This window comes from Nocardia seriolae NBRC 15557 (genome assembly GCF_007990715.1).
GTDB lineage: Bacteria > Actinomycetota > Actinomycetes > Mycobacteriales > Mycobacteriaceae > Nocardia > Nocardia seriolae.
The window spans coordinates 1-57671 of sequence record NZ_BJWY01000012.1 but is presented as its reverse complement, the minus strand read 5'-3'; the positions used below and the strand labels follow the sequence as shown (position 1 = coordinate 57671).

Genomic DNA, 57671 nt, shown 5'->3' with positions numbered 1-57671 from the left:
AAGCGCGGTGGCGGCGGCCTTGGTCTTGCGGGCGTCGGTGCCGGCGGCCAGCCTGGCCTCGAGCAGCGCCACCTCGGTGGCCAGATCGTCGAAGCGGCGGCCGAAGTGGGCCAGCCCCTCGGCGGCGTCACCGGCCTGCCAGGAGCCGATGACGCGTTCGCCGTCGGCGGTCTTGACCCAGGCGGTGCCGTCGTCGTCGACCCGGCCCCACTGGCTGGGGTCGCTCACGCTCGGCACCACGACCGGATGCGGATGCGGGGTGGCCGGGCCGGGGGCGGGCTTCACCGAATGTGGCTTGGGGGCTTCGGGTTTACGGCGGGGTGTGGCCGCGGGAGACGGTTTGGTGCTCTCGCTGGGGGTGGGCACCGGGGCTTTGCTCGGGGTGGGTACCTGGGCATGGCTCGGAGCGGGCACTGCGGCGCCGGGCTTGGGCGTCGGGGTCGACTCCGGGTGGGTAGCCTTCTCGGTTCCGTTGTTGTCGGTCATTGCTCCTCGTCCCTGCCGCGCGTCACGGCTGCCTGGTTACGCCCTAGCTCATCGGTCTAGCTGCATCCCATTCAACCAGGCTGAGATGGGAAATGCTGTCTTTGAGCCCGCTTCGGCGGCGCGGCGGTGCGGCCGGGGTGGGGCTGGTGAGGTGCGTTAGCGCTACGGTTGTCGGCGTGTTCTGTGTTGCGTCGCTGGTTCCCTCGCCGCCCGTGCTGGTACCCGAACTCGAGGGTGCGGGCGGGTCCCTGGGCGATGACGCCGTCGCGACGCTGCGAGCTGCGGTTCTGCGGGCGGCGGGGGAGTTGGCGGCCCGCGCGTCGCGGTGGATCGTGGTCGGCGTGGCGGAGCCGGAGGAGGGGTCCGGAGACGCGGTTGCCGACCGGATGATCGGTTCGGAATCGGTGGGCACATTCCGGGGATACGGAGTAGACGTACAGGTTGGTTTGGCCGGATCGGTGGCCGAGCGTGTCGGTCGGGAATCCGGTGTCAAGGGACCCGGCGCGGATCCGCTGCTGCCGCTGCCGGTGTTGATCGCGGGCTGGCTGCGCGAGCAGGTCGCGCCCGGGGCGGTCGCGCAAGGGCGTCTGATCTCGGCCGATGCCTCCGCCGACGAGAGCCTGACCTTCGGCCGCCAGCTGCGCGCCGAACTCGACGCCACCCCCGAACCCGTCGCCGTTCTGGTCGTCGGCGACGGTGCGGCAACCCTTTCCCTGAAGGCCCCGCGCTACCTCGACGAGCGCGCCGAGGCTGTCCAGGCCACTATCGATCGCGCGCTGAGCGCGGGGGATCGCGCGGCGCTGGCGGCCCTCGACACCCGCCTGTGCGCGGAACTCGAGGTCGAGGGTCGGCCCGCCTACCAGGTCATGGCCGGACTGTTCGCGGTCGATGCCGCCGATCCCGAGGTCGAAACCCTCTACGCCGCCGCCCCGTTCGGTGTCGGCTACCACGTGAGCGTCTGGCGTCCGGGGGGCGCGGCGTGAGGCCCGTCGCCGTGGTGGGACCCACCGCCACCGGGAAGTCGGATCTGGCCTTGGATCTGGCCGAACGCCTGCACGGCGAGATCGTCAATATCGACGCCATGCAGCTCTATCGCGGCATGGATATCGGCACCGCCAAACTGCCCCTCGCCGAGCGCCGCGGCATCCCGCACCACCAGCTCGACGTCCTCGACATCACCGAGACCGCCACCGTGGCGTCCTACCAGTCCGCGGCCCGCGCCGATGTCGAGGCCATCATGGCGCGCGGGCACACGCCGGTCATCGTCGGCGGCTCCATGATGTATGTCCAAGCGCTGCTGGATGATTGGGACTTCCCGGCCACCGACCCGGAGATCCGCGCGAAATGGGAGGCGGTGCTGGCCGATCGCGGCACCGTGGCCGTGCACGAGGCGCTGAAGCTGGCCGATCCGGTGGCCGCCGCGACCATCCTGCCCACCGACGGCCGCCGCATGGTGCGCGCGCTCGAGGTGGTGGAGCTGACCGGCAAGCCGTTCGCGGCCTCCGCCCCGCAGATCGGTGAACCCCGTTGGGGCACGGTCATTCTCGGTGTCGATCGCGATACCGCCGAGCTGGATACCCGCATCGAGGCGCGCACCGCGAAGATGTTCGAATCCGGCCTCGTCGAGGAGACCGAACACCTCATCACCCTGGGCCTGCGCCACGGCCAAACCGCCCGCCGCGCCATCGGTTATGCCCAGGTCCTGGACTTCCTCGACGCCGAATACGACCTCCCCGAAGCCCGGGAGCGCACCTTCATCGGCACCCGCCGCTACGTCCGCCGTCAACGCTCCTGGTTCCGCCGCGACCAGCGCGTCCACTGGCTCGACGGCGCGGATCCGGTCCTGGCCGCAACGGCTTCGGCCGTGGTCGACGCGGCTTCGGCCACCGGATAGGCCCTGCCGGGGCCGCCGCACCCCGATCGAGCCGGGCGTGCGGTCGGGCCGGACACTCCAGGGTGGGCGGACACGCCAGAATCGGGCGTGGGATGTCGGGGGTGCGCGCTAGGTTGCTGGGGTGACGGGCCGTGGGAAGACGCGGAATGCCTCGGTGGAGTTGTGGCGGGAATACCTGAGTAACAGGGTCAAACGGTTGCGGGACGGTCGATTCCTGGTGCACGGCAGACGGCCCATTTCGCGCGCGCTCGAATGTCGTTGGCCGCTGGAGACACTCGTCTATCGGCTGGGCGCGCCCGAGCCGCCGGACTGGGCTCGGCAGCTGCTGGAGACCAGCGGGGTGCCGGGGGTCGGGCTGGTGCCGGAGGTGATGGCGGAGTTGGCCGAACCCACCGAGGCGGTCCCGGAAATCGTGGCGGTGGCGGTGGCGCGGCGGCCGGAACTCGAGTATTTCGTGCCGGGCACGCCGGAGGATCCCGCGACCGTGGTGGTCATCGACCGCCCGGCGTCGGCGATGCGGCTGGGTGCGCTCATCCGTTCGGCGGTCGCCTTCGGCGCGGGCGGGGTCATCGTCACCGGTTCCGGCGCAGACCATTTCGACCCGCAGAGCGTGCGCGCCTCCGATGGCGCGCTGTTCGCGGTCCCGGTGCTGCGTGCCGCGGGCCCGGCGCAGGTCGCCGCGTTCCGTGACCGCCAGCGCGCCCGCGGCATCGACACCCGCATCGTCGGCAGCGACGATCACGGCGGCCTCGCCCTCGACGACGCCCGCTTCGACGGCGGCACCATCCTGGTCCTCGGCGACGAGAGCGAGTCACTACCCCCGGCCTGGCGGCACGTCTGCGACGAACTGATCTGCATCCCCACCGACGGCACCCTGGGCGCTCCCGCCTCCGCCGCCGTGGCCCTGTACGAAATATCCCGCCAGCGCCGGGGACCACGGTGAATCCGCTGGTGGGCGTCGGGTACTGCGGTGGATGTCCCGGCGCTGCCGGGCACTACGGTGGTAGCCATGAGCGAGAACAGCGCCGCTGACATCGAATTCAGCAAGGGCCACGGCACCCAGAACGATTTCGTGGTGCTGCCGGACCCGGACGCGTGGCTCGAGCTCACCGAATCCCGGATCGCGGCGCTGTGCGACCGGCAGCGGGGACTCGGCGCGGACGGGGTGTTGCGGGTCGCGCGGGCGGGTGCGCTGATCGAGAACGGCGTGCTGGCCGCGCTGCCCGAGGGTGTCGGCGCCGGGGATTGGTTCATGGATTACCGCAATGCGGATGGGTCGATCGCGGAGATGTGCGGCAACGGGGTGCGGGTGTTCGCGCACTACCTGGCCGCGACGGGGCTGGAGCGACGCGAGGAATTCGTGGTCGGCTCGCGGGCGGGAGCCCGCCCGGTGGTCGTGCACCACGCCGACCCCGTGCACGGTGAGGTGACCGTGGCCATGGGCCAGGTGAAGACCCTCGGCACCTCGACGGCCACCCTCGACGGCCGCGAATTCACCGGTCTGGGAATCGATGTCGGCAATCCGCACCTGGCCTGCGTGGATCCGGCCCTGACCCCCGCCGCGCTCGCCGAAATCGACCTCGAGCACGCCCCCGCCTTCGACCACACCATGTTTCCCAAGGGCGTGAACGTCGAGATCCTGACCGCCCTCGGCGTCGGCTCCGACGGCGAGAAGGGCGTCGACATGCGCGTCTACGAACGGGGCGTCGGCGAAACCCGTTCCTGCGGAACCGGAACCGTGGCCGCCGCCGCGGCCGCCCTCGCCGCCACCGGCTTCGACCTGTCCTGCGACGTCGGCCACATCCAGGTCCGCATCCCCGGCGGCGTGGTGACCGTCGGCATCGACCACGGCACGGCCACCCTGCGCGGCCCCTCGGAACTGGTCGCCACCGGCCGTATCGCCGCCAAGTGGTGGCAGGACGCCTGATCCGTCGCTTCGCCGTGAAATAACCGAATGCGCTCGTTCGTTGGGACGTGGGACCATGGAGGTGTATGAGTAAGCCAGAAACGTATGAGTTCACTCCCGCCGAAGACCTCGACGAGGAGACCAAGGACGTGCCCGGGACCGGCCGGGGTGGCTGGTCGGCCGCGCCGACGGTCGGTGAGCAGCAGCTCGAGGAGCGTGCCGCGCTGCGGCGTGTCGCGGGTCTGTCCACCGAGCTCGAGGATGTCACCGAGGTCGAATACCGGCAGCTGCGACTGGAACGAGTCGTGCTGGTCGGCGTCTGGACCGAGGGCACGGCCGCGCAGGCCGACGCGAGCATGGCCGAACTGGCCGCGCTCGCCGAGACCGCGGGGTCCGAGGTGCTCGACGCGCTGATTCAGCGCCGCGACAAGCCCGACAAGTCCACCTATATCGGATCCGGCAAGGCCGACGAGTTGCGTGGCATCGTGCTCGAGACCGGCGCGGACACCGTCATCTGCGACGGTGAACTGACCCCCGCGCAGCTGACCGCGCTGGAGAAGGTCGTCAAGGTGAAGGTCATCGACCGCACCGCGCTGATTCTGGACATCTTCGCCCAGCACGCCACCTCGCGTGAGGGCAAGGCGCAGGTCTCGCTCGCGCAGATGGAGTACATGCTCCCGCGCCTGCGCGGTTGGGGTGAGTCCATGTCCCGTCAGGCCGGTGGTCGCGCCGGCAGCAATGGCGGTGTGGGTCTGCGCGGTCCCGGTGAGACCAAGATCGAGACCGATCGCCGCCGGATTCGCGAGCGAATGGCCAAGCTGCGCCGCGAGATCCGCGAGATGAAGACCGCCCGCGACACCAAGCGCGCCAAGCGCGCCGAGAGCGGGATCCCGCAGGTCGCGATTGTCGGCTACACCAACGCGGGCAAGTCCTCGCTGATGAACGCGCTGACCGACGCCGGAATCCTGGTGCAGGACGCCCTGTTCGCCACCCTCGATCCGACCACGCGGCGCGCCGCCCTCGAGGACGGCCGCGAAGTGGTGTTCACCGACACCGTCGGTTTCGTCCGCCACCTGCCCACCCAGCTGGTCGAGGCGTTCCGGTCGACCCTGGAGGAGGTCACCGGGGCCGATCTGCTGCTGCACGTGGTCGACGGTTCCGACCCGCTGCCGGATCAGCAGATCAAGGCGGTCCGCGAGGTCATCGCCGACGTGCTGCGTGAGTCCAAGACTCCCGCTCCGCCGGAGTTCCTGGTGGTCAACAAGATCGACGCGCTAGATCCGCTGGAGCTGACCCAGCTGCGCGGCTGGCTGCCCGACGCGGCCTTCGTCTCGGCCCGCACCGGCGAGGGTCTCGACCAACTGCGTGACCGCCTGGGCCAGATCCTCGGCGGCCTCGACGTGGAGGTCAGCGTCCTGCTGCCCTACACCCGCGGCGACCTGCTGGCCCGCATCCACGCGGACGGCAAGATCCTCAGCTCCGAGCACGAGGAGTCCGGCACCCGGGTGCGCGCCCGAGTCCCGAACTCCCTGGCGGGCCAGCTGGCGCAGTTCGCCCACGCGGGCGGCTCGGCCGACGACGTGTCGCTCAACGGCAGCGCCGCCTCGGATGAGTTCGCGTCCCTGGAGGATTCGCAATCCTGACCCCTCGGTCGGAGGCATCGATCGATGCCTCCGACCGAGCTCGGCCACGACTTCACCCCTGCCTCCACAGATTCCACCCCGCCGAGGCGGCGCGGCGGCGGGCGATCATCTCCAGGTGCGGCACGAGCGCCGCGAAATATCGTTTGGCTTCACATCCTTTCGCGCATGCTCGATGCGTCTCCAGTCCGCGCCGGGCGACATCGAGATTCTGAATCGGATAATCGGGCACCTCATGACTGATCGCATGCGCCACGGCTAACCCCTGACCGGTCGCCGTGCCGCACGATGCCGACCGGATCGTTTGCGGTGTGATTTTCCCGAACCGCTGATGTCTTCCCCAATGCAAATCGCCGTCAGCGATCCACCTAAAACAGTCATAAGCAACAAAATCCACGCATCCCAAGGCATTGCGACTCCAGCTGTCCTATCGGATCGAGTGGCCCAGATGTGACACCTGAACCGAAGATTTTTTCAACGAGCGCTCTGGGATCAGTAGACACCCGATGTTGTTGCCGGAGTAAGCCCTTGGCAGACCTCGTGCGAAATACAATGGATGTCCGTCACGGTAGTGTCCGTGGCGAGCATTTCCCTGATAGCGAGGCTAAGAAATGACTGGATTGACGGTCTCTCGCATGGATTTCGGGAACTTCATGCGTGGAGTACGTGAGAACGCACATCAGACGCTACTCGCCGCCGCGATGAGCCTGGAGGTATCGCGGCAGGTCATCATGCGAATGGAGGAGGGTAGCCCGACCAAGCTCACCAGGCCACTGATCGGTCTGTTACTCGATCACTACGGCGCATCGCAGGAGGTCTGCGAAGAGGCGCTGCGATTGTGGTCCGAGGTGTCCGAACAGGACAAAGTCGCTAAGGCGCAAGGGAATTCGAAAGGTTACTGGAAGCCGTACGCCGATCAGGTTGCGCCTACCTTTCCAAGGTTCCTCCGCCTCGAGGGCGCTGCCAACCGGGTCGTCGTGCATCAGCCGGTGATCGTGCCCGGTTTGCTCCAAACATCCGAATATCGCCGAGCGATCATTCGAATCGACGAACCGGAGATTTCGGCGGTGAACGTCGAGCGCTTGCTGGAACTCGCCACCCATCGACAAGTTCGCCTGAACGAGGCCAATTTTCGGCTGGAGGCACTGTTGTCCGAGGCGGTACTCCGGCACTGCCCGGCGAGCCCGGAGATGATGGCGGCCCAGCTGCGATGGATCGCCGAGATCGGAGATCGCGAGAACGTCAGCATTCGCGTTGTTCCGTTCGCCGTGGGCCCGCACCGGGGCCTCACCATCCAGCCCTTCACGCTGTTGGAATTCCCGAAGGGGACCAGCGGAATCGCCTTGCCGACAGTGATTTTCGTTGAAGGGGCGATTGGCAGTCTCTACCACGAACGGGCCGAGGAGATCGACCGATATCGGGGAGCGATCGCGGCCATCGAGGAGGTAGCGTTGACGGAAACGGACACAAGGGACATGGTTCTCGCCCTCGCGAAGGAGTACGTGGCATGAAAGAACTCCCGGAGACCGGCAAGTGGTACAAGTCGAGCAGATCCGATGCTGCCCGCCAGTGCGTAGAGATCTACCTGGGCGACGGCAGGGTCGGCGTCCGCGACTCGAAGTCCGCCGGTTGTGGCCCGGAACTCTGGTTCTCCGACGCAGACTGGCGCTCCTTCCTCGCCAGTCGCATCTGGGATCGCTGATCTCGGGGTCGGGACGGAATTTGAGAGACCGCTCAAATCGATTGGGGGCGTTGACCTGAGAATGAGGGTGGGGTGAGAATGATTCTGCGAGTGAATATTTCGTATTCTTCGCGGAATCGGGGGGCACTCGTGCAAGCACCTGCCAGGAAGGAGCTGCGGCTATGGCATGGGCATGGAGTGATCAAGGAACCCCACCCGGTCTCACGGTCGATCCGGATACCATCGCGACCGCGACATATCAGGGCAATCCGTATGTTTTCGTGCGGGCGAATGATGGTCATCTGTGGGTGAATTGGTGGAATGGGAGTGCGTGGTCGTGGAGTGATCAGGGAACGCCGCCGGGTCTGACCGTCGATCCGGATACGATCGCCACGAGCAGTTATCGGGACAATCCTTACGTCTTCGTGCGCGCCAATGATGGCCATTTATGGGTGAATTGGTGGAACGGCAGCGCGTGGTCGTGGAGTGACCAGGGCACGCCACCGGGTCGCACGGTCGATCCGGATACCATCGCGACTGCGACGTATCAGGGCAATCCGTATGTTTTTGTGCGGGCGAATGATGGTCATCTGTGGGTGAATTGGTGGAACGGCAGCGCCTGGTCGTGGAGTGATCAGGGGACGCCGCCGGGTCTCACCGTCGACCCCGATACGATCGCCACGAGCAGCTACCGCGGCAACCCGTACGTCTTCGTCCGCGCCAATAACGGTCACCTGTGGGTGAACTGGTGGAACGGCAGCGCCTGTTCGTGGAGTGATCAGGGCACCCCGCAGGGTCTCACCGTCGACCCGGATACCATCGCCACCGCCACCTACCAGGGCAATCCGTACGTCTTCGTCCGCGCCAACAACGGTCACCTGTGGGTGAACTGGTGGAACGGCAGCGCCTGGAACTGGTCCGACCAGGGCACCCCACCCGGCGTCACCGTCGACCCCGACACCATCGCGACAACGACCTACCAGAACAATCCCTACGTCTTCGTCCGAGGCAACGACGGCCACCTGTGGGTGAACTGGTGGAACGGCAGCGCCTGGAACTGGTCCGACCAGGGCACCCCACCCGGCCTCATCGTGGACCCCGACACCATCGCCACCGCCACCTACCGAGGCAACCCCTACGCCTTCATCCGAGCCAACAAGGGCCACCTCTGGGTGAACTGGTGGTCCTGACTCGACATAGCCATCGAGTGGCAAGTCCAGGAGGGGAATCGGGCAAAACCCCTCCAGGACTTGCCATTCGGCGGGTGAGGCTACTTTTGGGCGGCCAGGAGGATCAGGTCGGTTACGGCGGTGGGGTTGGAAACGGAGACCGCGTGGGAGGCTGGGACTTCGATGGTGTGGGCGGCCGCGCGGGTGGACATGAAGCGCTGGGATTCGAGGGGGATGTTCTTGTCCTCGGTGGTGATGAGGGAGTAGCTGGCGATGGTGCGCCAGGCGGCGGCCGTGGCGGATTGCTGGAGGGCGTCGAGGGAGACCGGGCGCTGGGTGACGGCCATGGTGGCGGCGAGGTCGGCGGGCACGTCGGCGGCGAACTGGGCGGGGAATTCGGTTTGGCGGATGGACAGTTCGGTGCCGGTGCCGCCGCCGGAAAGGGGATAGGAGGCGGGCGTGGTGGTGGGGGCCAGGGTGGAGCCGGGGAACTTGTCGGTGAGCTCGAGGGCGCTCTCGCCCTCGGCGGGAATGAACGCGGCGATATAGACCAGAGCCCGCACGTCAGGCTTGCCGTGGGCCGCGACGGTGATGACGCTGCCGCCGTAGGAGTGGCCGGCGAGGACGATCGGGCCTTCGATGCCGTCGAGGACCGATGCCACGTAGGCGGCGTCGGAGTCGAGGCCGCGCAGCGGGTTGGCGGCGGCCACGACGGGGTAACCCGCCTCGCGCAGGCGGGGGATGACGCCGTTCCAGCTGGAGGAATCGGCGAAGGCGCCGTGTACCAGGATGATGGTCGGCTGGGTGGTCATGAAAGTGCTCCTCTGGCGAATCGGGTTGCAGGTCAGGACAGTTCGGAGATGGTGCCGGTAATTTCGGCGGTGACCTCGTCGGGGTGGGTGTGCATGACGAGGTGGGGTGCGTCGAGTTCGACGACCTTGCGGAGTCCGGCGCGGCGGTAGCCGAAGCGCTCGACCTCGGGGTTGATGGTGCGATCGGCGGCGGAGACGATGCCCCAGGCTGGCTTGGTCTTCCAGGACGCGGCGGTGGCGGCTTCGGTGAACGCGAAGGTCACCGGCCTGCCACCGGCATTGGTCATCACCGCCGAAGCCGACGTCCTCCGTGACGAAGGCGAGGCCTACGCCGCCAAACTCCGCGCCGCGGACGTCCCCGTCACCCAGGTCCGCTACGCCGCCATCACCCACGACTTCGTCATGCTCAACACCCTCCACGACACCAACGCCGCCAAATCCGCCGTAGCCCAGGCGATCACCACCCTCACCCAAGCCCTCCACTGAAGTGTCGAGTGGCACATTCCGGAGGGGAAGCGGCAAACCCCGTCCAGAATGTGCCACTCGCGGGTGCCAGCGTTGCGGTGGTTGCCCGTGTTGTGCCAGATGGGGGACCAGGTGTGCCGATGGATCTTCGGTGGTGTGGATTCGGTATGAAAGCTCCAGGATTGAGGGGTCTCGCGTCAATCGTGGAAAGGTTGAGATACGTGCCCAAGCGGCTGATCACCGTGGTGATGCTGGGGATGTCGGTGGCTGCGATGTCGGGGTGTGCCGACCATCGTGGCACGCCGCTGACGCCGCCCTCACCGTCGTCGTCGGTGCCTGTGCTCGGCGGCGGGCAGGTTCCGGATGTGATCGACGTGCCCACCACCTCGCCCTCGACGACAACGACCAGGGTGAGGTAGCGCGGCATTATCCGACCTGGGCCTTTCGGTGCCGAAAGGCCCAGTGGCCGGTGCCGTTCGGATCGTGCCGCGGCGAGGCTCGGGGCGCATCGTGAAGCGATGAAGCCCAACAGCCGCGATGGCTCGCATCGCCCCCAACCCTCGGCCCGGCACCCGGTGCGGGTGGTCCTGACCGACCGGGACCGCACCGTTCGTGACGCCATCGCCGACCTGCTCGAACTCGACCCGACCGTGTCCGTGGTCGGCGAGGCCGACTCGGTGGACCGCGCCCTCGCGCTGCTGCCCGGGCTACAGCCCGACGTGGTGATCCTCGACCCCCGCCTGCCCGACGGCGACGGGTTGTCGATCTGCCGCAAACACCGTGACACGAGCCGGTTTCTGATCCTGACCGCGGACGGCGATCCCGATCGGATGCTCGCGGCCGTGGACGCGGGGGCGGCCGGATACATGATCAAGGATCTGACCGAGCTGGCCCTGGCCGACGCGGTGCGGGTCATCGCCGTCGGCGGCTCGCGCCTGGATTGCAACAGCGCCCCGGTCCTCATGCGCGAGTTGCGCAATCGCGAAGGCCGGGCGCGTGATCCGATCGCGTCGCTGACCACCATGGAGATGACGATCATGCTGCTGCTCGCCGAAGGGCTGACCGACCAGCAGGTCGCCGATCGACTGTTCTTCAGCGAGAACACCATTCGCGACTATGTCACCCGCCTGACCCGCAAGCTCGGTCTCAGCGATCGCTCGCAGGCGGCCCTGCACGCCGGGCACCTGCGCGCCTCCTCCACCCCGGCCCGCTGACCATCGGCCCCGGACCATCGAAATCGTGCACCGGGTGCTCGGGGCCGGTCATGCGCCGTATTCGACGGGCGGTCGGCACCGGTCAGTCGCCCGACACGGTGGTCCCGGTCGGCGTGTAAGTGCTTGCGTCGGTGGTGTATTCGGGGTTGCCGTAGGTGGCGAGGCGCTTGCGGATGGCGCGGGTGTCGGCGGCCTTGCGGAGTGCGGGCCGCTGGGTGGCGATGGTCATGAGGATGAAGCGCAGCAGAATGAACGGGGCGGTGAGGGCGACGCGGGCGGCGTCGGCGGGGCGGAGGTGGACGCTCATGGCGGCCGCGGCCCCGCGGTTGCCACCGGCGAAGCCCAGGAAGAAGGCTCTGCTCCAGCTGTTTTCGACGGCCTCGGCCGCGCGGTCGAAGCGCGAGTTGGCGGGGCGCAGGTAGGCGTCCATGGTGGAGCGGACGAGTTCGCCGCAGGTGGTGTCGTCGAAGCCGTCGCGGAGCAGTGCGGCGCGGGCGTGGAAGACCTCGATGATGCCCGCGGCGGTGGTGGGGAGGAGTTCCTCGGGGAGGCCGAGCAGGAAGCAGCGGTAGCGGCTGAATTCGAGCATGGCGCGTTCGCGGGGGCTGAATTCGGTGCGACCGCGGCGGGTGGCGAGGGTCGCGAGCAGGTACATGTTGATGAGCCCGGCGGGCATCTGGTCGACCTGTGGGACGGGGATGCCATACACGCCGGAATCCCACTGCTCGGAGCGTTCGAGGGCGTTGTAGCGGACCATCGAGTGCATCAGGCGGACCATGGCGGCGGCCTCGAAGCCCTCGCCGTGGCGTTCCAGGGCACCGGGGAGGGTGGTCACCGTGAAGAAGGTCGCGGTCTCGTTGACCCGGCGCGCAGCGCGGCGGCCGGACAGTGCGCCGGTCAATGCCATCGGGAGCGCGGCATAGGTATTGAGGAAGGTCGCGAGGAAAGCACCGCGAATCAGGAAGGGCGACAGGTAAGCCGCGCCGACGCGCATGTGCCGCGCGCCCTCCTCGACCAGTTCCATGTCCAGCCAGCCGGGGGCGGCCTCCATGGAATCGATGAATGCCCGCAGCTCGGCGGGTGCGCCGGGGATCGAGTCGACGCCGGTGCGGCAGGCCTGCCGCAGCATGTCGATGAGGCCGCGGACGCCGTAGCGCGGGACCAGCGAGGCGTACGGGTCGGCGACGACATCGCCGAGCATGGTCGCGGTGCGCATCAATTCGACGACGCGGTCGTCGGCGAGCAGCGGTTCGCGCGCGGCGACCCATTTCGGCAGCGATGACCTGTCGCCGAGGTCGGTGGTGAAGCGGTGCGGCGAGGCGTGGAAGTCGATGCGGCCGTAGAGATCCGGCTGTAGGACCCGCTGGTTGTGTACCCGCTCAGCGAGTTCCGGGTAGTGGGACGTCATCGCAACCTCTACTTTCAACCTGTTAGTTAGAGACTGACAGGTTGTAAGTTAGAGTGTCAAGGGTGACGGGCGCTCCAGGTGTACGCAGGCGGATGAGCGCTGAGAGCCGCCGCGAGCAGATCCTCGACATCGCCCACGCCATCGTGGCCGCCGAGGGCTTCCACGCGGCCACCCCGAACCGCATCGCCGAGGCCGCGGGCATCACCCGTCCCGTCCTCTACCAGCAGTTCGGCGACCTGGCCGGTGTTTTCGTCGCCCTCATCGACCGCGAAGCCGCCCGCGCGGCAGCCCAATTCGCCGAGGCGGTCTCCCATCCCGGTGAACCCGTCGATCCGGACCCTTTCATCAGCACCTTCGCCGGTGTGGTCCGCGCGATCGACACCCATCCCGCGACCTGGCGCCTGTTCCTCTTCCCGCCCGCCGGCGCACCCCCGGAACTCCACCGCCGCCTCGCCCAATCCCAGGAGGTCGTACGCGCCTATCTGGAACAACCACTCCTGCAGGCATTCCCGGCCCTCCCCGACCCCGAGTACACCGCCAGAATCCTGCACGCCTCCGGCCGGGAACTACTCCAACTCCGCCTCACCGACCCCGCCAACGCCACCACCGACCGCCTCATCGCGCTGGTTCGCCACCTGCGAACCAGCGCTCTTCTCCCGCAGGTTTCCGGAGTGGGTGGCGGGGCGGAGTGATCGCGGCGGAATAGGGTCGGGGTATGTCGTTTCCTTGGGCCTTCGCGCCGATCGAGCCGTTCGCGAGCGGGATGCTCGCGGTCGGGGATGGGCAGGAGATCTATTGGGAGACTTCGGGGAATCCGCAGGGCAAGACGGCGCTGTACCTGCACGGCGGTCCGGGCGGTGGAATGGGCGCGGGCTATCGCCGGCACTTCGACCCCGACCGATACCTCATCGTCGGCTTCGAGCAGCGCGGATGCGGCCGCAGCCGCCCCCTCGCCACCGGCGACCCGGCGGCCCTTGGCCGTAACACAACCCACCACCTGATCGCCGACATCGAAGCCCTGCGCACCCACCTCGGCGTGGATAAATGGCTGGTCAACGGCGTCTCCTGGGGAACAACCCTGGCCCTGGCCTACGCGCAGGCCCGTCCCGCTCGCGTCAGCGAACTGGTCCTGATGGCAACCACACTCACCAACCCCGACGCCGTCGAATGGATCACCGAGACGGTCGGCCGCCTGTTCCCGCGGGAATGGGACGCCTTCCGCGCGGCATCGGGCGCACGCCCGGGCCGGAGACTGGTCGACGCCTACTACGAGCTGCTCACCGACCCCGACGAAGAGGTCAGGAACCGAGCGGTGGACGCGTGGATGGCCTGGGAAGACGCGCACATCTCCATGGGCGGTGCGAAACACGGCCTGGGCGACCACGACCCGGTCCGGCGTCGAGTCTTCGCAACCCTGGTGGTCCACTACTGGAAGCACGCCGCCTTCCTCCCACCCACCGCCCTGACCGACGCCATCCCCACCCTCCACCACCTCCCCGCCGTCTTCATCCAAGGAAAACTCGACGTCAGCGGCCCCGCCGCAGTCGCCTGGACCCTCCACAAATCCTGGCCCCGAAGCCAATTCATCCTCATCGACGACGAGGCACACGGCGGCCCCCAAATGGCCCAAGCCATGATCCAAGCCCTCTCCACCCTCGCCCCACCCCCGATCCCATTCGTTGAGTGGCACACCACTTCGTGGGGAGAATCGGGCAAAACGGGGGCGGGGTGGCGCTCGGTGGTGAGACTCGGGGGATGGATGGTGATGCGGGTGGGGTGGGGGGTGAACGGCGGTCGGATATCGCGACTCTGCTGATCGATCGGATGGGGGATGAGCGGCTGGGATTGCGTACCCGTGAGCGGGATTGGACGTGGGATGCGGTGGTGCGGGAGTCGGCGGCGCGCGCCGCGCTGGCTCGGGAGTTGCGGCGGGACGGGCCGTTCCATATCGGGGTGATGCTGGACAACGTGCCCGACTTCGTCTTCTGGCTCGGTGCGGCCGCGCTGGCGGGCGCGACGCTGGTCGGTATCAATCCGACTCGGGGAAATGGTCAGTTGGCGGACGATATTCGGTATGTCGACTGCCAGTTGATCGTCACCGACGCGGCCGGGATGGCGCGCCTGCGCGAGCTGGATCTGGGGCTGGAACCCGAACGGTTTCTGCTGGTTGATGATCCGACATACGGCGAACTGGTTGCGGCGCACGCTCTCGGGCGGGCGAGCGGTGTCGAGCCGGATAGGGGTGCGGGGCCGGAGGCGTTGTTGCTGTTGCTGTTCACGTCGGGGACCACCGGGATCTCCAAGGCGGTCAAGTGTTCTCAGCGGCGGCTGGCGGTGATCGGGTATGCGGCGTCGGACAAGTTCGGGCATGTGCGGGAGGACGTCGATTACTGCTGTATGCCGCTGTTTCATGGGAATGCGATCATGGCGTTGTGGGCGCCGGCGCTGGTCAATGGTGCGACGGTGTGTTTGACGCCGAAATTTTCGGCGTCGGGATTCCTTTCGGATGTGCGGTATTTCGGGGCGACGTTCTTCACCTATGTGGGTAAGGCGCTGGGCTACCTGCTGGCGACGCCCGAGGCGGCGGATGACGGGGTCAATACGCTGGTGCGGGGATTCGGGACCGAGGCGTCGGTGGCCGATCAGGCCGAGTTCCGGCGGCGGTTCGCGGCCGAACTCTTCGAGGGATACGGGTCCAGTGAAGGCCCGGCGCTGGCGGCTCTCGATCCCGAGGCTCCGGCGTCGGCGCTGGGTCGGCCCGCGCATCCGGGTGTGGCCGTGGTGAATTCGGAGACCCTCGTCGAGTGCGCGCGGGCCGTGCTGGATGAATACGGGCGGGTATCGAACCCGGACGATGCCGTCGGGGAGATGATCGACAAGGCGGGCGCGCTCGTCTTCGAGGGCTATTACAAAAACGATGTCGCGGATGCCGAGCGTTTGCGGAATGGCTGGTATTGGACCGGCGACCTCGGATATATCGACGAGGCGGGTTTTCTCTATTTCGCGGGCCGGAAAGGCGACTGGCTGCGGGTGGACGGTGAGAACACCTCGACGCTGCTGATCGAGCAGGTGATTCGACGCCATCCCGCGGTGATCGCGGCGGCGGTCTACGGTGTCCCGGACCCGCGCTCGGGCGATCAGGTGATGGCCGCCATCGAAGTGGCCGATCCGTCCGCCTTCGACGTCGCCGGGTTCGCCGAATTCCTCAGTGCCCAAGATGATCTCGGCAGCAAGGGTGCGCCCAGGCTGCTGCGGGTGTCGGGGAACCTGCCGGTCACCGGGTCGAACAAGGTGCTCAAACGCGAACTGCAACAGCAGCGTTGGCACACCGCCGAGCCGGTCTACCGCTGGGCCGGGCGCGGCGAGCCCGAGTACCGGCTGTTCACCGAGGCCGACAAATCGGAACTGAAGATGGAGTTCTCCACTTTTGGTCGCGTGAACCTGTTCTAACCCTCGGTCTGTGACCTGCGCGAGCCTTCGTTACGATGCGGTTATCGAAGGCTCTGCAGGGAGGGTTGTTTTGTCTCGTAATGAAGGTCATTTGTCCGAATCCGATGCGCCGGAGGGGGTGAGCGACGGCGCGCCGCTGCATGTCGATCTCACCGAAACCGATCGCCGCATAATCGATCTGCTCATCGCCCCGTCGCGGGTGTGGTTCAGCCCGCGGTTCTACGGCATGGAGAACTTTCCGGAGACCGGCCCGGTGCTGCTGGTCGGCAACCACTCGCTGGCGGGCGGCACCGATGCGCCGCTGCTCGCGCACGAGATCCTGGTGCGGCACGATCGGCTGGTGCGGGGGCTGGCCGAGAACGTGCTGATCGATGTGCCGGGTCTGCGAGATGTGTTGCACCGCTGGGGGATCGTGCGCGGTAACCGCCGCAACTGCACCACGCTGCTGGCGAAGGGCGAGGCGGTCGCGGTGTTCCCGGGCGGCGGCCGCGAGGCCATGCGCGGCAAGGGTCAGAAGTACCAGCTGCTGTGGGAGGGCCGCACCGGCTTCGCCAAGATGGCCATCCAGACCGGCGCGCCCATCGTGCCGATCGCCATGGTCGGCGGTGACGACATCTACGACATCGTCTTCGACGGCGACCACCCGGTCATGCTGCCGCTGCGCAAGGCCGTCGAGGGTCTGGGCCTGCGCTCGAACCTGACGCCCCCGCTCATCCGCGGTCTCGGCCCGACCCTGGTGCCCAAGCCGGAGCGCTTCTACTACGCGCTCGGCACGCCGATCGACACCAGCCCGTGGCGCGACGCCGAGGATCTCGAGGCCGCGGCGGGCGAGTTGCAGGCCATCGTGAGGAAGGCCCTGGAAGGTGAACTCGACTTCCTGCTGGCCGAGCGCGACCGTGACCGGGGTCGCAGCCTGCTGGGCCGCACGCTCGGGCGATTCGGTCTCTGAGGCGTCACCCTGACTTCTCGGTAGGTTTACCGAGGTTCAGCCCCTCCGTTCCGCGACGTCACTGGCGACCGTCGCAGTTCGGACCACTTTCTGCCCCCGCGAAGTTAACCTCCGTTCGACTTTCGAGTACCGTATTGGGCACAGGCGATGGTGCCGATGTGGTCACTGTAGGAGGTTGGCGTGGAGCGCACCCTTTTCGAACCCGAACACGAGCTGTTCCGGGAGTCGTTCCGTAAGTTTCTCGATCAGCACGTGGCTGCGCACCATGAGCAGTGGGAGCACGACGGCATCGTCGATCGTGCGGTCTGGCTCGAGGCCGGCAAGCAGGGGTTCCTCGGCATGGCGGTGCCGGAGCAGTACGGCGGCGGGGGCGTCAAGGATTTCCGCTACAACGCCATCGTGACCGAGGAGGTCACCAAGGGCATGTACTCCGGGCGGGGTTTCGGTCTGCACAATGACGTGATCGCGCCCTACCTGCTGGAGCTGGCCAACGAGGAGCAGAAGCAGCGCTGGCTGCCGGGCTTCTGTTCCGGCGAGATCATTACCGCCATCGCCATGACCGAGCCCGGCACCGGCTCGGATCTGCAGGGCATCAAGACCCGCGCGGTGCGCGACGGCGACGACTGGATCCTCAACGGCGCCAAGACTTTCATCACCAACGGCATCAATGCCGACATCGTCATCGTGGTCGCCCAGACCGATCCCGCCAAGGGCGCGATGGGCTTCTCCCTGCTGGTGGTCGAGCGCGGCATGCCCGGCTTCGAACGCGGCCGCAATCTGGACAAGATCGGCCTCAAGGCGCAGGACACCGCCGAGCTGTCCTTCACCGACGTCCGCGTCCCCGGCAAGAACCTGCTCGGCACCGAGGGCCAGGGCTTCATCCACCTGATGCAGAACCTCCCGCAGGAGCGCCTGTCCATCGCCGTCATGGCCGCCGCCGCCATGGAGGGCTGCCTCGAGCTCACCTGCCAATACGTCCGCGACCGCAAGGCCTTCGGCAAACCCATTGGCGCGCAGCAGAACACCCGCTTCGTGCTGGCCGAACTGGCCACCAAGACCACCGCCGTGCGGGTCTTCACCGACCGCTGCATCGAACTGCTCAACCAGGAGAAGCTGACCGTCGAGGAAGCCGCCATGGCCAAGTGGTGGTCCACCGAGGAACAGCTCGACCTCATCACCAAGTGCCTCCAACTCCACGGCGGCTACGGCTACATGCGCGAATACCCCATCGCCAAGGCCTACATGGACGCCCGCGTCCAGACCATCTACGGCGGCACCACCGAGATCATGAAGGAGATCATCGGCCGCAGCCTGAAGCTCTCCTGATCAGAGACGGTCCTCCGTCTCAAGATACGGCCGCCGTCCCGTCTCAGCTCTGAAACTCCCTCGTTCCATGGGGGTACTCCTCGGGGGTATCCCCATCGGGGCGGGTGAAGACGGAATCGATCGCGGCCCTTGTGCGGGTGTCCTGACCGGGCACAACGAGCGTGTCGAGGGGGCAATCGTGACCACACCACCCGACCCCGATCTGAACCGTCTGCGTCGACAGGTGGATGAACAGCTGTCGGGCTGGTGCGTCCGCGACGGCGAGGGGACAACCGGATTCACGCACGGCACGGGCTCTCGCCTCGAGAAGGCGATCCGGGGCCGGTCCTGCGTCGATCCGCGGCTCGAGATCGTGGCCGAGCTCGGGAGCCGCAATGCCGACAATGACGGAACCTTCCCCGCCGCGCCGGTGTATCTGGTCAGCTTCACAGTGGCTGCGAAGCCGCCGGAGGAGAGCGGAGCGACAGCCGAGGTGACCCAGGCCGAATGCCGGTCGGGGTGGCGCTCGGCGTCGTTCCATTGGCCCGCCCGCAGGTTCGGGGTCCGTCGCCGGATGTGCTGGGCACCGTCGTGTTCGCCACCGCGATCGGCTCCCTGGTCGCCGCCATCACTCGCGGCCAGGACTGGGGCTGGGACTCGCCGCTGACCCTCGCGGGTCTGCTCGGCGGCGCGATCCTGCTGGCCCTGGGCCTGATTCGAGCCCGGGAACACCGCAGTCCGGCCGTGGATCTCGGACTCTGGCGCGACGGTCTGTTCGCCCGCACCGGTGCCGCCTCGGCGGTCATCGGATTGGCGCTGTCCGCCCACATGCTCATGGGCCCGATCTTCCTGTCCGCCGTGTGGCACTACTCGGTCATCAAGGCGTCGCTGGTGCTGACCATCGCCGCGGTGACCGCCATGATCAGCTCGGTCCTGGTCGGCAGGATCGGCACGATATCCAACGCGGGCCGCCTGTCCGCACTCGGCGCAGCGCTTTTCGCGGCGGGCGCGGCCGTGCTGGGCGCCCACGCGGTGGCGGCGGGCGGGTAGGGTCGGCGAGTCAAGATCGTTTCGGCGTTACTGGTCGGCTGGGCACCACATCGGCAACGGGAGTGGGGCGGCATGCGGAACGCGCTCGATGAAGAGATCGATCTGTCGGCACTTTTCACGCCGTCGGCCGTGGGGACGGTGGCGGTGCGGAATCGGTTCGCGATGGCGCCGCTGTCGCGGTACGCGGCGCGGTGCGGGATACCCGCGCCGGAGCTGGGAGCGTTCTATCGGCGGCGGGCCGCCGGGGGCGTCGGGCTGATCATCAGTGAGGGCATCTCGATCGGGGACGGGGTGGGGGAGGACGGGTCCGGCATCGCCGGGATCCGGGGCCCGGGTGCGGTGGCGGCGTGGCGGGCCATCGTGGCCGCCGTGCATGCCGAGCGGGTGCCGATCTTCGCCCAGTTGATGTACGTCGCCCGGGCGGGCGCGGTATTCGAGACCGAGCGGACCGTAGCGGGTTTCGCGCAGGCCGCACGGCAGGCGCGGGACGCCGGTTTCGACGGGATCGAGATCCATGGCGCGCACGGGATGCTGCCCGCGCGCCCGGCGTTCGCGGCGGAACTCGTGGGCGCGGTGCGGGCCGAGCTCGGGCCGGGAGTGCCGATCAGCTACCGGTTCTCCCAGTGGGAGGTGGATCGCTACGACGCGCGGATCGCGGGGAGCCCGGCGGCGCTCGAGGCGATGCTGCGGCCGATCGCGGCGGCGGGAGTGGCGGCGTTCCATCCCTCGACGCGGCGCTTCGACGAGCCGGAGTTTCCCGAACTGGCCGGGCCGGACGGGCAATTGAGCCTGGCCGGGTGGACCAGGGCGCTGACCGGGCAGCCCGCGATCATCGTCGGCTCGATCGGGCTGTCGCGACCGGACGCGCCGATGTCGTTGCGGCCCTTACTGCGTCGCTTCGAGCGGGGCGAATTCGATATCGCGGCGATCGGGCGCGCGGTGCTGGCGAATCCGGGTTTCGTCGGGCTGGTCTGCGCCGGCCGGCTGGGCGATCTGGTGCCCTACGACGAGCACCGGCACAAGACCACCCTCGAGTGAATCGGCGGCTCCGGCAGGAACCGGCGTGTCCGCGCCGACACGCTGTAGTTTGCGGGAAGTTTGCCGACTCTCGGTTTGGCGGCCAAGATGGGGCCCGGACCGCTCTTTCAGCTGCTCTTTCGTCTAGCCGATGGGAGCCGGGCGTTGCAGAAATTGCGAAGGAACTCGCAGGACCCGCTGGAACCGAACGCCCGCACCCTGGTCGACCTGCTGTCGGCGCGCGTGCTCGAGACCCCGCACCGACCGGCCTACGTCTTCGCGGAGCACGGCGCGGACCGCGACGTCTTCGACTACCAGCGGGTGTGGGAGCGGGTGGCCGGACTGGCCGAGCGCATTGTCGAGACGACCGGTCCCGGCGATCGGATCGCCCTGCTGTGCCCGCCCGGCCCGGACTTCGTCTGCGCGTTCTTCGCCTGCCTGACGACCCGCAGAATCGCGGTGCCGGTGCATCTTCCGATGTCGGCCCAGCAGATCGCGACGCTGCGCGCCATCCTGCACGACAGCGGCGCGACCGCGGTGATCGCGCCCCGCTCGACGGTGCCGGTCGACAGCGCCCAGCTCGGCGGCGGCATCGCGATCATCGACAGCGAGACCGCGGGCCGGGGCCTGGGTTTCGAACCGCTGCCAGGATCCGCCCCGGAGCCCGAGGACATCGCCTTCCTGCAATACACCTCGGGCTCGACCGGCCTGCCCAAGGGCGTGATGGTCCGGCACCGGAACCTGATGGTCAATCTCGGGACCATCCGGGACAAATTCCATCTCGCCCCGGACACCTCGATCGTCTCGTGGCTGCCGCCGTATCACGACATGGGCTTGATCCAGGGCTCCCTGCTGCCGATGTTCGCCGGCCTGCCCGGCACCCTCATGTCGCCGATGACGTTCCTGCGCGACCCGATGAACTGGCTGCGCGAGATCTCCGGGGGCGAGCGCGTGTTCGCGGGCGGCCCCAATCTCGCCTACGGGCTGTGCGTGAAGCGGGTGTCCCCGGCCGACGCGGCGACGCTGGACCTGAGCGGCTGGGAGACCGCCTTCGTCGGCGCGGAACCGATCGACCCGCGCACGCTGCGCAATTTCGCCGACGCCTTCGCAGTGAGCGGTTTCCGCGCCGAGCGCATCGTCCCCGTGTACGGGCTGGCCGAGGCCACCCTGTACGTCAGCGGGGCCGAGCTCGGGGCCGGGGCCCGGTCCCGGCACTTCTCGCCCGCGGACCTGGAGAGCGGGGTCGCGATCGCGAAACCCGCCGGGCGCGAACTGATCGGCGTCGGAGCGGCGGGCCCCGAGATCGCCGTGGTCGATCCCCGCACCCGGATCCGCTGCGCCGAGAACTGGATCGGCGAGATCTGGCTCAGCGGTGCGAGCATCACCGCCGGTTACTGGGACAAGCCCGACGCCACCGAGCGCGGCTTCCGGGCGCGGATCGAGGGCGAGGACGGCACACCGTATCTGCGCACCGGCGATCTCGGCTTCGTCTGCGACGGTGAGCTCTACATCTCCGGCCGCAGCAAGGAACTGATGATCGTGCACGGCCGCAATATCTTTCCGCAGGACGTCGAGCGCACCATCCTCTCCGGCCATCCGGGGCTGCGGCCCGGCGGCTGCGCGGTCTTCACCGCGCGCATCGATGACCAGGACCGGGTGATGGTCGTGCAGGAACTCGACGAGGAATCCGAAAGCAGCGCGGCGCTGGCGGATTCGATCCGCGGCCTGGTCAGCCGCGAACACGCGCTGAGCGTGCACCGGGTCGTCTTCGTCGGCAAGGGGCAGGTGCCCAAGACCACCAGCGGCAAGATCCAACGGCAGCGGCTGCGCGAAACCTATTCGTCGGAAACAGCATTCGAGGAGAGCGTGCGATGAGTACCTCGTCCGAGACCGCGACCGTGCTGCACTTCTTCGTGGAGTGGGCCGCCGACCGGCTCGAGCGCGACGCGGTGGACCCGCACTCCCCGCTCACCTCGCTGGGCCTGGATTCGGTCAAGGCCGCGGAACTGATGACCATCCTGGAGGACCGGTTCGACGCCGAGATCACCGCCGAGGAGATCTTCGACGGCCTGAGCCTGGCCGATGTCGCCGAGACGGCCACCGCCGCACGCGGAAACGGCCACCCGCCCGCCGACGAGCCCGGGTCCGGGCCCCGGCGCGAGATGGACTTCAGCCTGCTGTTCTTCTCCAGTGACGCACAACGGCATGCGGCCGGCGGCCGCTACGAACTGCTGCTCGACAGCGCCCGCTTCGCCGACGCGCACGGACTGCGCGCGATCTGGCTGCCGGAACGGCACTTCCACAGCTTCGGCGGCCTGTACCCGAACCCGTCGGTGCTGGGCGCGGCGCTGGCCGCCGCCACCGAGCGGGTGCGCATCCGGGCGGGCAGTGTGGTGCTGCCGCTGCACAATCCGATCCGCGTCGCCGAGGACTGGTCGGCGGTGGACAACCTCTCGGGCGGGCGCGTGGACCTGGCCTTCGCCACCGGGTGGAACGCCGACGATTTCGTGCTCGCCCCGGACAACTACGCCGACCGGGTCGAGCTGACCCGCACCGGCATCGACACCGTGCGACGGCTGTGGCGCGGCGAATCGGTCACCCGGCCCAATGGTGTGGGCGAGACCCGCGAGGTGCGGATCTTCCCGGCCCCCGTACAGCCCGCGCTGGCGACCTGGCTCACCTGCAGCGGCGGTGTCGAGCGCTTCGCCATGGCCGGTGCGCTCGGGGTGAATGTGCTGACCGCGCTGCTGTTCCAGGAGGTGGACGACCTGGGGGAGAAGCTGGCCGCCTACCGGGCGGCGCGGGCCGAGCACGGCCACGGGGCCGATACCGGCCACGTCACCGTCATGCTGCACACCTTCCTGGGCGGCGACGAGGCGGCGGGCCGCCGGACCGTCGAGGGCCCGTTCAAGCGCTACCTGGAGGATTCGGTCGATCTGTGGCGGCGCGGGTCGGAGGCGCTCGAGAGCCTCGACGCCAAGACCCGGGTCAAGGTGCTGGACTTCGCCTTCGAACGCTACTACCGCAACAACGGCCTGTTCGGCACCCCGGATTCCACGGCCGCCATGGTCGCCCGGCTGCGCGGGATCGGCGTCGACGAGATCGCCTGCCTGATCGACTTCGGCATCCCCGACGCCGAGGTGCTGGGCGGGCTCGAGGCGCTGGCGCGACTGCGGGCCCTGACAGCGGCGCGGTGAAGGCCGCCGCGCCGTCCGCGTAAGAACCGTCCACTCGCTTCCAGACGCAGGAGCAGAATTGACCGGTCCCGGTGCCGTCCCTTTTCCGTTATCGGCTGCGCAGCAGGGAATTTGGTACGCGCAACAACTGACCGGTCCGACACCCATCACCAATGCGCTGTGCATCGACCTGCGCGGCGATCTCGATGTCGAGCTGCTGCTGGCGTCGTTCTGGCGGGTGGCGGGCGAGTTCGGGGCCGCGCGGCTGCGGGTGATCGAGACCGGCACCGGTCCCGTGCAGGTGGCGGATCGGCCGCTGGACGAGCCGGTGCGCTTCCAGGATCTGCGCTCGGAAGCGGATCCGATTGCGGCGGCCCACGATTGGATGCGCGCGGAATACCGCCGCCCCGTCGATCTCCAGCGTGATCGGCTGGTCACCACCGCCGTCCTGCGGGTCGCCGATCGGCACTGGTGCTGGTATCTGCGCGCCCATCACATCGCGCTGGACGGGCTGGCCGCCATGACCCTGCTCAGCCGCGTCAGCGAGTGCTACACCGCCGCCGTCGAAGGCGGGCAGCCGACGGAGGCCCGGGCCCAGGATCTCGCCGACCTCGTCGCCGCGGACGAAAAATACCGTGCCTCACAGCGTTTCGAGACCGACCGGGAATTCTGGCGGCAGCAGCTGGCGGACCTGCCCGCCCCGGTCAGCCTGGCCGGTAGGAGCGCGCAGGCCGACGCGCACCCGATCTCGGTGAGCGGCGTACTGCCGGAGGAGACGGCGGAGCTGCTCAACGCCGTGGTCAAGGCGACCTCCACCAATCCGGCGGTGCCGTACCTGGCGGCCTTCGGCCTGTTCCTGGGCCGCATGACCGGCGGCGACGACATCGTGCTGAGCCTGCCGGTGTCCGCGCGCGTCACCACCGCGGCGCTGCGCTCGGGCGGAATGCTGGCCAATACCCTGCCTTTTCGCGTCGGCCTCGGCCCGCGCGGCACGGTCGGCGAGCTGATCGAGGAGACGCAGCGGCAGCTGATCGAGGTGCTGCGCCGCCAGCGGTATCGGCAGGAGGACATGTTCCGCGATATCGGCAGGCTCACGCCCCAGACCCAGGTCTTCGGTCCGTACGTGGACCTGATGATGTTCGACCCGACCATCGCGCTGGGGTCGGTCACGGGGCAATTGCAGGTGCTGACACCGGGATTGGTGTCCGATATCTCGGTGAGCGTCTACACCGGCGCGGGTGCGCACGAGGGCGCGACGGACACCCGTGTTGATTTCGTGGCCAATCACGACCTGTACACGCCGGAAGAGCTTGCGCGCCAACTGGATCGGTTCCTGCGGTTCTTCCACGACTTCGTGGCCGCGCTCGGCGCCGATCCCGCGCGGCCGGCGCGCGCGCTGGATCTGCTCGATACCGAGGAGCGCGAGCGCGTGCTGCGGGACTGGACCGACACCGCCGCGCCGATCGACGAGTCTGCGACCCTGATCGAGATGTTCCGGCGGCAGGCGGGCGCGACCCCCGACGCGATTGCCGTCGCGGACGGTGCGGACCGCCTCACCTATGGGCGGCTCGAAGCGCGAGCCCGACGCCTGGCGGAAGCCCTCGCCGACCGCGGCGCGGGGCCGGAAACCCTTGTCGCCCTGGCGCTTCCCAAGGGCGCGCCCCTGATCACCGCCCTGCTGGCCGTGCTCGAGACCGGTGCCGCCTACGTGCCGCTGGATCCGTCCTCGCCGCCCGAGCGCATCGCCTACATCCTCGCCGACGCGGCTCCCACCCTCGTCGTCATCGACGACAGCACCACCGAACTGGTCGCCACGAGCGACGTTCCGCGCCTGCACGTCGACCTCGCGGACTCCGACGGGCACCGCTCGGGCCGCTCGGCCGCGCCGTCGGGGCCGCGCCCGGACAATGTCGCCTACGTGATCTACACCTCCGGCACCACCGGAAACCCCAAGGGCGTGGCCGTCACGCACGCCAATGCCGCCGCCCTGTTCCAGAGCACCCGCCCGTGGTGCGGATTCGGCCCGGACGATGTCTGGACCTGGTGCCACTCACAGGCCTTCGACTTCTCGGTGTGGGAGATCTGGGGTGCGCTGCTGCACGGCGGGCGCGTGGTCGTGGTGCCCCGCGAGGTCGCGTACTCGCCGTCGGACCTGTGGGATCTGATCGTCGAGCAGGGCGTGACCATCCTCAACCAGACCCCGTCCGCGTTCTACGCGCTCATCGAATCCCGCCGTGCCACCCGCGACGACGGCTCCCGGCTGCGCATGGTGGTCTTCGGCGGAGAGGCGCTGGACCCCACCCGGATTCAGCGCTGGCCCATCCTCGAGCGCCCGGACTCGCCGCGCCTGATCAACATGTACGGCATCACCGAGACCACCGTGCACGTCACCGAACAGCCGCTCACCCGGGAACACCGGCTGGGTGAGCCGGGCGTCAGCCCGATCGGTGTGCCGCTGGCGAATCTGCGGGTGTACGTGCTGGATTCGTGGCTGCGCCCGGTCCCGGCCGGTGTCGCGGGCGAGCTCTACGTGGCGGGCCACCAGGTCGCGCGCGGGTATCTGGCCCGCCCGGCGCTGACCGCTTCACGCTTCGTCGCCGACCCGTTCGACCCCGCGGGCGGCCGCCTGTACCGCAGCGGCGACGTGGTGCGCTGGAGCGCGGACGGCGTCCTGGAATACCTCGGCCGCGCCGACGAGCAGGTCAAGATCCGCGGCTACCGCATCGAACTGGGCGAGATCGAATCCCAGCTCGCGGCACAGGATTGCGTGGCGGGCGCGGTCGTCACCACCCACACCGCGCCCGCCCCGCCACCCGAGGCCGCGCCCTCCACCCAGCTGGTCGCCTACCTGGTTCCCGACCCCGCCGCCGCACCGGTGGCCGCGAAATGCCTGCGGCTGCAACGCGAGGGCGAGATAGCCGCCGAGGAACTGCACGAATTGCCCAATGGCATGCCGGTCGTCGGCCGCAACCGCTCCAATATCGAGTTTCTGTACGAGGAGATCTTCGAGACCGAGGAATACTGCCACGGCGGCGTGAGCATCCCCGAGGACGGCTGCGTCGTCGATATCGGCGCGCACGTCGGCATGTTCTCCCTCTACGCCAAGCGGAAGTCGCCCGGCATCAAGCTCTTCGCGGTCGAGCCGATGCCCGAACTGCGGCGCATGTACCGCGCCAATGCCGCCCTGCACGACCTGGACGCCACCCTGGTGCCGTACGCCATCGGCGCGGAGGCCACCACCGACACCTTCACCTACTACCCGGAGATGTCGGTGCTCTCCGGGCGCGGCACCGACAGCCGCGAGCAGTACGACATCCTGCAACAGTTCATCCACACCGCATACCGTGCGGAGACCGCGGATCTCGGTGACAAGCTGGTCGATCAGCTGATCGCCGATCGGCTGGACTGCGAGCAGGTCCAGGTCGCGATCCGCCCGCTCTCGCACATCATGGACGAGTTCGGGATCACCCGCATCGACCTGCTCAAGCTCGATGTCGAGGGCAGCGAACTCGACGCGCTGCACGGCATCGAGGACCGGCACTGGCCCCTCATCGACCGCATGGTCATCGAGGTCAATGATGTCGAGGACCGGCTGGCCCGCATCCGGGAACTGCTGGGCGAGCGTGGATTCGAGGCCGAGGCGCGGGTCTCGCCCAATGTGGTGGGCACCGACCTGCACATCGTGTACGCCATCCGGCCCGCGCTGCGCACCGCGCTCGGCGACGCCGGTGACACCGCCTCGGAGCTGCTGGAGCCGAACGAGAAATGGAGTGCGCCGGGCGCTCTCGGCGCGCTGCTGCGGGCGCGGCTGGGCGAGCGGCTGCCCGGATACATGGTCCCGGATGTGGTCATGGTGCTGGACGCGCTGCCGTTGACGGTGAACGGCAAGGTCGACAAGGCGGCCCTGCCCGAACCGGTGGCGGCGCGGGCGACCTACCGCGCGCCCGCCACCCCGGTCGAGGAGGTGGTGGCGACCGTCTACGCCGAGGTGCTCGGGGTGGAGCGGGTGGGCGTCGACGACGATTTCTTCGTGCTGGGCGGCAATTCGCTGTCGGCCACGCGCCTGGCGGCCCGGCTCACGGACGGCGTCGGCCTGCCCGTGGCGGTCCGGGATGTCTTCGAAGCCTCGGTGGTGACGGAGCTGGCCGACCTGCTGACCGCCCGGGTGGCGGCGGCTCCGAGCGTCGTGGAGGGGCCGCGCCTGCGGCCGCGGCCGCGGCCGGATCGGGTGCCGCTGTCGTTCGCGCAGCAGCGGATGTGGTTCGTGAACCGCTTCGATCCGGAGTCGCTGGCATATCACATTCCGATGGTGATCCGCTTGTCCGGGCCGCTCGACGTGGCGGCGCTCGGCGCGGCGGTGTGGGATGTGCTGGCGCGCCACGAAGTCCTGCGCACCCGGTACCCGGACGCGGACGGCGTGCCGTTCCAGGTCGTGGTGCCCGTCGAGGAACTGTGTGCGGCGGCCGACGTGGATCTGCACGCCGTCCCGGTGGGCGAATCCGGGCGGGCGGCGGCCATATCCACGGTGGTCTCGGCGGGTTTCGAGGTGGCCGAACGGGTTCCGCTGCGCGCCCGGCTGCTCACCACCGGCGACACCGAATTCGTGCTGCTGCTGGTGGTGCACCACATCAATGCCGACGGGTTCTCGATGGCGCCGCTCGCGCGGGACCTGGCCGCCGCGTACCTGGCCCGCCACGACGGGCGGCAACCGGACTGGCAGCCACTGCCGGTGCAGTACGCGGACTACGCGCTGTGGCAGCGCGAGCTGTCCGAATCAGCGGAGGGATCGGAATCGACCGTCGCGCAACAGCTTCGGTACTGGACCGCGCAATTGTCGGAGCTGCCGGAGGTTTTGGAGCTACCCGCAGATCGCCCGCGCCCGGCTGTGGCCTCGAATCGAGGTGCGAGCCACGGTTTCGTCCTCGCACCGGCGGTCGTGGACGGCATGCGGGCGCTCGCCCGGGCCCGGGGCGTCACGGTGTTCATGGTCTTCCACGCGGCGCTGGCGGTGGTGCTGTCGCGGCTGTCGGGCAGTGCCGATATCGCCGTGGGCTCACCGGTGTCCGGACGCGGCGCGGCCGAATTGGACGAGCTGATCGGCATGTTCGTCAATACCGTCGTGCTGCGCACCCGGATCGACGAGTCGGCGGCGTTCACCGCGCTGCTCTCCGACGTCCGCAGCACCGACCTGGATGCGTTCGCGCACACCGATATTCCGTTCGAACAGGTCGTGGAGGCCCTGGATCCGCCGCGCAGCCGGGCGCATCACCCGCTGTTCCAGGTGATGCTCGCCTTTCACAATCTCGACGCGGCCCGGTTCGAACTCCCGGACGTGGTGGTGACTGCCTCGGGCGCGGACACCGGGATCGAGGGGTTCGATCTGACCTTCACACTGACCGACACACCCCGCTCCGACGGCGCGATTCCGGTCGATCTGGGCTATGCCACCGACCTCTTCGACTCCGCCACCATCGCGGCGCTGGTCGGACGGCTCCAGCGGGTGCTGGCGACGGTCACCGCCGATCCCGGTATCGCGGTGCGCGACATCGAAATTCTCGCACCGTCCGAGCGGGAGTCGCTTCTCGGCGAGTGGGGCCGCCACGGCGCACCCGACCGCGCCGGTGCCCAGGATCGCCCCGTCCTGACGCTTGCGGCCCTGCTGGCCGCCGCCGTCGCCGCCAACCCGGACGGCGACGCCGTCGTCGACGGCGAACGCCGAATGTCCTACCGGGACCTCGATGAACGGTCGAATCGCCTGGCGCGTGCGCTGACCGGGCGGGGGATAGGTCCGGAATCGGTGGTCGCGATCGAAGTACCGCGCTCGCTGGACTGGGTCCTGGCGGTGTGGGCGATCACCAAGACCGGTGCGGCCTTCCTGTCGCTGGACCCCGCGCATCCGGAAGAGCGGAACCGGTTCGTGCGCAACGATTCCGGAGCCTGCGGCGTGCTGGCGCGGGATACCGCCGGGATCGAGGGACTCGGGGTGGAGATGATCGACGCCGGTACGAACGAGCCCGGCATGGGCCCGCGCGGCCCGGTGAGCGTGGACAACCGCGCCTACGTCATCTACACCTCCGGTTCGACCGGACGCCCCAAGGGCGTGGAGGTCACCCACGCCGGGTTGTCCGCCCTGGTCGCCGACCACGCCCGGCGCTGCGCGGTGGACGCGGATTCCCGTGTCCTCGACGTGGCCGCCCGAACCTTCGACGCGGCGATCCTGGAACTGCTGCTGGCCGTGTCCGGCGGTGCGGCGCTGGTGGTCGCGCCACCCGATGTGTATGGCGGACAACCACTCTGGGAGCTGATGCGCGATCGGCGCATCAGCCACGCCTTCGTCACTCCGGCGGTGGCCGCCTCTCTCGACCCGGCCGGGCTCGACGACCTGCGGATCCTGCTGACCGGCGGCGACCAGTGCTCGCCGCAACTGGTGAACCGCTGGTCGGGAACAGATGCCGCGGGCATCCGCCGGGTGCACAACCTGTACGGCCCCGCCGAAGCGACCATCTGGGTCACCGGTGCGGAGCTGTTGCCCCACCGGCCGATCGGGATCGGCGGCCCGATCGCGGGCATGAGCGCCGTGGTCCTGGACGCGTCGCTGCGCCCGGTACCGGTGGGTGTGGTCGGTGAGCTGTACGTCGCGGGACCCGGTGTGGCGCGCGGCTATCGGGACCGGGCGGGCACGACGGCCGCGCGCTTCGTGGCCGACCCCTTCGGCGTACCCGGTGCCCGCCTGTACCGCACCGGCGACCTTGTGCGCTGGGTCGGTACCGCCACTGCCGCCGCATCCGAATCCGGCACTCCCACACTGGAGTTCGTGGGCCGCTCCGATTTCCAGGTGAAGGTGCGTGGGCAGCGCCTCGAGCTGGGCGAGATCGAGGCCGTACTGTGCGCCATAGATGGCATCGAGCAGGCCGTGGCCGTCGTCGACACCCACGGCGACAGCGCGCGGGTGGCGGGATACGTGGTGGCCGGGCCGGGGCGATCGATCGAACCCGAACAGGTCCGGCGATTCGCGAGCGAGCGGCTGCCCGCCTACATGGTGCCCGATGCAGTGGTGGTGCTCGCGGAGCTGCCGCTGACCGCGACGGGCAAGATCGATCGCCGCGCACTGCCGGAACCGGTGTTCGCGCAGCGGGAATTCCGTGCGCCCGCGTCGCCGGTCGAGGAGATCGTGGCCGGGGTGTTCGCCGAGGTGCTCGGGGTGGAGCGGGTCGGTGCGGATGACGACTTCTTCGCCCTGGGCGGTGATTCCATCGTCTCGATCCAGGTGGTGTCCAAGGCCCGAGCCCGGGGCGTGGTGTTCGGTCCGCGGGATGTGTTCGAGCAGCGGACCCCGGCCCGGCTGGCGGGCCGCGCCCGGATCGTGGGCGAGGCCGGCGGTGGCCTGGCCGAACTGCCCGGCGGCGGGACGGGGGAGTTGCCGCTGTGGCCGGTGGCGCGGTGGATGCTGGACTGGGGCAGGGGATTCGAGCGGTTCGAACAGCACGTGGTGGTGCCGGTTCCCGCCGGTGTGGACGAGCCCGGTCTGCTCGCGGCGATTCGCGCGGTGCTGGAACGCCACGACATGCTGCGATCTCGCCTGCGGCGTGGCGAGACCGGGGACTGGTCGCTGACGGTGCGGTCGCCCGACGCCATCGACGCGACCACACTCTTGCGGCGGTGCACGGCCGGTGCCGACTTCGATGCCGAGGCGAATAGTGCCGCCGCGCAACTGGATCCGCTGGCGGGCGCGGTGATCCGATTCGTCTGGCAGCCGTCCGCCGCCGGTGCGCCCGGACGACTGCTGGTCGTCGCGCATCACCTGGTGGTGGACGGCGTGTCGTGGCGGGTGCTGGTCCCGGACCTGCTGTCGGCGTTCGCGCGGATCGAGACCGGTGCCACGCCGGTCCTGGAACCGGTCGGAACCTCGATGCGGCGCTGGGTACACGGCCTGAAGGAGGCCGCCGCGGACCCGGCCAGGCTCGGCGAGCTGCCCCTGTGGCGGGCCATGGTCGACGGCGCGGATCCACGCTGGGGCGCACGGGAATTGGACCCGACGCGCGACACCGCCGCCACCCTCGAACAGGTGCGGGTCGAACTGCCCGAATCGGTGACGCGCGGGCTGCTGACCAGCGTTCCGGCCGCCTTCCACGGCGAGGTCAACGACGGCCTGCTGGCCGGTTTGGCGGTAGCCGTGCGCGGGTGGCGGGCACGCCGGGGAATCGACGATGCCTCGGTGCTGGTGCGGATGGAAGGCCACGGACGCGAGGAACAGGCCGTGCCCCGTGCGGATCTGTCGCGGACGGTCGGCTGGTTCACTTCCGTGTTCCCGGTGCGATTCGACCTGGACGGCATCGAGTGCGGGGATGGTCTCGGCGGGGATGCGGTTGCGGCGGCGGTGTTCTCGGTCAAGGAGACGCTGCGGTCGATCCCGGACAAGGGCATCGGCTACGGGCTGCTGCGGTACCTGAACGACGAGACCGCGGCGGCGCTGCCGGATCGCATGCCGGGCCGGATCGGCTTCAACTATCTGGGCCGGGTATCGGCCACCGACGCCGACGCGAGTGGAATCGACACCGGTGCGGGCGAAGTGGAGATCGCCCCGGATCCCGCGCTGCCGGTCACCCTGGCAGTGGATATCAACGCGATCGTGGTCGGCGATCGACTGCGCGCCGACTTCCGCTTCCCGCGCACTCTGCTCGACCCCTCGGAGGTCGAAGAGCTGGCCGCCCTGTGGACCCGGGCCCTGACCGCGATCGCCGAGCACGCCGAAACCCCCGGCGCGGGTGGGCATTCCCCTCCGACTTCGATCTGGTGCGGCTGACCCGATCCGAGGTGACCGCGCTCGACCGGGCGTATCCGTCCCTGACCGATGTCTGGCCGTTGACCCCATTGCAGGCCGGACTTCTGTTCCACTCCGGCGTGACCGAGGCCGCCGCACCCGACGCCTATATCGCACAACTGGTGCTGCGGCTGGCGGGCGGCCTGGATGCCGACCGTCTCCACGCCGCCGCGCTCGCCCTGGTGCGACGGCATCCGATGCTGCGCAGCGCGTTCACCACCGTCGGCAGTGGCCGGACCGTCGCGGTGGTCTGCGAGGACATCGAACTGCCCTGGCAGATGGTCGATCTCACGACGACCCCCGACGCCGAGGCGGGATTGACCGACCTGGCCGCCGCGGAGAAACGGCGTCGCTTCGATCCGGCATCGGCCCCGCTACTGCGATTCACGGTCGCCGAAATGGGAACCGGCGATTGGGCTCTGATCCTCACCAACCACCACGTGATTCTCGACGGCTGGTCCTACCCGCTGCTGGTCACCGACCTGTTCGCCCACTACGCCGACGGCGCGGCCACCCGCACCCCGGCGGGCTCGTATCGGGATTTCCTGGCGTGGTTGGAAACCCGTGACCGCGATGCGGCAGCTGCCGCCTGGTCCGCCACCCTCGCCGGTGCCGAACCCATGCTGCTCGCACCCGGCGCGCGGACCGAAATCGCTGCCGTGGCCGAGGAATGGCTCACCCTCGACCCCGCCGCCGCCCGCGAGCTGGCGGATCGGGCGGCCACGGCCGGGGTGACTCTCCACACCGTGCTGCAATCGGTGTGGGCGCTCATGCTGGCACAGTTCAGCGGTCGCACCGACGTGGTGTTCGGTGGAACCGTATCCGGTCGTCCCGGTGAACTTCCCGACGCCGACCGCGCCGTCGGCCTGTTCATCAATACGGTCCCGACCCGGGTGCGCCTCGATCCCGCCGAGACGGCTGCCCAGCTGTGGTCCCGTCTCCACCGCGAGCAGACCGCGCTGCTCGACCACCATCACCTCGGCCTGTCCGAGATCCACGCGCTCACCGAGACCGACAGCCTCTTCGACACCGTACTCGTCCTCGAGTCCTATCCCCTTGACGCGCAGGGCATCCGGAATCTCACCGGCCGGGCACGGCTGGACCTGACCGAGGTGATCGCCACCGACTCCACCCACTATCCGCTCACGTGCAGCGTCACCGTCCACGACGGCATGCGCATCCGGCTGCAGTACCGGCCCGAGGTGTTCGACGCCGCGACGATCACCGCCTTCGCGCAACGCCTGCACCGGGTCCTGCACGCGGTCGGCACCGACCCGGCACGCCCGATCCGCGACATCGAGGCGCTGTCGGAATCCGAGCGCGAGCGGCTCCGGCACTGGGGCGCGGGCAGCACGCTCGACCTCGAATCACTCGCCCCCGACATCGCCCCGAGGGACCGCACCCGCCCAGAAGGACAGGGGCCGACCCTGCCGGACTTGTTGTCGGCGGCGGCAACCGCGAACCCGGACGGTTGCGCGGTGGTGGACGGGGATCGCCGGGTCTCCTACCGCGACCTCGACGAACGGTCCGACCGGCTGGCGCAGAGCCTGATTCGAGCCGGTGTGTCCGCCGGTTCGGTGGTGGCGGTCGGCGTGCCGCGTTCACTGGAATGGGTGCTGTCGGTCTGGGCCGTGGCCAAGACCGGGGCGGCCTTCCTGTCCCTGGACCCCGCCCACCCGCACGACCGCAATCTGTTCATGTGCACCGATTCCGCTGTGCGCATGGGCATTACGACCTCCCGGTACGCCCACGGGCTGCCACAGGACGGCATGTCCTGGCTGATCCTCGACGACTTCGCCGACACCCCAGACCATCCCGCCGGGACGGTCTGGGCGCATACACCGATGGCCGGGGCGAATGCCGGGACTGCGACGGGGGTGGCGTACATCGTGTACACCTCCGGGTCCACGGGGCGGCCGAAGGGGGTGGAGGTCACGCACTCCGGGTTGGCGGGCGTGTGCGGGGCGCAGCGGCGTCGGTTCGGGGTGGGGCCCGATTCGAGGGTGCTGACGGTGGCGGCCCGGACCTTCGACGCGGCGATTTTCGAACTGCTGCTGGCGATTTCCGGTGCCGCGACCTTGGTGGTGGCCCCGCCGGAGGTGTACGGCGGGCGGGAGCTGGCCGAGCTGATGCGCGCCGAGCGGGTCAGTCACGCCGTTCTCACGCCGACCGTGGCGGCGGCCATGGACCCGGACGGGTTGGACGATCTGGAAGTGCTGACCGTGGCGGGGGAGGCGTGCCCGGGCGGGCTGGTCGCGCGGTGGGCGGGCACCGATGGGGCGGGGCGGCGACGGGTGCACAATCTGTACGGTCCGGCGGAGGCGACCATCTGGGTGACCGGGACCGGCGAATTGCGTGCGGGCGAGCCGATTCCCATGGGGTCGGTGATCGGCGGCATGTCGGCCTCGGTGCTGGATTCCTGGTTGCGGCCGGTGCCGGTGGGCGTGATCGGTGAGTTGTACGTGTCGGGTCCCGGTGTGGCGCAGGGGTATCGGGGGCGCGCGGGGTTGACGGCGGCGCGGTTCGTGGCCGATCCGTTCGGCGCACCGGGGCGGCGGCTGTATCGGACCGGGGACCTGGTGCGGTGGCGGGCCATCGAATGCGACTCGGGCACACATGGATTCGAGGCGGCGGGCTCCGGGTCGGGTGCCGGTGTGCTCGAGTTCGTGGGTCGATCCGATTTCCAGGTGAAGATTCGCGGGCAGCGGCTCGAGCTCGGGGAGATCGAGTCCGCGCTGGGTGAGCAGGACGGGGTCGAGCAGGCCGTCGTCCTGGTGCGCGAGACCGCTACCGGGGCGCGGCTGGTGGCCTACGTGGTCGCCGCGCCCGACGGTGCCGTGGACCCGGTGCGGGTGCGACGGGCCCTGGCCGGGCGACTGCCGGGATTCATGGTGCCCGACGCGATCACGGTGCTGGACGCGCTGCCACTGACATTGAACGGGAAGCTGAACAAGGCCGCGCTACCCGAACCCGCGACGGTGCGGCCCGGCTATCGGGCGGCGGCGACACCGGTCGAACAGATCGTGGCGTCCGTCTACGCCGAGGTGCTCGGCATGGAGCGGGTCGGCGTCGATGACGATTTCTTCGTACTGGGCGGCAATTCGCTCTCGGCGACTCGATTGGCGGCCCGCCTGGCGGACAGCCTCGGGACGGCGGTGGGTGTGCGGGATGTGTTCGAGGCGTCGGTGGTGGGGGAGCTGGCGGCCCGGCTGGGCGCGGCGGATCGGGCGGGCGTCGAAGGACCCCGATTGCGGCCGTGGACGCGACCCGAGCGGGTCCCATTGTCGTTCGCGCAGCAGCGCATGTGGTTCGTGAACCGGTTGGCGCCGGAGTCGGCGTCCTACAGCATCCCGCTGGTGCTGCGGATGTCGGGCGACCTGGAAAGCGCGGCCCTGACGGCGGCGATCACGGATGTGCTCACCCGGCACGAGGTGCTGCGCACCCGCTACCCGGATGTCGAAGGCGTGCCGTATCAGGCGGTCGTGCCGGTGGCCGAGCTGGCGGCGGCCGTGGATATCGACCTGACGCCGCGGCAGGTCGCGCAGGACCGGGTGACGGCCGCGGTGGCCGAGGTGGTCGCGGTGGGCTTCGATGTGGCGGAACGGATTCCGCTGCGAGCCAGGCTGTTCGCGACCGCACCGCGAGACTTCGTCCTGGTGATGGCCGTGCACCACATCAATGCCGACGGCTTCTCGATCACCCCGCTGGCGCGGGATCTGGCGGCGGCGTATGCGGCCAGGTGCGCCGGGCGGCAACCGGATCGGTCACCGCTGCCGGTGCAGTACGCGGACTACGCGCTGTGGCAGCGGGAGTCGTTGGGCGCCGCCGCCGATCCCGATTCGCTGCTCGCACGCCGAATCGGTTACTGGACAGCACAGTTGAGCGACCTGCCCGAGGTCGTGGAGCTGCCCTCGGACCGACCGCGTCCGGCCGTGGCCTCGCACCGGGGCGCGACCTGCCACTGCACGGTGGAGCCCGCCGTCGTCTCCGGCCTGCGGGAATTGGCCGCCGATGCCGGGGCGACCACCTTCATGGTGTTCCACGCGGCCCTGGCCGTGCTGCTGTCCCGGTTGTCGGGCACCGCCGACATCGCGATCGGCACACCGGTATCGGGGCGTGGCTCGGCGCTGCTCGACGACCTGGTCGGCATGTTCGTCAATACCGTCGTGCTGCGCACCCGGGTCGACGAGTCGCTGACGGTCCGTGAACTGCTGGCGCGGGTGCGCGCGGTGGACCTGGATGCGTTCGCGCACGCCGAGATTCCGTTCGAACACGTGGTGGAGGCGATCGATCCGCCGCGCAGCCAGGCCCACAACCCGCTGTTCCAGGTCATGCTGGCCTTCCACAATCTCGACCCGGCGGCGATCGAACTGCCGGGACTCGCGGTGACACCGTCGGGCGCGGATACCGGCGTCGAGCGCTTCGACCTGACCCTCACCCTGGCCGACACACCGGACGCCGATGGTGCCATGCGGATCGACTTCGGCTACGCCACAGATCTTTTCGATTCCGCGACCATAATCGACTTCATGGCGCGCTACGTGCGGGTGCTGCGGACCCTCGCCGCCGACTCCGCCGGGGCGGTGCGCGCTATCGACATCCTCTCGGACCGGGAGCGGCCCACCCTCGAAACCTGGGGCCGCACGGGCATTCCCGACCTCGGCCACCTGGCACCCGACGCCACGCTGCCGGAGCTGCTGGCCGCCGCGGTGGCCGCGAATCCGGACGGCATCGCGGTCGTGGACGGCGAGCGCCGAATCTCCTACCGCGAACTCGACGCCCGCTCGAACCGGTTGGCGCGCTTCCTGATCGGCTACGGCATCGGCCCGGAATCGGTGCTCGCCCTCGCGCTGCCGCGCTCACTCGACTGGGTGCTCGCGGTCTGGGCGATCACCAAAACCGGAGCCGGGTTCCTGTCGCTGGACCCCGGCCACCCGCTGGACCGCAATCGCTTCCTGTGCGCGGATTCCGGTGTGCGGCTGGGCATCACCCTCGGCGGGCACGCCACCGCCCTGCCGGGCGAGGACGTCACCTGGCTGATCGCCGACGACCCGGCCGTGGTCTCGGAGATCCGCAAGCACACGCCCGTCGCCGTCACCGCATCCGATCGACGCGGGGTCCTGCGCGCGGGCGATATCGCCTACGTCGTCTACACCTCCGGCTCGACCGGCCGCCCCAAGGGCGTCGCGGTGACCCACGCCGGGCTCACCGCCGTGGCCGCCGCTCACCTGCACAGCTACGCGATCACCCCCGACTCCCGCGTATTGGGCGTCTCCGCCCGCACTTTCGACGCCGCCATGCTCGAAATCCTGCTCGCCGTCCCCGTCGGCGCGACCCTGATCCTGGCACCGGAGGACGCCTACGGCGGCCCGGCCCTGACCGCCCTGCTGCGCGAGCAGCGCATCACCCACGCGTTCCTGACCCCGTCGGTGGTGGCCTCCCTGGATCCCGACGGGCTCGACGAGCTGCAAGCCCTGACCGTGGGCGGAGAAGGCTACTCGGCGCGCCTGGTGGAACGCTGGTCGCGCACCGACGCGGGCGGATCGCGGCGCTTCTTCAATACCTACGGGCCGACCGAGACCACCGTCATCGCCATGATAAGCCGCGAACTGCGGGCCGGTGACCCCCTCGAATTGGGCACCGGCATACCGGGAATCGGCGTGCTGGTGCTGGACGGAGCCCTGCGCCCGGTGCCGGTGGGCGTGGTCGGCGAACTGTATCTGTCCGGTGCCGGACTGGCGCGCGGATATCGGGGACGGGCCGGGCGGACGGCCTCACGGTTCGTCGCGAATCCCCTCGGCACGGCGGGCGACCGGCTGTATCGCACCGGCGACCTGGTGCGCTGGGTGGCCGGCGAAACCGGTTCCGGGACACTCGTATTCGTCGGCCGGTCCGACTTCCAGGTGAAGGTGCGCGGTCAGCGACTGGAGCCGGGAGAGGTCGAGACCGCGCTGTGCGAACTCGACGGTGTCCGGCAGGCGGTCGTGGTCGTGCACGACTCCGGTTCCGCCGTGCGGCTGGTCGGGTACGTCGCCGCCGCGACCGGGTCCACGCTCCGGCCGGAGACGATCCGGGCCGCGGTGGGCGACCGGCTACCGCGGTATCTGGTGCCGGATGTGATCATGGTGCTCGGCGAACTGCCTTTGACCGCAACCGGAAAGGTGGATCGGCGCGCGCTGCCGGAACCGGTGTTCGCGCCGCAGGAGTTCCGTGCGCCCACGACGCCGGGCGAGGAGGTCGTGGCCGGGGTGTTCGCCGAGGTGCTCGGCGTCGAGCGGGTCGGTGCCGATGACGACTTCTTCGCCCTCGGCGGTGATTCCATCGTCTCGATCCAGGTCGTCGCCAAGGCCCGCGCGCGCGGCGTCTGCTTCGGTCCGCGGGATGTGTTCGAGCAGCGGACCCCGGCCCGGCTGGCGGCCTGCGCACAGACCTCGGACACGGGCGGCGCGAGCCTGGCCGAATTGGCGGGCGGCGGTACGGGTGAGCTGCCGCTGCTGCCGGTGGCGCGCTGGATGGTGGAGTGGGGCAAGGGATTCGAACGCTTCGACCAGCACGTCGTGCTGCGCCTGCCCGCCGGGGTCGACGAGGCGGAACTGGTCGCCACCATCGCCGCGGTCCTGGACCGGCACGACATGCTGCGATCCCGCCTGCGGTGCGACGATGCCGGGCAGTGGTCGATGCAGGTCGCTCCGGCGGGCGCTGTCGATCCGGCCTGGCTGCTGCACCGGCGCGCGCTCGCGGCGGACATCGACGTCCACACCGCCGCCGGCCGGGCGGCCGTGACGGAAATCGCCGCCGCGGAACTGGATTCGGCACTGGACTGGCTCGACCCGCGCGATGGCGTGATGGTGCAGTTCGTGTGGCTCGAACCCGCCGCCGACGTACCGGGCTGGCTGCTGGTGGTCGCGCACCACCTGGTGGTCGACGGGGTGTCGTGGCGGGTGCTGGTGCCGGACCTGATGACCGCGCTCACGCAGTCGGCCGCGGGCGGCGTGCCCGCGCTGGCACCGGTCGGAACCTCGATGCGGCGCTGGGCGCACGGGCTGGCGGCCGCCGCGTGCGAGCCGATGCGGGTGGGGGCGCTGGACTTCTGGCGATCAGTGGTGGCCGGAACGGATCCGGCGGTGGGCGGGCGTGAGCTGGATGCGGAGCTCGACACCGCCGCCACGCTCGAACAGATCGAACTGCGGCTGCCGGAGCCGGTGACCCGGGCGCTGCTGTCGCGGGTTCCGGCGGCGTTCCACGGCGGTGTGAACGACGGACTGCTGGCGGGATTGGCGGTGGCCGTGCGCATGTGGCGGGCCCGCCGGGGGATCGACGACCCGTCGGTGCTGATCCGGCTGGAGGGCCACGGGCGTGAGGAACAGGTCGTGCCCGGCGCGGATCTGTCGCGGACGGTCGGCTGGTTCACGTCCATGTTCCCGGTGCGTTTCGACCTGGACGGCATCGATATCGAGGATGCCGCCGGGGACGCGGTCGCGGCGGCGGTGTTCTCGGTGAAGGAGACGTTGCGCTCGATCCCGGACAAGGGCATCGGTTATGGGTTGCTGCGGTACCTGAACGACGAGACCGCGGCACTGCTGCCGGATCGGATGCCGGGCCGGATCGGCTTCAACTACCTCGGTCGGGTGTCGAGGGCCGACGTGGGCGCCGACGGCCCGCACGGTGGCCTCGGCGAACTGACCGCCGCACCGGACCCCGACATGCCGGTGACGGCGGCGCTCGATATCAGCGCCATCGTGATCGACGATCGGCTCCAGGCCGCGATCTGCTTCCCGCGCACCCTGCTCGACCCCGCCGAGGTGCGGGAGCTGGCCGACCTGTGGACGCAAGCCTTGACCGCCATCGCCGAACACGCCGAAACACCCGGCGCGGGTGGGCATTCCCCCTCGGACTTCGCGCTGGCACCGCTGACCCCGGCGGACATCGCCGACCTGGAACACGCCCACCCCGCATTGACCGACGTGTGGCCGGTGACCCCGCTCCAGGCCGGTCTGCTCTTCCACGCCCACCTCGCCGGTGCCGACGCCGAACCGGATTCCTATGTCGCCCAGCTGATCCTGCACCTGTCCGGCGGCCTGGACCCGGCGCGACTGCGCGAGGCCGCGACCGCGTTGGTGGGGCGGCACGAGGGTCTTCGGACATCGTTCACCACCGTCGGCAACGGCGCGACCGTCGCCGTCGTGCGCGGAGACGCCGAATTATCCTGGCATGTAGTCGATCTGACAGACTCCGCCGACCCGGCGAGTGCGCTGACCGAACTGTCCGCGGCCGAGAAGGCGGCACCCTTCGACCTCGCCACCGGCCCCCTGCTGCGCTTCACCGTTGCCAGGCTCGCCGCCGACCGGTGGGCGCTGATCCTGACCAACCACCACATCATCCTCGACGGCTGGTCCTACCCGCTGCTGCTCACCGAACTGTTCACCGCATACACCGGGCAGCATCCGGGCCGTACCCCCGGCTCGTACCGGGATTACTTGGCGTGGTTGACAACCCGCGACCACGAGGCGGCACTGTCGGCCTGGGATGTCGCCCTCGACGGCATCGAGCCGACTCTGATCGCCGGTGACACCGGACCCGGCGGCACGGCAATCGCCGAACGGACGCTCGCGCTCGACGAATCCGGCACCCGCGCCCTGGTGTCGGCGGCCGCCGCGGCCGGGGTCACCGTGAACACCGTCCTGCAATCGGCCTGGGCCCTGCTCATGGCACAGCTGACCGGCCGCACCGACGTGGTCTTCGGCGCGACGGTCTCCGGCCGTCCCGGCGAACTCCCCGACGCCGCCCACACCCTCGGCCTGTTCATCAATACGATCCCCACCCGGGTCCGGCTCGACCCCGCCGAAACCGTTGCCGCCCTGTGGACCCGGCTGCACCGCGAACAGGCGGCACTGCTCGACCACCACCACGTCGGCCTGCGCGACATCCACGCGCGCACCGGCACCGACGCTCTCTTCGACACCCTCATGGTGCTCGAGTCCTACCCCGTCGACCTGAACGACATCGAACACGCCCTCGGCGACGGCGATCTCGCCATCACCCGGGTGAACGCCGCCGACGCCACCCACTACCCGCTGTCGTGCACCGCCATGCTGCGGGACACGCTCGGCATCCTATTGCAGTACCGGGCAGAGCTTTTCGACGCGGACACCGTCGCGGCCCACGGCGAGCGACTGCGGGCGATCCTGCTCGCCATCGCCGGGGACCCGTCCGCGCCGGTCCGCGATATCGGCCGGGACCTCGACCGCGCCGGGCTGCTCGGGTTCGAGACGCTCGGCGAAACGGCAACCGCACCGATGATGTTGACCGATGTCCTGGCGTCCGCCGTGGCCGCCGACCCGGACGGGGAAGCCGTGGCCGACGCGGACGTCCGGATCACCTATCGGGAGCTGGAACAGCGCTCGAATCGGCTGGCGCGCTTCCTGATCGGGCGCGGGGCCGGACCCGAGACGGTGGTGGCCGTCGGACTGCCGCGCTCAGCCGACTGGGTGGCGGCGGTGTGGGCGATCGCCAAGACCGGGGCGGCGTTCGTCTCGGTGGACCCGGCCCATCCGGCGGAGCGGAATCGGTTCGTGTGCACCGATTCCGGAGCCCGCTGCGTACTGACCCGCGGTGAGTTCGAGCTCGAAGTGCCAGGGGTGGAATCGATTCGGATCGACGAACTCGACCTCTCGGAGCTCGATGCGACGACATCGATCGAAGGGGACCGCGCCGCCGCACCGCACCCCGCGAATGTGGCGTACGTGGTGTACACCTCGGGTTCGACGGGACAGCCCAAGGGCGTGGCCGTCTCGCACTCCGGCCTGGCCGCGCTGGTGGCCGACCATCGGCGACGCTGTGCGGTCGAGCCGCGCTCACGGGTGCTCGCGGTGGCCGCCCGCACCTTCGACGCGGCGATCCTCGAACTACTGCTCGCGGCCTCCGGGGGCGCGACACTGGTGGTCGCGCCACCGGAGGTCTACGGCGGCGCACCGCTGTGGGAGCTGTTGCGCGAGCAGCGCGTCAGCCACGCCTTCCTGACACCGGCGGTGGCCGCCTCGCTCGACAGCGCGGGACTGGACGAACTGCGCGTCGTGCTGACCGGCGGCGATCGCTTTGGGCCGCAACTCGTCTCGCGGTGGGCGGGCACCGATACCGCGCGCCGCAGGCGGGTGCACAACCTGTACGGCCCGGCCGAGGCCACCATCTGGGTGACCGGTGCGCCCCTGCTGCCGGGGCGGCCGATCGAGATCGGCGGCCCGATCGCGGGAACGGCCGTGGCGGTCCTGGACCCGTGGCTGCGCCCGGTGCCCGCGGGCGCGGTCGGCGAACTGTACCTGGCCGGTCCCGATGTGGCCCGGGGCTATCGGGGCCGGGCGGGCCTGACCGCGTCGCGGTTCATCGCGAATCCCTTCGGCGCGCCCGGAGGTCTCCTGTACCGCACCGGCGACCTGGTGCGGGTCGGCATCGGCGAAACCGGTTCCGGGACCCTGGAATTCGTGGGCCGCTCCGACTTCCAGGTCAAGGTGCGCGGCCAGCGCCTGGAACCGGGCGAGATCGAGGCCGCCCTGTGTGAACAGACGGGCATCGAACAGGCCGTCGTCGTGGTCCACACTCCGGCATCCGGCACCGGCGGGCGACTGGTCGGCTACGTGACCCTCGCCGCGGGCTGCACGCTGGACGGGGAACTGATCCGGCACCGAGTGGGGCAGCGGCTGCCCGCCTACCTGGTACCGGACGCGGTGATGGTGCTCGAGGAACTGCCGCTGACCGCGACCGGGAAGATCGATCGCCGGAACCTGCCCGAACCGGTCTTCCCGCACACCGACTTCCGCGCCCCGGCCACCCCGGTCGAGGAGCTGCTCGCGGAGGTCTTCGCACAGGTCCTCGGGCTCGAACGGGTCGGCGCGGACGACGACTTCTTCGCGCTGGGCGGGGATTCGATCGTCTCGATCCAGCTGGTCACCCAGGCGCGCGGCCGCGGAGTCGTCTTCGGACCCCGCGATGTATTCGAGCAGCGGACCCCGGCGCGACTGGCCCGGCGCGCACGTAGCGCCGAGGACGGGACCTCCGGTCTGGCCGAACTGCCCGGCGGCGGCGTCGGTGAGCTGCCGCTGTGGCCGGTGGCGCGGTGGATGGTGGAGTGGGGCGGCGGATTCGACCGCTTCGATCAGCACGTGGTGTTGCGGCTGCTCGCCCGCGTGAGCGGACCGCAGATGTCCGCCGCGCTGGGCGCGCTGCTGGACCACCACGACATGCTGCGGTCCCGGCTGCGGCGCGGCGACACCGGGGAATGGTCGATGCTGGTCGCCCCGGCGGGGAACGTCGATATCGCCGAAGTCCTGCGGCGGCGCGTGATCGAGGGGGAGGTCGAGACCGAGGCGGGCCGCCGGAGGGTGGCCGATATCGCCGCGGCCGAACTCGATTCGGCGCTCGGCGAGCTGGATCCGCAGGGCGGATCGGTGATTCGCTGCGTGCTGCTCGAACCCGCGAACGGGGCACCGGGCTGGCTGCTGGTGGTGGCCCACCACCTGGTGATCGACGGCGTGTCCTGGCGGGTGCTGGTGCCGGATCTGATGACGGCGCTCGAACAGCTCACCGCGGGCTCGACGCCGGCGCTGGCACCGGTGGGGACCTCCATGCGGGCGTGGGCGCACGGCCTGGCCGCCGCCGCGTCGGACCCGATTCGGTTGGGGGAGTTGGACTTCTGGCGGGCGATGGCATCGGGACCGGATCCCGTGCTGGGCGCGCGGGAACTCGATCCGGCGCGCGACACCGCGGCCACCCTCGATCAGGTGAGCGTCGAACTGACCGAGCCGGTCACCCGGGCGCTGACCGTCCGCATTCCGGCGATCTTCCACGGCGGCGTCACCGACGGGCTGCTGGCCGGATTGGCCGTGGCGGTGCGGATCTGGCGGGCGCGGCGCGGCCTCGACGAGCCGTCGGTGCTGATCCGCATGGAGGGCCACGGGCGTGAGGAGCAGGTGGTTCCGGGCGCGGAACTGTCACGGACGGTCGGGTGGTTCACCACCATGTTCCCGGTCCGCCTGGACCTGCCCGGGGAGGACCCCGGCATCGACACGGAAACCATGGCCGCGGCGGTGTTCTCGGTGAAGGAAACCCTGCGATCGATCCCGGACAAGGGCATCGGATACGGCCTGCTCCGCTACCTCGACACCGAAACCGCCGCGGCACTGCCGGATCGGATGCCGGGCCGGATCGGATTCAACTACCTGGGCCGGGTCTCCGGCCCGGCCTCGGACGGAATCGACGGCGGACTGGGTGAATTGGCGGTGCCCGCCGACCCGGCCATGGCTGTCACCGTGCCGTTGGACGTGAGCGCCCTGGTGATCGACGACCGGCTGCGCGCGACCTTCCGCTTCCCGCGTACCCTCCTCGACGCGGCGGACATCGAGGAACTGGCCCGGCTGTGGACCGACGCCGTGACCGCACTCGCCGACCTCGCCGAAACACCCGGCGCGGGTGGGCATTCCCCCTCGGACTTCGACCTGATCACCCTGACCCGACCCGAGATCGCCGCGCTCGAGCGGGCCTACCCGGCCCTCTCGGAGATCTGGCCGGTGACGCCGTTGCAGGCCGGGCTGCTGTTCCACGCCCGGCTCGCCGAGGGCTCCGACGGCATCGATCTCTATGCCGCACAGGTGGTGCTGCGGCTGTCCGGTGCCGCGGACCCGGAGCGGTTGCGAGACGCGGCCGCGGCGCTGGTGCGGTGCAATCCGGTCCTGCGCACCGCGTTCACGACCACCACCGCCGGAACCAGCGTCGCAGTCGTCTGCGATGACATCGAATTGCCTTGGCGCGTCGTCGATCTGACCGATCACGCCGACCCAGAAGCGAGTCTCGCGGAGCTGGCCGCCGCCGACAAGGCCGAGCGATTCGATCTCACCGTCGCACCGTTGCTGCGCTTCACCGTCGCCCGGCTGGGCGAGGAACGCTGGGCCCTGATCCTCACCGACCACCACGTCATCCTCGACGGCTGGTCCTGGCCGCTGCTGGTCACCGATCTGTTCACCCGCTACGCCACCGGCACGGACACCGGGGTGGCCGCGGGCTCGTACCGGGACTTCCTGGCGTGGTCGGCGACTCACGACCACGCCGCCGCCCGCAGCGCCTGGTCCGCCGCGCTGGCCGGTGCCGAACCGAGCTTGATCGCCGAGCCCGCCACCGGTACCGGCGCGGTGGTGGATCGATCCGTGGTCATCGACGCGGCCGGTACCGCGGCACTGCAGGCCGCCGCGGCCGCCGCCGGGGTGACGCTGAATACCGTGCTCCAGTCGGCGTGGGCACTGATCGTGGCCCAATTGACCGGCCGCGCCGATGTCGTCTTCGGCACCACCGTGTCCGGGCGGCCCGCCGATCTGCCGGGGGCCGAGCGCACGATCGGCCTGTTCATCAATACGATTCCGACCCGGGTGCGACTCGAGCCCGGCGAAACCGTCACCGCCCTGTGGACGCGAATCCACGCCGAACAGGCCGCCCTGCTCGACCATCAACACCTCGGACTCGCCGAGATCCACGAGCTCACCGGCAACGAGACCCTCTTCGACACCGCCATGGTGCTCGAGTCGTATCCCGTTGACGCGCAGCACGTTCAGCAGGTCGCCGGGCACGGCGATCTCGAACTGACCGGTGTGGACGGCACGGACTCCACCCACTACCCGCTGTCGTGCACCGTGATCGCCCAGGACACGCTCCGCATCCGGCTGCAATACCGGCCGGACCTGCTCGACGCCGAGCCGGTCGACGCGCTGGCCGGGCGACTGCGGGTCCTGCTGGGTGCCCTCGCCCGCGATCCGAGCCTGCCGGTGCGCGAAATTCCCGTCCTCCCGGATGCGGAACGCGCTGTGCTCCTGGATGAATGGGGTCGCGGCGGCGCGGATCCGCTCGGCGGGACGGGGATGCCCGGCGCGACCTTGCCGGAGCTACTGGCCGCCGCGGCGGCTGCGAATCCGGGCGGGAAGGCGGTCATCGAGGGCGACGACACGATGTCGTATCGGGCGCTCGACGAACGCTCGAACCGGTTGGCGCACCATCTCATCGGGTGCGGAGCGGGTCCGGAGACCGTGGTCGCCATCGGGCTCCCGCGTTCGTCGGAATGGGTGGTGGCGGTCTGGGCGGTCGCGAAGACCGGAGCGGCCTTCCTGACCGTGGATCCGGCACATCCGCTCGAGCACAACGGGTTCGTGTGCGCGGATTCGGCCGCACACCTGGGGATCACGGTCGCCGGGGCGGCCGGGGCGCTACCCGACGCCGACATGGCGTGGCTGATCCTCGACGATCCGCAGACGGCGGCCATGATCGGGGACTGCCCGGCCGGTCCGGTGACCGATGCCGTTCGCGGCCGGGCCATCCGGCCGCAGAACACCGCCTACGTGATCTACACGTCCGGTTCGACCGGCCGTCCCAAGGGGGTGGCGGTCACCCACGCCGGTTTGGCGGCCCTGGTGTCCGATCACGCCGGGCACTGCGCGGTCGAGCCGGATTCGGCCGTGCTCGCGGTCGCGGCCCGCACCTTCGACGCGGCCCTGCTGGAACTGCTGCTCGCGATGTCCGGTGGTGCGGCGCTGGTGGTAGCGCCGCCGGATGTGTATGGCGGACCGGCACTGTGGGAGCTGATGCGAGGTCGTCGGGTCAGCCACGCGTTCCTCACACCGGCGGTGGCGGCGTCGGTGGACCCGGCCGGGCTCGATGATCTACGGGTGCTGCTGACCGGCGGTGATCAGAGTTCCTCGCAGCTGGTGACGAGCTGGTGGGGGACCGATGCGGCCGGTCTGCGGCGGATGCGCAATATGTACGGTCCGGCCGAGGCGACGATCTGGGTGACCGGCTCGGAGCTGTCGCCGGGCAAGCAGATCGGGATCGGGGGCCCGATCACGGGAATGCGCGCGCTGGTACTGGACGGGTGGCTGCGTCCGGTGCCCGTCGGTGTCGTCGGCGAGCTGTACGTGTCGGGACCCGGTGTGGCGCAGGGCTATCGGGGCCGCGCGGGGTTGACGGCGTCGCGATTCGTGGCCGACCCGTTCGGCACTGCGGGCGCGCGCCTGTACCGCACCGGTGACCTGGTGCGCTGGATGGCCGATGACGCGGCGGGCGAATCCGGCTCGCGGACCGGTCAACTGGTGTACGTCGGCCGCTCGGACTTCCAGGTCAAGGTGCGGGGACAACGCCTCGAACTCGGCGAGGTCGAATCCGCCCTGCGCGAGCTGGACGGCGTCGGCCAGGCCGTGGTGGTGCAGCGCTCGGGTGAAAGCGACACCGCCGGAGCACGATTGGCCGGATACGTGGTGCCCCGGCCGGGACACCAACGCGATCCCGAGACCCTCCGGCGGACGGTGGCACAGCGGCTGCCGAGGTTCATGGTGCCCGACGCGATCCTGGTCCTCGCCGCACTGCCGTTGACCAGCAGCGGCAAGGTGGACCGGAAGGCGCTGCCGGAGCCGGTCTTCGCCACCCGCGAGTTCCGGGAGCCCGCGACACCGATCGAGCGGACCGTGGCGCGAATCTTCGCCGACGTCCTGCGGATCGAGCGGGTGGGACGCGAGGACGACTTCTTCGAACTGGGCGGCAATTCGCTCTCGGCCACCAGGCTCGCGGCGCGACTGGCCGACGAGGTGGGCGTGCCGGTCACGGTGCGGGATGCGTTCGACGCCACCACGGTCGGAGACCTCGCGCTCGTCCTGTCGGCGCGCATCCAGAGCTCGGCGGGCACCCGGGACCTGGCGGGCATCGGGGGCGGGGTCGCGAGGATCGGCCGACCGCGGCTCGAGCCCAAGGCACGCCCGGATCGGGTGCCCCTGTCCTTCGCGCAGCAGCGCATGTGGTTCGTGAACCGGTTCGCCCCGGAATCGGTGTCCTACAGCATTCCGCTGGTGCTGCGGCTGTCGGGCGCGCTCGATGTCGAGGCCCTGTCCGCGGCCATCATGGACGTGCTGTCCCGGCACGAGGTGCTGCGGACCCGGTACCCGGATATCGACGGGGTGCCGTATCAGGTGGTGGTGCCGGTCGCCGAGCTGGCCGATGCGGTGGACATCGATCTGGCTCCCCGGGTCGTCGACGAACCCAAGACCGCCGACGCGGTGGCCGATGTGATGTCGACGGGATTCGATGTGGCCGAACGGATTCCGCTGCGGGTACGCCTGCTGTCGGTCGGGCCCGAGGAATTCGTGCTGGTGATGGTGGTGCACCACATCAACGCCGACGGGTTCTCCATGGCTCCGCTGGCGCGGGACCTGGCGTCCGCCTATGCGGCCAGGTGTGGTGGGCGGCAGCCGGATCGGTCGCCACTGCCGGTGCAGTACGCGGACTACGCGCTGTGGCAGCGCGAACTGCTCGGCTCGGCGGACGACCCGGAATCGACACTGTCGCAGCAGCTCCGGTACTGGCGCGACCGGCTGGCGGAGCTGCCGGAGACGCTCGAACTCCCGGCCGATCGCCCGCGCCCCGCGGTGGCCTCGCACCGGGGCGAGACCTACGCGTTCACCGTCGAACCGGCCGTGGTGTCCGGCCTGCAACGGGTGGCGCAGACCCACGGGTGCACGGTGTTCATGGTGTTCCACACCGCCCTGGCCATCGTGCTGTCGCGACTGTCCGGCAGTACGGATATCGCGGTCGGCACCCCGGTGTCCGGGCGCGGGTCGGCGCAGCTCGACGATCTGGTCGGCATGTTCGTCAACACCATCGTGCTGCGCACCCGGGTGGACGAGTCGCTGTCGTTCGCGGACCTGCTGGCCCGGGTGCGCGGCACGGACCTGGATGCCTTCGCGCACGCGGAGATTCCGTTCGAACAGGTGGTGGAGGCCCTGGACCCGCCGCGCAGCCAGGCGCACCACCCGCTGTTCCAGGTGATGCTCGGCTTCCACAATCTCGATCGGGTGCGGCTCGAACTGCCCGGCGTCGCGGTGTCGACCTCCGGGGCCGACATCGGCGTCGAGCGCTTCGACCTGACGCTGACCCTCACCGATACACCCGACGAGCGCGGAGCGATCCCCGTCGGAATGAGCTATGCCACCGACCTTTTCGACCCGCCCACGATCATGCGGCTGGCGCGGCGACTGCGAAAGGTGCTGACCGCCGTCGCCGAGGACCCGTCGAGGGTGGTCCGGGACATCGACATCCTGTCCGTGCGCGAGCGCGAGCGGGTGCTTCACGAATGGGGTGGTGCCGATCGCGCCGATGCCCCGGCCGTAACCCTCCCGGCCCTGCTGGCCGCCGCGGTTGCCGCGAATCCCGAGGGCGTCGCGGTCGTGGACGGCGGCCGCGCGGTCTCCTACCGGGAGCTCGACGAACGCTCGAACCGGCTGGCGCGGCAGCTGATCGGCCTCGGGGCCGGGCCCGAACAGGTGGTCGCCATCGGCCTGCCGAGATCTTTCGAATGGGTGCTGGCGGTATGGGCCATCGCCAAGACCGGCGCGGCCTTCGTCTCGGTGGATCCGGCGCATCCTGCGGACCGGAACGGCTACGTCTGCGCCGATGCCGGTGTGCACGTGGGTATTACGACGGATCGGTGCCGCGCGGCGTTGCCTTCGGACGTGGTGTGGACCGTGCCGGGTGGCCCGGAGGCCGCGTCGCTGTCGAACGGCGGCGCTCGCTCCGGTGTCGAGCCGAATACGGTGCCGCACACCGGCAATACCGCGTATGTCATGTACACCTCGGGTTCGACCGGACGGCCGAAGGGCGTCGAGGTCACCCATGCCGGGCTGGCGGCGCTGGTGGCCGACCACCGGGGCCGAAGCGCGCCGCAACCCGACTCCCGCGTGCTGGCGGTGGCCGCCCGCACCTTCGACGCGGCCCTGTTGGAACTGCTGCTGGCCGTCTCGGCGGGCGCGACGCTGGTCGTGGCCCCGGCCGACGTCTATGGTGGGCAACCCCTGACCGACCTGATGCGCGCCGGGCGCGTCACCCACGCCTTCCTGACCCCGTCGGTCGCGCTGACCCTGGATCCGGCTGAGCTCGAACAGCTTCGAGTGGTGCTCACCGGCGGCGATCGCTGCCCGCAGCGCCTGGTCACGCAGTGGTCGGGCACCGATGCCGCGGGCCTGCGCCGTGTCCACAACCTGTACGGCCCCGCCGAGGCGACCATCTGGGCGACCGGCGCGGAACTGACCCCCGACGCCGCCATCGAGATCGGCGGGCCGATCGCGGGGACCGCGGCGGTGGTGCTCGACGCCTTCCTGCGACCGGTGCCGGTCGGCGTCGTCGGCGAGCTCTACCTCTCGGGACCCGGTGTGGCACGCGGATATCGGGGCCGCGCCGGGCTCACCGCCGCACGATTCATCGCCGACCCGTTCGGCGCGCCGGGGGAGCGGCTGTACCGCACCGGGGACCTGGTGCGGTGGGCGACCGACGAAACCGGAAGGGGCACCGGCACGCTGGTGTTCGTCGGCCGCTCCGACTTCCAGGTGAAGGTGCGCGGGCAGCGCCTCGAACCGGGTGAGGTGGAGGCCGCGCTCACCGAGCTCCCGGGCATCGAGCAGGCGGCGGTGACCGTCAGCGACGGTGAGAAGACCGGTGCCGCAACCCGTTTGGTCGGCTACGTGGTCCCCGAACCGGGATTCGCGGCCGATCCGGCGGCCATCCGCCGGACCCTGGCCGAGCGCCTGCCGGGCTACCTGGTGCCGGATGTGGTCCGGGTGCTCGGTGAACTTCCGCTGACCGCCACCGGCAAGGTCGATCGCAGGGCGCTACCCGAACCCGACCCGGCACCCCGGCGCTTCCGGGCCCCGGCCACCCAGCTCGAACAACTCGTGGCCGACATCTTCGCCGAGGTCCTCGAGGCCGACCGGGTCGGAGCCGACGACGACTTCTTCGCCCTGGGCGGAAACTCCCTCACCGCCGTCCGAGTCGTCTCCTTGATTCGGTCCCGCACCGGACGGCAACTGCAATTCAGCCAGCTGTTCTCCGACGCCACCCCCGCCGCGGTCGCGCGAATCCTGGAGCGCGGCCCCGGTGCGATGGACATCTCCCTGGGCGTCCTGACCCCGCTGTGCTCCACCGGAACCCGCCCGCCCCTGTTCTGCGTCCACCCCGGCGGCGGCCTGGCCTGGGTCTACGGCTCCCTGGTGGCCCACCTCGACGCCGACCGCCCGGTGTACGGCCTCCAGGACCCGCACATCGTCGCCGACGAGACCCGCCCGGAATCCATTGCCGCCTATGCCGACCGCTACGTCCGCGAACTTCTCGACCGTTTCCCCGGCACCACCTACAACCTGCTGGGCTGGTCCCTCGGCGGCCAGATCGCCCACGCCATGGCGGTCCGCCTGCAGGAACTCGGCCACCCGGTCGGCCTGCTGGCCATCGTCGACGCCACCCCCGAAGCCGGAGTCGCCGAAACCCCCGACCCCACACCGCAAGACGTGGCCACAGCCGTCACCCGGATCCTCGCCGGCTGGCAGCACGCCCTCGACCTGACCGAGATCCCCGACATCGACAACCTCGACGACTTCTACGCCCTGCTCACCGACCGCATCGCCGCCACCGGAATCCTCACCCCCCAACAGATCCGGCGGGTCCTGGACAGCTTCTCCCGCCCGCTCCCGTACACCCCGGGCCGCTACTCCGGCGACGCCGTCCTGTTCACCGCGGCCCGCGAACCCGGCCGCCACCACCTCACCGAAACCTGGCGTCCTCACATCACCGGCCGCATCGACCGAATCTCGATCGACGAATGGCACACCGGAATGCTGAACGCCGAGCGCGCGGCTCAGATAGCCCCCCTGCTGAATTCCCGCCTGCGACTACCGGCCGCCGACGAGTGATCCGGCGCGGATGAGCAGAAAACCTCGTTCGGCGGTGTTGTGCGAGAGGGCCGCCGCCGCGCAGTGGGCGGCTTCGGCTTCGGCTTCGATGATGCGGCCCACGCGGCTGAGCAGGTCGCCGACCTCGATGGGCAGGCCGATGATCATCGCCGCCTCACGCGGTCGGCAACCGCCGCGTGGCCGCCACCGCGTCCCCGGACAGCAGGATCGAGTGCTGCCAGGGCAGCGGCTCGGCCAGTGTCCGGGAGGCCACGAACTTCTCCGGCTTGTCGAAACCTCGGTGAACGTGGGCTGCCGCGAATACGACACCGTCGCGAAAGGAAATTCCCGAGGTCAGACCTCGAGGCTCTCCTCGATGTCCTTGAGCCGGTGCCGGGCCAGCGCCAGATTGCCGCGCGCGCGATCGAGCGCGACGTAGAGGAACAGACCCCGGGAGCGCCGGCCGCGCAGCGGACGCACCAGGTGGTACTGGCTGCTGAGCGTCATCAGCACGTCCTCGATCTCCTCATTGAGGCCGAGCTGTTCCATGGTGCGGAGTTTGGCGCGCACCACCTCGGTGGTGCCCGCGGCCGCGATCTCCATATCGAGGTTCTTCGTACCGCCCAGCATGCCGAGCGGCATACCGCTGCCATAGTCGACGACGGCGGCGCCGATCGCGCCGTCCAGCATCATCATGTCCTTCAGTGCAACTTCCAAGTCCGCCATGGATTTTCCTTCCCTGCGGCCGTGACGGGTCCTCGCGTGCGGTGACGCTACGCCCGCCCGGGCCGAGCGGTATGGGGTTTGCTGAAGAATGCCGCAAGGTATGCAATTAACAAGTTGTGCAACCAGATAGCGGCGCACGGCTCGGAAAAACTGCGGGCGCCACCGAATCCGGCAGCGCCCGCAAGCTTTCTACGACCGTGGCTCAGCCGCAGAGGCTACCCGGAGCCGTGGCCGCGTCGAGGAACAGCACGGCCTCCTCCTTCTCGGCCGCCCCACCCGGAAGCTGCTCGGACAGCTGCTCCTTGGTGATGCCCGCGGCGAGCGCGTTGCAGTCGGCCTTGCCGACATCGATGGCGGCGAGCTGCGGATCCAGATCCTGCAGTAGCTCACCGTGCGCCTGCAGGTAACTCACGAACGCCTGTTCCTGCGCCGTGAGCGCCCGCTCCGCCCCGGCCACCCCGGTAGCGGTCCCCACCAGCAATGCCACCCCTGCGGCCATCACTCCGAAACCCGAAGCAAGACGGCTCTTTTTACCCACGAACTCTCCTTCAACGTCAACCGACCCGGGGCAGCGTACCGCGCCGGAACCGGGCCGTCACGAGCCGTGGCGTGCCAAATCCGCCAGCCGCGAGGCGATGTCGCCCGGACCCGGCATGGCCGCCATCTCGGCGGCGACCGCCCGGGCCGCGGCGGCCAGGTCCGGGTCGGTGATCAGGCGGGTGATGTCGGCGGCGGTGATCCGGTGCGGCGGGACCGACAGGCCGCAGCCGCGGGCCTCGAGATTCGCGGGCGCTCGCACGGCGCGGTGAGCCAGCCACCTCGGCCTCGGCCCCCCGCCAGCCGGGTGCACACCCGTTCGCCGTGATCGAGGCCGACATTGTGCAGTACCGCAGGCGTTTTCAGCAGTTCCGCGGCAATGGCCGCGGCTGCGGCGAAGGGCTCGTGCACGATGAGGTCGGGTGCGAAGTGCTCGGCCACCGCGAGGACTCGTCTCATCATCGCGCGGTTCACCGAATCGAAGACCCGGTCGGCGACCGCGGGATCGGCGCTGCCCCGGATCGCATTGCGAACCGCGATCGGATGCAAGGCCAAGGCGCGCTAGGGAACCCGCGCGCTCATCGGGTCGGCCACGGTCACCGTGGGCAGTCGATCGCGCAGGACGGTGACCACCTCGTCGCCCGAGGCGAGCACCACCTCGTGCCCGGTCGCCCGCAGGTGCAGCGCCAGCGGCAGCATCGGGAAGGCGTGGCCGATCAGCGGGGTGGCGACGAACAACACTCGCACGCTGAAACTTCCCTTCTCCCCGGCGATTCCGACTCAGGAACCCAGCGCGGCGGCCAGCACCGGCCAGGCGGCGGCCAGATGGTCGCGCCAGTAGGGCCAGCTGTGGGTGCCCGCCGCAGCGAGGTCGTAGGTGGCGGGTATGCCCAGGCGCTGGAGTTCGCCGCGCAGCACGTCGGTGCACAGGCTGGTCACCAGCATGGTGTGGTCCTCCAGGCGGCGGCGCGCCGTCCAGCCCAGTTCGGCGAAGGCCTGCTCGTATTCCTGCCGCGTCCACAGCCGCACCCCGGTGACCGCGTGGTAGATCTCGTAGGTGGGGGAGAACCACGGCTGTTGCGTCCAGGACGGCGCCTCGAGCAGATAGCCGTCGCCGATCACCAGCCGCCGCAGGTTGGGGAACCAGTCCATCCAGCCGCGCAGCACCGCGGCGATACCCGCGCCGTCGCTGGCCAATTGGTGCAGCAGGAAGAACGACATGGCGGTGGTGACGGCCGCGCGGTCGACGGTGGCCAGCCAGGCGGGCGGGTGCACCTCGGGCTGCACCGATCGGGCCAGCAGGGTGATGCGGTCGCCGAGCCCGCGCGCGGTGAGTTCGGCGGTGGCGGCGGCGATCACACCGTCCTCGATATCGACGCCCAGGAACCGTTCCCGCCCGGCGAGCCCGGCCAGCGCCATCACCCGGCCCGCGTCGGCGCAGCCGAGATCGACGGTGGTGCCGGGCGTTCCGGCCGCGATGGACCGGCCGATGGCCTCGAAGATCTCCGGCCGCCGCCGCGCGATATCGGTGCAGCCGCGGGCCACCTCGCCGGGTTCGGTGGCGGCGGGGATGTATTCGCGGTGCGGGCTGGCCGACAGCTGCCGGAAGGTGGGCTCCCAGCCGCGCACCGCGACCCGCCCGAAGCCGCGGTTCTTGCCGACGTCGTGGCCGGTGCGGGTGAGCCGGTAGCGGTGGCCGCGCCGGATCAGGAACCCGGCGCGCACCAGGCCCTCGGCGACGGTGTGCTGGATGCCGGTGGTGGGCGCGATGGTGTCGCCGCCGAGCGTGGTCTACGACCTCACCGAGCACCGGAACTGGACTACCGCGCAGGTCACCGACCACCTCACCCGCGCGGTCGCGGGCGCGCTCGGCATCACGGTCTGAATCTCACCCGGCGGGCCAGCCCGCCGCCACCGCGAGCACGCCGAGCAGTCCGGCCCCGAGCAGCGTGCTGACCACCCCGCGCCGCGCCGCCAGCAGCCACAGCGCGGCCGCCGCCAGCACCCCGAACTGCCAGAGGTGGTGCAGCGCATGGGCGAGCGGGATGGCCGACCCGGCGATCGCCCCGATGACCGCCGGTCCCGCACCGGTGAAGAACGCCTGCACCCGCGGATCGGCCCGCAACCGGTCGAAGTGGCGGCCACCGGCGAGCACGAACGCGAACGACGGCGCGAAAGCGACCGCGGCGGCCAGCAATCCGCCCGGCAGGCCCGCGGCCGCGTACCCGACCACCGCCACCGTCTGCACCACCGGACCCGGCGTGATCTGCCCCAGCGCAACGGCATTGAGGAACTGCGCGCCGCTCATCCACCCGTAGCGGTCGACGGCATCGGCCTGCATGAGCGGAATGATCACGAACCCGCCGCCGTAGGACAGCGCACCCACTTTGAACGCCACCCATGCCAGTGCCCCCAGCCCACCCGTGGCCATCGCCGTGCCCGCGGCCACCGGCCACGCCGTCACTCGCCCGCGCCCGGATCCGCCGGGGCCGAGTTCGCCTCGCGCCGAGCCACTCCGGAGCGCGACCTCGAGCAGTCCCGCGCCGATCAGCACCGCGACCAACCAGGGCCCGAGCACCGCGCTCGACGCCACACCCACTGCGGCATAGGCCATCCAGCGGGCCCGCGCGGCCCGGCCGTCCCCGGCCCGGGCCCAGCTCGCGGGAATCACTCCGGTCGCGGCGTGCACGGCCACGGCCGCGACCGCCGCCCCCGCTCCGGCCGCCGCGCCGCGCACCCACCCGGGGCTGTCGGCGGCCAGGAACACCGCCGCGAGCACCAGGATCAGCGCCAGACCCGGTGCGATGAAACAGCATCCGCCGACGAGGGCCCCGGCCGTGCCGCGCAGCCGCCAGGCCGTGTAGATGGCGAACTGGGTCGAGGCCGGACCGGGCAGCAGATTGGTGGCCGCGATCCGGTCCTCGAAGTCGGCCTCGTCGATCCACCCGCGCCGCCGCACGCACAGGTCGCGCAGCATGGTGATATGGGCGGGCGGTCCGCCGAAGCCCAGGCAGCCGATGCGCCCCCACTCGCGGGCGATGGCGCGCAGCCGCACCGGCCGGGTGGCGGCCGCGCGCGACGTCGAGTCGACCACGCGGGCTTCCTTCCTCTGGTCGGATACCGAATCGGGATCGAGTGCCGAAACCGACGGCCGACCTTAACCCGGCCGTCCGGATCGGGCGCGGCGTCACCTCCTGACGCATGCGGCGGACTCCGGGTCCGGGTTACCTCGGCGGTTCGCGGGCTACCGCAGCACGGCGTGTAGCAGCTGCACCCCGGAGGTGAGGGCCGCGCCCGCCACCGCCCAGTCGGTGCCCGCGGGCTGGGTGGACAGCACCACCACCGCGTAGCGGTACGGCTGGTCGGGGGCGGGGCTGACCAGTCCGGTGGTGTCGAGGGTGGTCGAGGAGTTCAGGTCCATCCAGCCCTGTTTGACGGCCCAGCTCGCGCCGGTGAGGGCGTCGGGGATACCGAAGTACTGGTCGGTGCCGTCGGCGGCGGTGCGGTCGGCGTTGTGCAGCGCGCCGAGGATCAGATCGCGCGCCGAGGCCGGGGCGGTGGTGGTGATGTAGTGGAAGATCGACACCACATCCCTTGGCGTGGTGAGGGTTTCGCCCCACTGGGCGGTGTCCTCGGGGGCGGTGGTGTTCGACAGCCCGATGGTCTCCACCATCCGGTCGATGATGGCGTTGTTGCCGCCGTTGTCCCACATCAGGTCGGCGATATCGTCGTCGCTGGCCGAGAGCATCTGGCCGATCCGGTCGGCGGTCTCCGGAGCCGGTTGCCAGTTGCGGCTTTTCAGGGCGTCGAGCGCGATGAGCAGCTTCACCACCGAGGCGGTGTAGAACTGCTCCCCGGCATTGAGGCTCGCGACGGCCGTGCCCGTGGTGGTGTCCACCACGTCGATGCCGACCGTGGTGCCGGGCGAGGCGGCCTGGATGGCGGCCTGCATCCGCTGGGCGATGGCGGTGACCGAAATGGGATGCGGAACAACGACCGTCGCGCCGGGCGTGGTCTCCGGAACCTGGTCTAGACCGACCTGATCGTGGGAGGTGGCGAGGGCGCTCGGGGCGCCCAGGACTGCCAGGGAGATCACGGCGACGAAACTGCCGGCCGCGATCCAAGTCCACCGGGCGTGCGGTGAGCGGGCCTGAATCGGGGTCATAGCTAATTACATCGACACGAAGCTCGAGACATTTCCAGTTGAAGGCTGTCAATTTCCTGTTAATACT

The 57671-nt window shown here is 70.0% G+C and carries 36 protein-coding genes and 1 pseudogene (1 of these 37 running past the window's edge); 23 read left to right on the top strand and 14 right to left on the bottom strand.

Annotated features, from left to right (window positions below):
* Positions 1 to 486 carry the start of a DUF349 domain-containing protein gene (locus NS2_RS06075; protein ID WP_081985711.1) on the bottom strand. 987 nt of this gene lie to the left of the window's left edge, so 486 of the gene's 1473 nt are visible here — the first part of the coding sequence; it begins with the start codon at positions 484 to 486; its stop codon lies off the left edge, out of view.
* Positions 487 to 662: 176 nt separating this feature from the next.
* Here NS2_RS06075 and NS2_RS06070 point away from each other — a divergent pair, with 176 nt between their 5' ends.
* The 5 genes from NS2_RS06070 to hflX all read left to right on the top strand — a co-directional run bounded on the left by NS2_RS06070 (position 663) and on the right by hflX (position 5929).
* A complete protein-coding gene (locus NS2_RS06070) occupies positions 663 to 1469 on the top strand; it encodes a class III extradiol ring-cleavage dioxygenase family protein (protein ID WP_033086356.1) in 807 nt (268 codons plus the stop codon).
* Positions 1466 to 2380 (top strand): tRNA (adenosine(37)-N6)-dimethylallyltransferase MiaA, encoded by a 915-nt coding sequence (miaA, locus tag NS2_RS06065; protein WP_096490640.1) that lies wholly within the window; start codon positions 1466 to 1468, stop codon positions 2378 to 2380. Before NS2_RS06070 ends, miaA begins: the two co-directional genes overlap by 4 nt.
* A 121-nt stretch (positions 2381 to 2501) precedes the next feature.
* On the top strand, positions 2502 to 3323 hold the full coding sequence (locus tag NS2_RS06060) for a TrmH family RNA methyltransferase (protein ID WP_033086355.1): 822 nt from the start codon (positions 2502 to 2504) through the stop codon (positions 3321 to 3323).
* A 90-nt stretch (positions 3324 to 3413) separates the two neighbouring features.
* On the top strand, positions 3414 to 4307 hold the full coding sequence (gene dapF, locus NS2_RS06055; protein ID WP_033086396.1) for a diaminopimelate epimerase: 894 nt from the start codon (positions 3414 to 3416) through the stop codon (positions 4305 to 4307).
* A 65-nt stretch (positions 4308 to 4372) separates the two neighbouring features.
* Complete coding sequence (hflX, locus tag NS2_RS06050) at positions 4373 to 5929, top strand: GTPase HflX (RefSeq protein ID WP_082062549.1); 1557 nt, start codon at positions 4373 to 4375, stop codon at positions 5927 to 5929.
* 52 nt (positions 5930 to 5981) lie between these two features.
* Here the strand turns inward: hflX and NS2_RS06045 are convergent, their stop codons facing one another.
* Positions 5982 to 6323: a hypothetical protein gene (locus NS2_RS06045; protein ID WP_143161266.1), complete on the bottom strand. Its 342-nt coding sequence runs from the start codon at positions 6321 to 6323 to the stop codon at positions 5982 to 5984.
* 238 nt (positions 6324 to 6561) lie between these two features.
* On the opposite strand from NS2_RS06045, the gene NS2_RS06040 reads away from it, so the two are divergent.
* From NS2_RS06040 to NS2_RS38750, 3 genes are all read left to right on the top strand, one after another.
* Positions 6562 to 7437, top strand: coding sequence for a DUF5753 domain-containing protein (locus tag NS2_RS06040; RefSeq protein ID WP_036551662.1), 876 nt, complete (start codon positions 6562 to 6564; stop codon positions 7435 to 7437).
* Entirely contained in the window at positions 7434 to 7628 is a 195-nt protein-coding gene (locus tag NS2_RS06035) for a DUF397 domain-containing protein (protein ID WP_036551663.1), read from the top strand. The genes NS2_RS06040 and NS2_RS06035 overlap by 4 nt, the downstream gene beginning before the upstream one ends.
* 161 nt (positions 7629 to 7789) lie before the next feature.
* Positions 7790 to 8797 (top strand): DUF8189 domain-containing protein, encoded by a 1008-nt coding sequence (locus NS2_RS38750; protein WP_477505079.1) that lies wholly within the window; start codon positions 7790 to 7792, stop codon positions 8795 to 8797.
* An 80-nt stretch (positions 8798 to 8877) separates the two neighbouring features.
* Here the strand turns inward: NS2_RS38750 and NS2_RS06025 are convergent, their stop codons facing one another.
* Together NS2_RS06025 and NS2_RS06020 are read right to left on the bottom strand one after the other, a co-directional pair.
* On the bottom strand, positions 8878 to 9588 hold the full coding sequence (locus tag NS2_RS06025; RefSeq protein ID WP_033086351.1) for an alpha/beta fold hydrolase: 711 nt from the start codon (positions 9586 to 9588) through the stop codon (positions 8878 to 8880).
* 32 nt (positions 9589 to 9620) lie between these two features.
* A complete protein-coding gene (locus NS2_RS06020) occupies positions 9621 to 9875 on the bottom strand; it encodes an alpha/beta fold hydrolase (RefSeq protein ID WP_071344375.1) in 255 nt (84 codons plus the stop codon).
* Here NS2_RS06020 and NS2_RS06015 point away from each other — a divergent pair.
* From NS2_RS06015 to NS2_RS06005, 3 genes and pseudogenes are all read left to right on the top strand, one after another.
* Positions 9844 to 10074 (top strand): annotated as a pseudogene (locus NS2_RS06015) (alpha/beta hydrolase fold domain-containing protein); the annotation flags it as partial. The gene NS2_RS06020 and the pseudogene NS2_RS06015 sit on opposite strands and share 32 nt — an antisense overlap.
* A 200-nt stretch (positions 10075 to 10274) precedes the next feature.
* The gene (locus NS2_RS06010) at positions 10275 to 10472 is read left to right on the top strand and encodes a hypothetical protein (protein WP_143161268.1); all 198 of its coding nucleotides are present in this window, start codon (positions 10275 to 10277) and stop codon (positions 10470 to 10472) included.
* 99 nt (positions 10473 to 10571) lie between these two features.
* The gene (locus NS2_RS06005; RefSeq protein ID WP_045436409.1) at positions 10572 to 11267 is read left to right on the top strand and encodes a response regulator; all 696 of its coding nucleotides are present in this window, start codon (positions 10572 to 10574) and stop codon (positions 11265 to 11267) included.
* Positions 11268 to 11349: 82 nt separating this feature from the next.
* Here NS2_RS06005 and NS2_RS06000 read toward each other — a convergent pair whose 3' ends face one another.
* The gene (locus tag NS2_RS06000; RefSeq protein ID WP_033086347.1) at positions 11350 to 12675 is read right to left on the bottom strand and encodes an oxygenase MpaB family protein; all 1326 of its coding nucleotides are present in this window, start codon (positions 12673 to 12675) and stop codon (positions 11350 to 11352) included.
* A gap of 92 nt (positions 12676 to 12767) precedes the next feature.
* Between NS2_RS06000 and NS2_RS05995 the strand changes: the two genes are divergently transcribed.
* The 11 genes from NS2_RS05995 to NS2_RS05945 all read left to right on the top strand — a co-directional run bounded on the left by NS2_RS05995 (position 12768) and on the right by NS2_RS05945 (position 52197).
* Positions 12768 to 13367, top strand: a complete 600-nt coding sequence (locus tag NS2_RS05995; protein ID WP_052086083.1) for a TetR/AcrR family transcriptional regulator — start codon at positions 12768 to 12770, stop codon at positions 13365 to 13367.
* Positions 13368 to 13390: 23 nt separating this feature from the next.
* Complete coding sequence (pip, locus tag NS2_RS05990; RefSeq protein WP_063897697.1) at positions 13391 to 14491, top strand: prolyl aminopeptidase; 1101 nt, start codon at positions 13391 to 13393, stop codon at positions 14489 to 14491.
* Entirely contained in the window at positions 14431 to 16125 is a 1695-nt protein-coding gene (casI, locus tag NS2_RS05985) for a steroid-22-oyl-CoA synthetase (RefSeq protein WP_045436412.1), read from the top strand. The genes pip and casI overlap by 61 nt, the downstream gene beginning before the upstream one ends.
* A 91-nt stretch (positions 16126 to 16216) precedes the next feature.
* Entirely contained in the window at positions 16217 to 17074 is an 858-nt protein-coding gene (locus tag NS2_RS05980) for a lysophospholipid acyltransferase family protein (RefSeq protein ID WP_052086082.1), read from the top strand.
* Between the two features lie 180 nt (positions 17075 to 17254).
* Positions 17255 to 18400 (top strand): acyl-CoA dehydrogenase family protein, encoded by a 1146-nt coding sequence (locus NS2_RS05975; RefSeq protein ID WP_147207101.1) that lies wholly within the window; start codon positions 17255 to 17257, stop codon positions 18398 to 18400.
* 486 nt (positions 18401 to 18886) lie between these two features.
* Positions 18887 to 19429, top strand: coding sequence for a hypothetical protein (locus NS2_RS05970; protein ID WP_052086080.1), 543 nt, complete (start codon positions 18887 to 18889; stop codon positions 19427 to 19429).
* A gap of 72 nt (positions 19430 to 19501) precedes the next feature.
* Positions 19502 to 20467 (top strand): oxidoreductase, encoded by a 966-nt coding sequence (locus NS2_RS05965; protein ID WP_045436415.1) that lies wholly within the window; start codon positions 19502 to 19504, stop codon positions 20465 to 20467.
* Between the two features lie 144 nt (positions 20468 to 20611).
* Positions 20612 to 22321 carry a fatty acyl-AMP ligase gene (locus NS2_RS05960; RefSeq protein WP_052086079.1) on the top strand — a complete coding sequence of 570 codons (1710 nt, stop codon included), beginning with the start codon at positions 20612 to 20614 and terminating at the stop codon, positions 22319 to 22321.
* The gene (locus NS2_RS05955) at positions 22318 to 23643 is read left to right on the top strand and encodes a MupA/Atu3671 family FMN-dependent luciferase-like monooxygenase (RefSeq protein ID WP_063864939.1); all 1326 of its coding nucleotides are present in this window, start codon (positions 22318 to 22320) and stop codon (positions 23641 to 23643) included. Before NS2_RS05960 ends, NS2_RS05955 begins: the two co-directional genes overlap by 4 nt.
* Before the next feature lie 58 nt (positions 23644 to 23701).
* Positions 23702 to 32425: a non-ribosomal peptide synthetase gene (locus NS2_RS05950; RefSeq protein ID WP_147207100.1), complete on the top strand. Its 8724-nt coding sequence runs from the start codon at positions 23702 to 23704 to the stop codon at positions 32423 to 32425.
* On the top strand, positions 32416 to 52197 hold the full coding sequence (locus tag NS2_RS05945) for a non-ribosomal peptide synthetase (RefSeq protein ID WP_186817582.1): 19782 nt from the start codon (positions 32416 to 32418) through the stop codon (positions 52195 to 52197). Before NS2_RS05950 ends, NS2_RS05945 begins: the two co-directional genes overlap by 10 nt.
* Here NS2_RS05945 and NS2_RS35840 read toward each other — a convergent pair.
* The 7 genes from NS2_RS35840 to NS2_RS05915 form a co-directional block, all read right to left on the bottom strand.
* Positions 52177 to 52344 carry a hypothetical protein gene (locus tag NS2_RS35840; protein ID WP_155239773.1) on the bottom strand — a complete coding sequence of 56 codons (168 nt, stop codon included), beginning with the start codon at positions 52342 to 52344 and terminating at the stop codon, positions 52177 to 52179. The two genes, NS2_RS05945 and NS2_RS35840, sit on opposite strands and share 21 nt — an antisense overlap.
* A 186-nt stretch (positions 52345 to 52530) precedes the next feature.
* Positions 52531 to 52902: a hypothetical protein gene (locus NS2_RS05935; protein WP_033086342.1), complete on the bottom strand. Its 372-nt coding sequence runs from the start codon at positions 52900 to 52902 to the stop codon at positions 52531 to 52533.
* A 202-nt stretch (positions 52903 to 53104) separates the two neighbouring features.
* Complete coding sequence (locus NS2_RS05930; RefSeq protein ID WP_143161269.1) at positions 53105 to 53440, bottom strand: DUF732 domain-containing protein; 336 nt, start codon at positions 53438 to 53440, stop codon at positions 53105 to 53107.
* A 57-nt stretch (positions 53441 to 53497) separates the two neighbouring features.
* Positions 53498 to 53701 carry a hypothetical protein gene (locus tag NS2_RS05925; protein ID WP_033086340.1) on the bottom strand — a complete coding sequence of 68 codons (204 nt, stop codon included), beginning with the start codon at positions 53699 to 53701 and terminating at the stop codon, positions 53498 to 53500.
* A complete protein-coding gene (locus tag NS2_RS38335) occupies positions 53614 to 53913 on the bottom strand; it encodes a hypothetical protein (RefSeq protein ID WP_353526440.1) in 300 nt (99 codons plus the stop codon). Before NS2_RS38335 ends, NS2_RS05925 begins: the two co-directional genes overlap by 88 nt.
* Positions 53914 to 54000: 87 nt before the next feature.
* Positions 54001 to 54186: a glycosyltransferase family 1 protein gene (locus NS2_RS05920; protein ID WP_143161270.1), complete on the bottom strand. Its 186-nt coding sequence runs from the start codon at positions 54184 to 54186 to the stop codon at positions 54001 to 54003.
* A gap of 33 nt (positions 54187 to 54219) precedes the next feature.
* Positions 54220 to 55164: a class I SAM-dependent methyltransferase gene (locus tag NS2_RS05915; protein WP_033086337.1), complete on the bottom strand. Its 945-nt coding sequence runs from the start codon at positions 55162 to 55164 to the stop codon at positions 54220 to 54222.
* A gap of 25 nt (positions 55165 to 55189) precedes the next feature.
* Between NS2_RS05915 and NS2_RS37185 the strand changes: the two genes are divergently transcribed.
* On the top strand, positions 55190 to 55324 hold the full coding sequence (locus NS2_RS37185) for a hypothetical protein (RefSeq protein ID WP_256255393.1): 135 nt from the start codon (positions 55190 to 55192) through the stop codon (positions 55322 to 55324).
* 3 nt (positions 55325 to 55327) lie between these two features.
* Here the strand turns inward: NS2_RS37185 and chrA are convergent, their stop codons facing one another.
* On the bottom strand, positions 55328 to 56533 hold the full coding sequence (gene chrA / locus NS2_RS05910) for a chromate efflux transporter (RefSeq protein ID WP_081985707.1): 1206 nt from the start codon (positions 56531 to 56533) through the stop codon (positions 55328 to 55330).
* A gap of 150 nt (positions 56534 to 56683) precedes the next feature.
* On the bottom strand, positions 56684 to 57535 hold the full coding sequence (locus NS2_RS05905; protein WP_147207098.1) for a serine hydrolase: 852 nt from the start codon (positions 57533 to 57535) through the stop codon (positions 56684 to 56686).
* Between the last annotated feature and the right edge of the window lie 136 nt (positions 57536 to 57671).

Coding starts and splice junctions, on each gene's coding strand:
- hflX (WP_082062549.1), top strand. CDS start 4,373: ATGAGTAAGCCAGAAACGTATGAGTTCACTCCCGCCGAAGACCTCGAC.
- NS2_RS06040 (WP_036551662.1), top strand. CDS start 6,562: ATGGATTTCGGGAACTTCATGCGTGGAGTACGTGAGAACGCACATCAG.
- NS2_RS06035 (WP_036551663.1), top strand. CDS start 7,434: ATGAAAGAACTCCCGGAGACCGGCAAGTGGTACAAGTCGAGCAGATCC.
- NS2_RS38750 (WP_477505079.1), top strand. CDS start 7,790: ATGGCATGGGCATGGAGTGATCAAGGAACCCCACCCGGTCTCACGGTC.
- NS2_RS06025 (WP_033086351.1), bottom strand. CDS start 9,588: ATGACCACCCAGCCGACCATCATCCTGGTACACGGCGCCTTCGCCGAT.
- NS2_RS06020 (WP_071344375.1), bottom strand. CDS start 9,875: ATGACCAATGCCGGTGGCAGGCCGGTGACCTTCGCGTTCACCGAAGCC.
- NS2_RS06005 (WP_045436409.1), top strand. CDS start 10,572: ATGAAGCCCAACAGCCGCGATGGCTCGCATCGCCCCCAACCCTCGGCC.
- NS2_RS06000 (WP_033086347.1), bottom strand. CDS start 12,675: ATGACGTCCCACTACCCGGAACTCGCTGAGCGGGTACACAACCAGCGG.
- NS2_RS05995 (WP_052086083.1), top strand. CDS start 12,768: ATGAGCGCTGAGAGCCGCCGCGAGCAGATCCTCGACATCGCCCACGCC.
- pip (WP_063897697.1), top strand. CDS start 13,391: ATGTCGTTTCCTTGGGCCTTCGCGCCGATCGAGCCGTTCGCGAGCGGG.
- casI (WP_045436412.1), top strand. CDS start 14,431: ATGGATGGTGATGCGGGTGGGGTGGGGGGTGAACGGCGGTCGGATATC.
- NS2_RS05970 (WP_052086080.1), top strand. CDS start 18,887: ATGCCGGTCGGGGTGGCGCTCGGCGTCGTTCCATTGGCCCGCCCGCAG.
- NS2_RS05965 (WP_045436415.1), top strand. CDS start 19,502: ATGCGGAACGCGCTCGATGAAGAGATCGATCTGTCGGCACTTTTCACG.
- NS2_RS05955 (WP_063864939.1), top strand. CDS start 22,318: ATGAGTACCTCGTCCGAGACCGCGACCGTGCTGCACTTCTTCGTGGAG.
- NS2_RS35840 (WP_155239773.1), bottom strand. CDS start 52,344: ATGATCATCGGCCTGCCCATCGAGGTCGGCGACCTGCTCAGCCGCGTG.
- NS2_RS05935 (WP_033086342.1), bottom strand. CDS start 52,902: ATGGCGGACTTGGAAGTTGCACTGAAGGACATGATGATGCTGGACGGC.
- NS2_RS37185 (WP_256255393.1), top strand. CDS start 55,190: ATGCCGGTGGTGGGCGCGATGGTGTCGCCGCCGAGCGTGGTCTACGAC.